54 protein-coding genes and 16 pseudogenes (1 of these 70 only partly in view) are annotated in these 55,632 nt (G+C 58.8%); 24 read left to right on the top strand and 46 right to left on the bottom strand.

The features are described from left to right. Positions 1–250: the 3' end of a hypothetical protein gene (locus L6639_RS38240; protein WP_232995603.1), read on the top strand. The gene continues 302 nt to the left of window position 1, outside the view; 250 of the gene's 552 nt are visible here — the last part of the coding sequence; its start codon lies off the left edge, out of view; it ends in the stop codon at positions 248–250. A 7-nt stretch (positions 251–257) separates the two neighbouring features. Here the strand turns inward: L6639_RS38240 and L6639_RS38235 are convergent, their stop codons facing one another. The 16 genes and pseudogenes from L6639_RS38235 to L6639_RS38160 form a co-directional block, all read right to left on the bottom strand. After that, on the bottom strand, positions 258–2,033 hold the full coding sequence (locus L6639_RS38235; RefSeq protein ID WP_188637435.1) for a phosphoenolpyruvate hydrolase family protein: 1,776 nt from the start codon (positions 2,031–2,033) through the stop codon (positions 258–260). 34 nt (positions 2,034–2,067) lie between these two features. Then, positions 2,068–3,180 carry an ABC transporter ATP-binding protein gene (locus L6639_RS38230; protein WP_128929765.1) on the bottom strand — a complete coding sequence of 371 codons (1,113 nt, stop codon included), beginning with the start codon at positions 3,178–3,180 and terminating at the stop codon, positions 2,068–2,070. After that, a complete protein-coding gene (locus tag L6639_RS38225) occupies positions 3,180–3,422 on the bottom strand; it encodes an HAD hydrolase-like protein (protein WP_232995604.1) in 243 nt (80 codons plus the stop codon). The genes L6639_RS38230 and L6639_RS38225 overlap by 1 nt, the downstream gene beginning before the upstream one ends. Positions 3,423–3,682: 260 nt before the next feature. Then, entirely contained in the window at positions 3,683–4,006 is a 324-nt protein-coding gene (locus tag L6639_RS38220; RefSeq protein ID WP_430648592.1) for an HAD family hydrolase, read from the bottom strand. Further along, positions 3,999–4,631 (bottom strand): annotated as a pseudogene (locus L6639_RS38215) (SDR family NAD(P)-dependent oxidoreductase); the annotation flags it as partial. The pseudogene L6639_RS38215 and the gene L6639_RS38220, both read right to left, overlap by 8 nt. Positions 4,632–4,767: 136 nt before the next feature. Next, positions 4,768–5,709: a ribokinase gene (locus L6639_RS38210; protein WP_128929766.1), complete on the bottom strand. Its 942-nt coding sequence runs from the start codon at positions 5,707–5,709 to the stop codon at positions 4,768–4,770. Then, positions 5,706–6,467: a carbohydrate ABC transporter permease gene (locus L6639_RS38205; RefSeq protein WP_237866557.1), complete on the bottom strand. Its 762-nt coding sequence runs from the start codon at positions 6,465–6,467 to the stop codon at positions 5,706–5,708. Before L6639_RS38205 ends, L6639_RS38210 begins: the two co-directional genes overlap by 4 nt. Positions 6,468–6,577: 110 nt before the next feature. Further along, positions 6,578–7,513, bottom strand: a complete 936-nt coding sequence (locus L6639_RS38200) for a carbohydrate ABC transporter permease (RefSeq protein WP_232995606.1) — start codon at positions 7,511–7,513, stop codon at positions 6,578–6,580. Between the two features lie 85 nt (positions 7,514–7,598). Continuing rightward, positions 7,599–8,894, bottom strand: a pseudogene (locus tag L6639_RS38195) (extracellular solute-binding protein). Between the two features lie 563 nt (positions 8,895–9,457). Continuing rightward, positions 9,458–9,699: pseudogene (locus L6639_RS38190) on the bottom strand (hypothetical protein); the annotation flags it as partial. A gap of 13 nt (positions 9,700–9,712) precedes the next feature. Then, complete coding sequence (locus L6639_RS38185; protein WP_245478061.1) at positions 9,713–10,633, bottom strand: ABC transporter permease; 921 nt, start codon at positions 10,631–10,633, stop codon at positions 9,713–9,715. A 110-nt stretch (positions 10,634–10,743) separates the two neighbouring features. Then, complete coding sequence (locus L6639_RS38180) at positions 10,744–12,282, bottom strand: sugar ABC transporter ATP-binding protein (protein WP_164934141.1); 1,539 nt, start codon at positions 12,280–12,282, stop codon at positions 10,744–10,746. A gap of 38 nt (positions 12,283–12,320) precedes the next feature. Beyond that, the gene (locus L6639_RS38175) at positions 12,321–13,412 is read right to left on the bottom strand and encodes a substrate-binding domain-containing protein (RefSeq protein ID WP_128929771.1); all 1,092 of its coding nucleotides are present in this window, start codon (positions 13,410–13,412) and stop codon (positions 12,321–12,323) included. 94 nt (positions 13,413–13,506) lie between these two features. Further along, complete coding sequence (locus tag L6639_RS38170) at positions 13,507–14,520, bottom strand: sterol desaturase family protein (protein ID WP_128955099.1); 1,014 nt, start codon at positions 14,518–14,520, stop codon at positions 13,507–13,509. A 176-nt stretch (positions 14,521–14,696) separates the two neighbouring features. Then, positions 14,697–15,062 carry a hypothetical protein gene (locus tag L6639_RS38165; RefSeq protein ID WP_128929773.1) on the bottom strand — a complete coding sequence of 122 codons (366 nt, stop codon included), beginning with the start codon at positions 15,060–15,062 and terminating at the stop codon, positions 14,697–14,699. A 104-nt stretch (positions 15,063–15,166) separates the two neighbouring features. After that, positions 15,167–16,282, bottom strand: a pseudogene (locus L6639_RS38160) (DDE-type integrase/transposase/recombinase); the annotation flags it as partial. A 247-nt stretch (positions 16,283–16,529) separates the two neighbouring features. Between L6639_RS38160 and L6639_RS38155 the strand changes: the two are divergent. The 3 genes from L6639_RS38155 (at position 16,530) to L6639_RS38145 (ending at position 19,457) form a co-directional block, all read left to right on the top strand. After that, the gene (locus L6639_RS38155) at positions 16,530–17,816 is read left to right on the top strand and encodes an NAD(P)/FAD-dependent oxidoreductase (RefSeq protein WP_128929774.1); all 1,287 of its coding nucleotides are present in this window, start codon (positions 16,530–16,532) and stop codon (positions 17,814–17,816) included. Positions 17,817–17,823: 7 nt separating this feature from the next. Beyond that, positions 17,824–18,675: a sugar phosphate isomerase/epimerase family protein gene (locus L6639_RS38150; protein WP_128955100.1), complete on the top strand. Its 852-nt coding sequence runs from the start codon at positions 17,824–17,826 to the stop codon at positions 18,673–18,675. 359 nt (positions 18,676–19,034) lie between these two features. Further along, a complete protein-coding gene (locus L6639_RS38145; RefSeq protein WP_373291727.1) occupies positions 19,035–19,457 on the top strand; it encodes a MocE family 2Fe-2S type ferredoxin in 423 nt (140 codons plus the stop codon). Here L6639_RS38145 and L6639_RS38140 read toward each other — a convergent pair. Beyond that, on the bottom strand, positions 19,454–20,689 hold the full coding sequence (locus L6639_RS38140) for an NAD(P)/FAD-dependent oxidoreductase (RefSeq protein ID WP_232995607.1): 1,236 nt from the start codon (positions 20,687–20,689) through the stop codon (positions 19,454–19,456). The two genes, L6639_RS38145 and L6639_RS38140, sit on opposite strands and share 4 nt — an antisense overlap. A 103-nt stretch (positions 20,690–20,792) precedes the next feature. On the opposite strand from L6639_RS38140, the pseudogene L6639_RS43610 reads away from it, so the two are divergent. Both L6639_RS43610 and L6639_RS38135 read left to right on the top strand, forming a co-directional pair. Beyond that, positions 20,793–20,915, top strand: a pseudogene (locus L6639_RS43610) (LacI family DNA-binding transcriptional regulator); the annotation flags it as partial. Between the two features lie 147 nt (positions 20,916–21,062). Then, on the top strand, positions 21,063–21,755 hold the full coding sequence (locus tag L6639_RS38135; protein WP_232995608.1) for a substrate-binding domain-containing protein: 693 nt from the start codon (positions 21,063–21,065) through the stop codon (positions 21,753–21,755). A gap of 196 nt (positions 21,756–21,951) precedes the next feature. On the opposite strand, the gene L6639_RS38130 is transcribed toward L6639_RS38135, so the two are convergent. From L6639_RS38130 to L6639_RS38115, 4 genes and pseudogenes are all read right to left on the bottom strand, one after another. After that, a complete protein-coding gene (locus L6639_RS38130) occupies positions 21,952–22,164 on the bottom strand; it encodes a hypothetical protein (RefSeq protein WP_232995609.1) in 213 nt (70 codons plus the stop codon). A gap of 132 nt (positions 22,165–22,296) precedes the next feature. After that, positions 22,297–22,806, bottom strand: coding sequence for a hypothetical protein (locus tag L6639_RS38125; protein WP_232995610.1), 510 nt, complete (start codon positions 22,804–22,806; stop codon positions 22,297–22,299). 150 nt (positions 22,807–22,956) lie between these two features. Further along, positions 22,957–23,274, bottom strand: a complete 318-nt coding sequence (locus L6639_RS38120) for an IS4/Tn5 family transposase DNA-binding protein (protein ID WP_232995611.1) — start codon at positions 23,272–23,274, stop codon at positions 22,957–22,959. 624 nt (positions 23,275–23,898) lie between these two features. Further along, a pseudogene (locus L6639_RS38115) lies at positions 23,899–24,190 on the bottom strand (transposase); the annotation flags it as partial. A gap of 52 nt (positions 24,191–24,242) precedes the next feature. Between L6639_RS38115 and L6639_RS43390 the strand changes: the two are divergent. Further along, a pseudogene (locus tag L6639_RS43390) lies at positions 24,243–24,344 on the top strand (transposase); the annotation flags it as partial. A 4-nt stretch (positions 24,345–24,348) separates the two neighbouring features. Here the strand turns inward: L6639_RS43390 and L6639_RS38105 are convergent. Both L6639_RS38105 and L6639_RS38100 read right to left on the bottom strand, forming a co-directional pair. Further along, positions 24,349–25,059 carry a hypothetical protein gene (locus L6639_RS38105; protein WP_128929777.1) on the bottom strand — a complete coding sequence of 237 codons (711 nt, stop codon included), beginning with the start codon at positions 25,057–25,059 and terminating at the stop codon, positions 24,349–24,351. 87 nt (positions 25,060–25,146) lie between these two features. Beyond that, positions 25,147–25,482: a DUF4365 domain-containing protein gene (locus L6639_RS38100; protein ID WP_128929778.1), complete on the bottom strand. Its 336-nt coding sequence runs from the start codon at positions 25,480–25,482 to the stop codon at positions 25,147–25,149. Here L6639_RS38100 and L6639_RS38095 point away from each other — a divergent pair. Further along, entirely contained in the window at positions 25,481–25,783 is a 303-nt protein-coding gene (locus tag L6639_RS38095; protein WP_237866556.1) for a transposase, read from the top strand. The two genes, L6639_RS38100 and L6639_RS38095, sit on opposite strands and share 2 nt — an antisense overlap. After that, positions 25,738–26,520: a transposase gene (locus L6639_RS43385; protein WP_430644590.1), complete on the top strand. Its 783-nt coding sequence runs from the start codon at positions 25,738–25,740 to the stop codon at positions 26,518–26,520. Before L6639_RS38095 ends, L6639_RS43385 begins: the two co-directional genes overlap by 46 nt. Before the next feature lie 131 nt (positions 26,521–26,651). Here L6639_RS43385 and L6639_RS38085 read toward each other — a convergent pair whose 3' ends face one another. Continuing rightward, positions 26,652–27,611, bottom strand: coding sequence for an IS110 family RNA-guided transposase (locus L6639_RS38085; protein WP_232995613.1), 960 nt, complete (start codon positions 27,609–27,611; stop codon positions 26,652–26,654). A gap of 193 nt (positions 27,612–27,804) precedes the next feature. Here L6639_RS38085 and L6639_RS38080 point away from each other — a divergent pair, with 193 nt between their 5' ends. Continuing rightward, entirely contained in the window at positions 27,805–28,011 is a 207-nt protein-coding gene (locus tag L6639_RS38080) for a transposase (RefSeq protein WP_373291724.1), read from the top strand. A gap of 16 nt (positions 28,012–28,027) precedes the next feature. Here the strand turns inward: L6639_RS38080 and L6639_RS38075 are convergent, their stop codons facing one another. The 5 genes from L6639_RS38075 to L6639_RS38055 form a co-directional block, all read right to left on the bottom strand. Next, positions 28,028–28,255: a hypothetical protein gene (locus L6639_RS38075; protein WP_188637434.1), complete on the bottom strand. Its 228-nt coding sequence runs from the start codon at positions 28,253–28,255 to the stop codon at positions 28,028–28,030. A 743-nt stretch (positions 28,256–28,998) separates the two neighbouring features. Further along, positions 28,999–29,169 carry an IS4/Tn5 family transposase DNA-binding protein gene (locus L6639_RS38070; RefSeq protein ID WP_232995656.1) on the bottom strand — a complete coding sequence of 57 codons (171 nt, stop codon included), beginning with the start codon at positions 29,167–29,169 and terminating at the stop codon, positions 28,999–29,001. A gap of 308 nt (positions 29,170–29,477) precedes the next feature. Beyond that, positions 29,478–30,383 carry an NAD(P)-dependent oxidoreductase gene (locus L6639_RS38065; RefSeq protein ID WP_128929779.1) on the bottom strand — a complete coding sequence of 302 codons (906 nt, stop codon included), beginning with the start codon at positions 30,381–30,383 and terminating at the stop codon, positions 29,478–29,480. 3 nt (positions 30,384–30,386) lie between these two features. Then, positions 30,387–31,067 (bottom strand): HAD family hydrolase, encoded by a 681-nt coding sequence (locus L6639_RS38060; RefSeq protein WP_128929780.1) that lies wholly within the window; start codon positions 31,065–31,067, stop codon positions 30,387–30,389. 9 nt (positions 31,068–31,076) lie between these two features. Beyond that, positions 31,077–32,666, bottom strand: coding sequence for an amidophosphoribosyltransferase (locus tag L6639_RS38055; RefSeq protein ID WP_232995614.1), 1,590 nt, complete (start codon positions 32,664–32,666; stop codon positions 31,077–31,079). An 835-nt stretch (positions 32,667–33,501) separates the two neighbouring features. Here L6639_RS38055 and L6639_RS38050 point away from each other — a divergent pair. Further along, positions 33,502–34,418: pseudogene (locus L6639_RS38050) on the top strand (IS3 family transposase); the annotation flags it as partial. A gap of 51 nt (positions 34,419–34,469) precedes the next feature. Here the strand turns inward: L6639_RS38050 and L6639_RS38045 are convergent. The 4 genes and pseudogenes from L6639_RS38045 to L6639_RS38030 all read right to left on the bottom strand — a co-directional run. Further along, positions 34,470–34,951: pseudogene (locus tag L6639_RS38045) on the bottom strand (transposase); the annotation flags it as partial. Beyond that, the gene (locus L6639_RS38040; RefSeq protein ID WP_128929781.1) at positions 34,942–35,271 is read right to left on the bottom strand and encodes a hypothetical protein; all 330 of its coding nucleotides are present in this window, start codon (positions 35,269–35,271) and stop codon (positions 34,942–34,944) included. The pseudogene L6639_RS38045 and the gene L6639_RS38040, both read right to left, overlap by 10 nt. 917 nt (positions 35,272–36,188) lie before the next feature. Then, on the bottom strand, positions 36,189–36,869 hold the full coding sequence (locus L6639_RS38035) for a hypothetical protein (protein WP_308421722.1): 681 nt from the start codon (positions 36,867–36,869) through the stop codon (positions 36,189–36,191). Then, positions 36,866–37,423: a hypothetical protein gene (locus tag L6639_RS38030; RefSeq protein ID WP_128930177.1), complete on the bottom strand. Its 558-nt coding sequence runs from the start codon at positions 37,421–37,423 to the stop codon at positions 36,866–36,868. The genes L6639_RS38035 and L6639_RS38030 overlap by 4 nt, the downstream gene beginning before the upstream one ends. A 246-nt stretch (positions 37,424–37,669) precedes the next feature. On the opposite strand from L6639_RS38030, the gene L6639_RS38025 reads away from it, so the two are divergent. Further along, positions 37,670–38,260: a DUF6088 family protein gene (locus tag L6639_RS38025; RefSeq protein ID WP_232995615.1), complete on the top strand. Its 591-nt coding sequence runs from the start codon at positions 37,670–37,672 to the stop codon at positions 38,258–38,260. Between the two features lie 245 nt (positions 38,261–38,505). Then, positions 38,506–39,572, top strand: a pseudogene (locus L6639_RS38020) (hypothetical protein). 100 nt (positions 39,573–39,672) lie between these two features. On the opposite strand, the pseudogene L6639_RS38015 reads toward L6639_RS38020, so the two are convergent. From L6639_RS38015 to L6639_RS38000, 5 genes and pseudogenes are all read right to left on the bottom strand, one after another. Next, positions 39,673–40,047, bottom strand: a pseudogene (locus L6639_RS38015) (IS630 family transposase); the annotation flags it as partial. Further along, positions 39,984–40,217, bottom strand: coding sequence for a reverse transcriptase domain-containing protein (locus L6639_RS43755; protein WP_276575798.1), 234 nt, complete (start codon positions 40,215–40,217; stop codon positions 39,984–39,986). The gene L6639_RS43755 and the pseudogene L6639_RS38015, both read right to left, overlap by 64 nt. A gap of 80 nt (positions 40,218–40,297) precedes the next feature. After that, on the bottom strand, positions 40,298–40,852 hold the full coding sequence (locus L6639_RS43150) for a reverse transcriptase domain-containing protein (RefSeq protein ID WP_276575796.1): 555 nt from the start codon (positions 40,850–40,852) through the stop codon (positions 40,298–40,300). 526 nt (positions 40,853–41,378) lie between these two features. Further along, positions 41,379–41,882, bottom strand: a pseudogene (locus L6639_RS38005) (helix-turn-helix domain-containing protein); the annotation flags it as partial. Next, complete coding sequence (locus tag L6639_RS38000) at positions 41,879–42,220, bottom strand: hypothetical protein (RefSeq protein ID WP_128929782.1); 342 nt, start codon at positions 42,218–42,220, stop codon at positions 41,879–41,881. The pseudogene L6639_RS38005 and the gene L6639_RS38000, both read right to left, overlap by 4 nt. 154 nt (positions 42,221–42,374) lie before the next feature. Here L6639_RS38000 and L6639_RS37995 point away from each other — a divergent pair. The 3 genes and pseudogenes from L6639_RS37995 to L6639_RS37985 all read left to right on the top strand — a co-directional run. Next, positions 42,375–42,664: pseudogene (locus L6639_RS37995) on the top strand (chorismate-binding protein); the annotation flags it as partial. Next, positions 42,661–42,951, top strand: a complete 291-nt coding sequence (locus tag L6639_RS43605) for a type 1 glutamine amidotransferase family protein (RefSeq protein ID WP_347339917.1) — start codon at positions 42,661–42,663, stop codon at positions 42,949–42,951. The pseudogene L6639_RS37995 and the gene L6639_RS43605, both read left to right, overlap by 4 nt. Next, positions 42,923–43,318 carry a hypothetical protein gene (locus L6639_RS37985; protein WP_206733205.1) on the top strand — a complete coding sequence of 132 codons (396 nt, stop codon included), beginning with the start codon at positions 42,923–42,925 and terminating at the stop codon, positions 43,316–43,318. Before L6639_RS43605 ends, L6639_RS37985 begins: the two co-directional genes overlap by 29 nt. A 237-nt stretch (positions 43,319–43,555) precedes the next feature. On the opposite strand, the gene L6639_RS37980 is transcribed toward L6639_RS37985, so the two are convergent. After that, complete coding sequence (locus tag L6639_RS37980) at positions 43,556–43,804, bottom strand: hypothetical protein (RefSeq protein ID WP_206733545.1); 249 nt, start codon at positions 43,802–43,804, stop codon at positions 43,556–43,558. On the opposite strand from L6639_RS37980, the gene L6639_RS37975 reads away from it, so the two are divergent. From L6639_RS37975 to L6639_RS37960, 4 genes are all read left to right on the top strand, one after another. Beyond that, positions 43,803–44,570, top strand: a complete 768-nt coding sequence (locus tag L6639_RS37975) for a hypothetical protein (protein WP_237866553.1) — start codon at positions 43,803–43,805, stop codon at positions 44,568–44,570. The two genes, L6639_RS37980 and L6639_RS37975, sit on opposite strands and share 2 nt — an antisense overlap. Before the next feature lie 8 nt (positions 44,571–44,578). Continuing rightward, complete coding sequence (locus L6639_RS37970; RefSeq protein ID WP_206733201.1) at positions 44,579–44,959, top strand: hypothetical protein; 381 nt, start codon at positions 44,579–44,581, stop codon at positions 44,957–44,959. A gap of 393 nt (positions 44,960–45,352) precedes the next feature. Then, positions 45,353–45,715 carry an ATP-binding cassette domain-containing protein gene (locus L6639_RS37965; protein WP_206733200.1) on the top strand — a complete coding sequence of 121 codons (363 nt, stop codon included), beginning with the start codon at positions 45,353–45,355 and terminating at the stop codon, positions 45,713–45,715. A 14-nt stretch (positions 45,716–45,729) separates the two neighbouring features. Next, positions 45,730–46,821: a hypothetical protein gene (locus tag L6639_RS37960; protein WP_206733199.1), complete on the top strand. Its 1,092-nt coding sequence runs from the start codon at positions 45,730–45,732 to the stop codon at positions 46,819–46,821. Between the two features lie 352 nt (positions 46,822–47,173). On the opposite strand, the gene L6639_RS37955 is transcribed toward L6639_RS37960, so the two are convergent. Together L6639_RS37955 and L6639_RS37950 are read right to left on the bottom strand one after the other, a co-directional pair. Continuing rightward, positions 47,174–47,905 (bottom strand): ATP-binding protein, encoded by a 732-nt coding sequence (locus L6639_RS37955; protein WP_128929783.1) that lies wholly within the window; start codon positions 47,903–47,905, stop codon positions 47,174–47,176. Next, positions 47,865–48,713, bottom strand: coding sequence for a coiled-coil domain-containing protein (locus L6639_RS37950; RefSeq protein WP_128958633.1), 849 nt, complete (start codon positions 48,711–48,713; stop codon positions 47,865–47,867). The genes L6639_RS37955 and L6639_RS37950 overlap by 41 nt, the downstream gene beginning before the upstream one ends. Before the next feature lie 104 nt (positions 48,714–48,817). On the opposite strand from L6639_RS37950, the gene L6639_RS37945 reads away from it, so the two are divergent. Beyond that, on the top strand, positions 48,818–49,288 hold the full coding sequence (locus L6639_RS37945; RefSeq protein WP_128958632.1) for a hypothetical protein: 471 nt from the start codon (positions 48,818–48,820) through the stop codon (positions 49,286–49,288). Between the two features lie 589 nt (positions 49,289–49,877). On the opposite strand, the gene L6639_RS37940 is transcribed toward L6639_RS37945, so the two are convergent. From L6639_RS37940 to L6639_RS37930, 3 genes are read right to left on the bottom strand one after another with little or no spacing between them, the layout of a single operon-like run. Beyond that, positions 49,878–50,654: an ATP-binding protein gene (locus L6639_RS37940; RefSeq protein ID WP_128929785.1), complete on the bottom strand. Its 777-nt coding sequence runs from the start codon at positions 50,652–50,654 to the stop codon at positions 49,878–49,880. After that, the gene (locus tag L6639_RS37935) at positions 50,635–51,240 is read right to left on the bottom strand and encodes a hypothetical protein (protein ID WP_167506286.1); all 606 of its coding nucleotides are present in this window, start codon (positions 51,238–51,240) and stop codon (positions 50,635–50,637) included. Before L6639_RS37935 ends, L6639_RS37940 begins: the two co-directional genes overlap by 20 nt. Next, the gene (locus L6639_RS37930; protein WP_167506287.1) at positions 51,237–51,764 is read right to left on the bottom strand and encodes a metallophosphoesterase family protein; all 528 of its coding nucleotides are present in this window, start codon (positions 51,762–51,764) and stop codon (positions 51,237–51,239) included. Before L6639_RS37930 ends, L6639_RS37935 begins: the two co-directional genes overlap by 4 nt. A 24-nt stretch (positions 51,765–51,788) precedes the next feature. On the opposite strand from L6639_RS37930, the gene L6639_RS37925 reads away from it, so the two are divergent. Continuing rightward, positions 51,789–52,316: a type IV toxin-antitoxin system AbiEi family antitoxin domain-containing protein gene (locus L6639_RS37925; RefSeq protein ID WP_232995616.1), complete on the top strand. Its 528-nt coding sequence runs from the start codon at positions 51,789–51,791 to the stop codon at positions 52,314–52,316. Next, positions 52,306–53,178: pseudogene (locus L6639_RS37920) on the top strand (nucleotidyl transferase AbiEii/AbiGii toxin family protein). The gene L6639_RS37925 and the pseudogene L6639_RS37920 overlap by 11 nt, the downstream one beginning before the upstream one ends. Before the next feature lie 273 nt (positions 53,179–53,451). On the opposite strand, the pseudogene L6639_RS37915 reads toward L6639_RS37920, so the two are convergent. Beyond that, positions 53,452–54,586, bottom strand: a pseudogene (locus L6639_RS37915) (IS3 family transposase). Positions 54,587–54,723: 137 nt separating this feature from the next. Continuing rightward, positions 54,724–55,080 carry a hypothetical protein gene (locus tag L6639_RS37910; protein WP_128955101.1) on the bottom strand — a complete coding sequence of 119 codons (357 nt, stop codon included), beginning with the start codon at positions 55,078–55,080 and terminating at the stop codon, positions 54,724–54,726. Between L6639_RS37910 and L6639_RS37905 the strand changes: the two are divergent. Further along, positions 55,052–55,428: pseudogene (locus L6639_RS37905) on the top strand (response regulator transcription factor). The gene L6639_RS37910 and the pseudogene L6639_RS37905 overlap by 29 nt on opposite strands. Positions 55,429–55,632: the final 204 nt, after the last annotated feature.

The raw sequence follows: 55,632 nt of genomic DNA, 5'->3' as shown, positions 1-55,632 counted from the left end.
ACGTATGGAATGGTTCGCCAGCCTGGGATTCAAAATCCTGTTTGTTGCTGCCAAGGATTCTGAGATCACGATGGCAGAGACGAGACTTGGAGCGCATCTCGAAGGTATTGTGTATTTGCCCGAAGAGGCTCTTGCGCGTAGGATTTGCGACGAAATGGGGTTGATCAGCCTTGGCCAACAGGCATCGTCGATGCCAAGGTTCTCGTTTTTGCATGCGACTACGTCGCAGCAAACCCGACGCAAGAAATGAGGGTAGGCTATTCTAGGATCCGCAGTTTCTTTATCTTGTTGTAAAGCGTCTTCCTTGAAAGCCCAAGAGATTGTGCGGTCTTGCCACGGTGGAGCCTGTTTCGTTTTAGGCCTTCGATGAACCACTCGCGCTCGGAGAATGCTCCTTTGGGCCGAGCGGGCGACGTCGAGTTCAGAAGCGGCTTGAGGACGTCAGCAGTTATATGCGCGTCTTTCACCATCACCAGTTGATTGACGATCTGGCGCAATTCTCTCAAATTTCCGGGCCAATGGTGGCCCGCTAACGCCAAGAACGCGGACTTCTCTATTGCCAGCGTTTGTGCATTCGAATCCCCCTTGGCTTCGACGGCAAAATGCTGAATGAGCTGTGGAAGGTCCTCCAGACGGTTTGGCAAAGCGGGTTGTTCTATGTCAAGCCCGGCAAAGAAGGCAAGAAGGCGGGGACATAGAACACTTTCCAAGCTTGCTCCGCGGGTCACTGTCGCGGTTGCGATGATCCGGGCGTTTGACCTTACAACGGATACGCCGTTCAGCGGCGTGAAAGTACCCGTCTCGAGATAGTCCGCGAGACGCTCTTGCCCATCTCGCGACAGCTGATCGACATGCGTCAGCAGGAGCGCGGAATCACTTGCGGCTTCGAGGAGCGACAGTTGGCGCCTCCTATTCTCAGCGCTCTCGGCACCGAACAGCGCACCGACCGTGTCGATTGCCGGCCCTCGGCGGCAATGAAACAGCGCGGCCTTCGTGTGTCTCCGATCGCTAAAGGCATGGACGAGGTTCGCTATCCTTCGCTTTCCCGATCCCGCCTCGCCCCACACCAGCACAGAATTGGGATTACTTGCCAAGCGCCTTGCAGTCTCAAGCACGTGCTTCATGATCGAGGACTGCGCGATGACGCCATGCCGGAATCCGCTCAACTGGAGCTGGCGCTCGAGGAGATCGACCTTCTCTCGCAATAAGTGGATGGTCTTAAAGCCCGAGGTTACCTCGAGAACTGACATTTCGAGCGGGATGCGGTCGAGCGACGAACCGCCAATGAAACCCTGCACACCCGTTTCTCGGCAGATGTCCAGGAGTTCGTCAGGCTTCGTGATTGGCCCGCCACCAAGCAGGCAAATTGCGTTCACGTCGACGGATTGAGCGACACGCGCAACAGCGCTCGTTCGCGCGGCAAGCTCCGACAGGCTGATCGACAAGTCGCATCCGCTTTCGACAGCGCGGTTGAGATTGAAGTTGATACAGATGGCTTCAGCTCCAGCTTCAACCATGCGCCTTGCTTCGGACTGGGTGCGAGTATAAGCGATGGTCATTAGGCCGCGTTTTGCGGCTTTGACCAGGAGTTCGATTTCCCGCTCGTAGCCGAGCCCGCAACTTTCAAGCAGTGATCTCCTGTAGTCATCAATGTGGATGACGGACGGGAAATTGGTGACGCCTGAAAAACCCCATCGCATGATGCGGTCGAGAAAGCGGTCGATATCCAGCTGCGGATCGAAGGTACAAGCGCCAAAAAATACCGGCAATTTCGTTGAGGGCAGGATCTCGGTCCGGCCGAAGCCCGCCACGAATTCGTTTGTATTGCGGATTGGAAGAATTGAGGCTGGCGAAGAGCCCCCCATCGCGCGAAATCGGCCGGCGTTAAGGGCGAGAACGAAATCCGCGCCCGCCCGTTCGGCCGCTCGCGCGGTCATGCCCGATCCTATTCCAGCCCCAAGCATAAAGGAGCGGGAGTTGCGGAAGAACCGCCTGATGCCGCCGCCCTTTGCCTGGTCTGTCCGCGTGTGCATGACTTGCCCGCCTCCTGCACGGCGGTTGCGAAAACTAGCTCCAATTTGCGGGCGCGTGCAACCGGCGCAGCGCCTTTCCGTTCGTCACGAACAGGTGGCAGTCCGCCGGCGACGCCGCAAGACGAACCTTGCCAGACCTCTTCTGTGACTCCGGCTTTGGCGCCTTTGCGACCACCGATTCCTTGCCAGCGTTTCCGTAGATGTAGGTGACGCTGCCAAGATGCTCGACGAAATCGACGTCGAGTTCGATCGCGATCTCTTTCCTCTCCGCCGCAGATGGAGAGAAGTCATCGGGGCGAATTCCGAGTGTGATCGGCTTGCCGACGAGCAATTGATCCGGCTGCACGGGGACGGAGACTGTCGCCCCGGCGTCGAGCCTGACGTCCATGCCCGCCTCGTGCGCCGCCTCGATGTGGCCGCCCAGGAAATTCATCTTGGGTGAGCCGATGAATCCGGCCACAAACCGGGATGCCGGATTGTGATAGAGATCATGCGGGCTTCCCACCTGCTCGATGTTGCCGTCCTTGAGTACGACGATCTTGTCGGCCATTGTCATGGCTTCCACCTGGTCGTGTGTCACGTAGATCATGGTATTCCCAAGCTGCTTGTGGAGCTTGGCAATCTGAACCCGCATCTGCACCCGCAATTCGGTATCAAGGTTCGACAGGGGTTCGTCGAATAGGAACACCTTGGGTTCGCGAACAATTGCGCGGCCAATCGCAACGCGCTGACGCTGGCCGCCCGAGAGTTGTCGGGGTTTTCGGTCCAGAAGATGATCGATCTGTAGCAGCGACGCAGTCTCGGCGACCCTGGTCTCGATCCCGGTCTTCGCAACCTTTGCCATTCGCAGAGGAAAGGCAAGGTTCTCGCGCACAGTCATGTGCGGATAGAGCGCGTAGCTCTGAAACACCATCCCGAGGTTTCGATCCGCCGCATCGACATCATTGACGAGCTCGTTGTCAATCAGAAGCCGGCCGCCGCTGATTCGTTCTAGTCCTCCAATCATTCGCAACAGCGTCGACTTGCCCGATCCCGAAGGTCCGACGAACACGACGAACTCGCCGTGATCGATGGTGAGATCAATGTTCCGCAGGATCTGGATTGTCCCATAGGCCTTGTTGACGCCTTCCAAACGAACATCGGCCATCACGAACTCCTCTGTCGAATCCGTTCGACCAGCGCCGCCGGGACCTCAATCTCTGCCAGGCTGGAGACGATAAAATCAGGTGGCACCAGGGATGGGTCTTCGCGGGGCGGCACGCCGGTCGTGACCAGCACCGTCGGTAGCTTCGCTCGCTTTCCGGCCTGGATATCCGTCTGGATCTGGTCGCCAATCATCAATGTGGCGTTGCGCGCCGTCCCGAGACGGGAAAGTGCCGTCTCGATCATGTGCGGCTCAGGTTTCCCGACAATCAAGGGCTTCACGCCTGTGGCAGCAGCTACAGCTGTGATCGTTGCTCCTGCTCCAGGTTCGAAACCGCCTGCGGTCGGCAGGAGGAGATCGGGGTTGGTGCCGACGAATGCGGCACCGTTCAGGATCGCTTCGACCGCAATCCGCAGCTTCTCATGCGTTATCTAGCGATCGAGGCCCATGACCACGGCATCGGGTTCGCGATCGGTCACATCGAGCCCCGCTTCGGTGATGGCCTTCACCAGCGATGGCGCGCCCACGACGAATACGCGCGTTGCATCCTTGTATGTCGCGCGAATGAGCTCGGCGGCAGTGATGGCGCTCGTGACAACGTCTTTCGGCGTGACGACAAGCCCGAAACTCGCAAGTTTGCGGAGACATCTTCGGGGGTATGGGTGGAATTGTTAGTCACGAAGCAGAACGGCAATCCTGCCGTCTGCCAAGCTCCAAATGTCTGGATAGCATCTGGTATCGCCGCGTTGCCGCGATAAACCACGCCATCGAGATCCGAAATGATACCTTTGACTTGCGGCCAGTTATGGGCCGGGGCGGTATTAGCCATTCATCAGCATCCCGCCGTTCACGTGAAGAATCTGCCCGGTCATATATGAGGCCGCGGGGCTTGCGAGAAAGACAGCAAGACCCGCGATATTCTCCGGTAGACCCACGCGTCCCAGCGGGATCCGGCCACTATGGCGGGCTTCGGTCTCCTCCCGGGGACGCCCGTGCATGGGCGTGTCGATAATGCCAGGGGCGATTGCGTTGACATTGATCTTGAGCGGCGCGCATTCGTAGGCGAGCAGCTTGGTGAGATCGTGGACGATCGCCTTGGACAAGCAGTAGTCGGCGCCGCCAGCCTGATAGTTGAAGACTGCACCTTGCGAGGACAGCGAGGAGCCGACGTTGACGATACGGCCACCTTTCGCCTTCATGAACCGGTCGACCACCAGTTTGGAGGAGCGCAGGACAGCGACTGAGTTGATCTGGATCGTGCGCTCGATCTTTTCCGAATTGCCGTTCAGGAGCGGCTCGGCAGACTTGATGCCGGCGTTATTCACCAGCACATCGAGCCGGCCGAAACGTCTGGCAATCTCATCTAGCACCCTTGCGACATCGTCCTCCCGCGCGACATCCATCGCCATTGGCAGTACGCCGTTGCCATGGGGCAGGCCAGCCAAGGTCTCCCTGAGGTTTGCGAGATTAGCATCGGTGGCAAGGACATTCGCCCCTCCCGCCCGGAATGCATTGAAACAATGGCCGACCCGATGCCTCCACCGGCTCCGGTTACGAGCACCGTTCTATCCGAAACTGAGAACTGTTCAGTCATTCCAACTCCAGGATCGTTTGTGATTGCAGAAATTCGCCAACCGCCTCGCGGCTCGGCATCGAGCTTTGAGCACCGCGGCGCGTCACGCACAGGGCTGCCACCGCGAGCGCCCTTCGTACGGCTTCCCTCAAGGGCAGGCTCTCAGCCAATGAAGCGGCGAAGGCGCCATTGAAAGCATCCCCTGCGGCCGTGGTATCCACGACCTTCACCGGGAAGGCGCGCAGAGAAAAAGATTGCTTCTTGTCGGCATAGTAAGCGCCCTGCGCGCCCAAGGTGATTAGGGCGGCAGCTGGACCGAGATCGAGAAGCTTTAAGGCCGCGCCCGCGGCTGTGTGGAAGTCGAGGACTTCGATCCCTGTGAGCTCAAAGGCTTCCGTCTGGTTCGGCGTGACGAAGTCAACGCTTGCCCACGCGGCCGGTGAAAGCCCGGGCCTGACCGGCGCCGGCTTGAAGATGAGTTCAAAACCCTTGTCCGCCTTCATCTCGAAGAGCCGATTAAGGGCCGAGATCGGCATCCCCATTTCCGCAACAACGATTGCATCGCGCGCGATGAACTCGGCCGCGCGCTCGATCATCTCGGGTGTCACGTTCAAATTCGTGCCAGGGTCTATGACGATCATGTTCGAGCCGTCGTCGCCGACCATGACCAGGGCTGAACCGGAGACCTCGCCCGCAGAGATCTGAATGGCATCTGCGCGAACGCCGGCCTGCATCAGGGACTGCAACAGCCAGTGGCCGGCATCGTCATCGCCGAGACGCGTGTAGAAATGTGGCTTGAGGCCAAGCCGGGCGGCAGCAACGGCCTGATTGGCGCCCTTGCCTCCGGGGTAACGGGTCAAGCCGCCCATCAGGCTTTCACCTGGAGTCGGCAGTCGCTCGACGTTGAAGCAGAGATCGAGATTCGTCGTTCCGAAGAACATCAATGGCCGGGTGTTCATTTTACGGCACCGAAGGTGAGGCCGCGTTCGAGGTGACGCTGGCCAATGACGATCAGGATGACGGGAATGATCATCGTCACGACGAGCCCGGCCGCCATGACGGGATAGAACTGCACGCCCGGATTGAGAAGCTTGAGCAGAGCGACCGTCACCGGCGCCTTGGTCGAGCTCAGCATTAGACCGAGGGCAAAATTGTGCCAGGCGAGCAGGAAGATGAGCAATGAGGCTCCGATCAGTCCTGGCTTCAACAGTGGCAGCACGATGTGCAGCACGACGCGAACGGGTTTGGCGCCGTCCATGGCAGCCGCCTCCTCGATGTCCTTGGGGATGTCCTCGATGTAGGAGCGGCTCAGCCAGACGATCATCGGCAGTGTGACCACCTGGTAGACCCAGATCATGCCGAGATAGGTGTCATATAGCCCGATGGTCTGGAATACGCTGAAGAGCGGGATGACGACCAGGAGAACCGGGGCAAAGCGGAATCCAAGAATGAAGAACGCAATGTCCTCTTTGAGAGGTATGTCGCGCCGCGCCAGCACGTAGCCGGCCGGCACGCCCACGAGCAGAGACACGATGACCGAGCCCAGCGCTATGACGACGCTGTTGGTGATCGGCGTCAAGAAATCGACTTTGATGGTGCCATAGCTGGTCGCCCCCGCCTGGGCGACATCAAACAGCACGCGAAAATTCTCCAGGGTCGGCGAGAACAGAAAGGTCGGTGGCCAGGTCATGACTTCGGCCTGCTGCTTCAGCGACATCATCAATATCCAGATAAGCGGAAAAGCTAGGATAAATGCGCAAACGCCCACGAGCAGGTTGAGGATCAGATTGGCGGGAGTCGAACGATTGACGCGCATGCGCGGCCTCTTCAGCTGACGCGCTGGCGAACAAAGCGCCAGAGCTTGACCATGGCGAACGTCCCGACTAGCACGATCAGCCAATTGACCACCATCAGTGCGGCGCCACGCCCAAAAGCGAGATTCTGGAACGCGGTGATGTAGGCACGTACCGAAAGAACCGAAGTGCTGTTGCCGGGCCCGCCTTGGGTTGTCCCGAAGATGATGTCGAACTGGTTGAGAGACTCGATCAGCCGAAACACCGCCGCGATCAGAATGTAGGGAGCAATCAGAGGCTGCTCGATGTGCAGAAAGGTCGCCAAGCCCTTCGCACCGTTAACGCGCGCGGCTTCTCTCACCTCTTCATTGATGCCCTGAAGGCCGGCGAAGATGATGAGTGCGAAGAAGGGCGTGTAGGTCCATACGTCGATCAGGACCAGGGAGAACATTGCGGTCACGGGATCTGAGATCCAGGCAAATCGGCCGATCCCGACAAGCGACAACAGATAATTCATGATCCCGTTTTGTGGGTCCATCATGGTCGTCCACATGAGCGCTACGCTCATCGGGGGTAGGACGAGGGGCAGGAGAATGACCGGCCGCATCACGCGGGCCAGGAAGACTTCGGTCGCGAACAGCTTGGCAAGCGCGAGACCGAAGGCTGCCTCGGCAAGGACGGCGGATCCAGAGTAGACCAGCGTCGCGCGAATGCTATTCCAGAAATCCTCTGTCTTAATCAGCGCCGCGTAATTGTTGAGGCCGATGAAGTGGACCAAGGGGCGACCGAACCTGAGGTCAGTCAACGACTGATAGACGCCGTAGAAGAACAGAAGCAGAAATCCTACAAGTATGACGATGGCTGGCGCAATTGCTGCAATGCTCCACCAGTCAAGACGCGGCTCCTCAGCGCTCTTGATCCGCCGATCCTGTGAGGAGGCAAGTTGGCTGGCCGAAGACTGCAGCGTCACGATTGCGTCGTATCCTCGAAGTTCCATATGACTACATCTCTAATTGCAAGAAGGGGCAGCGGGTCGCCGCCGCCCCCTCGGCACTTCACATGGTCGATCGGATTTCGGCCGCGAGGTCTGTCAATGTCGCCTTCACGTCAGCTCCGTTGACCATTTTCTGCATGGCAACGGCCCAGGCATTCATTGCTTCGGCAAAGCCGACGCGAGCTGTAAAGGCCAGCTTTGCCCGGTCCTGCACGCTCTTGAACGTGTCGACAAAGTTGTTGAATTCAGGCTTTGCCGCGTATTCGAGCCATGCCTTGTCAGTCCAGGTCGAGGTGCGCGGAGAGTTGACGAGCTTGCCGGCCACGGCACCGTTGAGCTTCACTTGCTTCGAAGTCGCCCATTGGATGAAGAGCCACGCAGCTCCCTTCTTTTGCGATGCCGCATTCATCGCCAAAGACCAGATCCAGATGTTGGATTCGAAGTTTTTGGCATTCGGAGCACGCAAGGGCGGCGCAAATGCTATTTTGCCTGAGGCTGGCTTGCCGGCAACGTCGTTCCAAAAGCCAAACATGTTGGAATCGATCGCCATGGCTGTGCGGCCGGAATTGATGCCTTCGACCACCTGGTACCAATTGTCGTTAGCAAAGGAGGGCGCCGCGCACTTCTTGATCATGTCCACATAGTCCTTGTGGAAAGCGATCGACTCGGGTGAGTCGAGGCCGGTGTCGAGCTTACCGTCCTTGACGGTGAAATCGTGCACCCCGTAGGACCTGGCGATCGAGATTGCGGCCGTGTGGATGCTGCTCCAGAACCGCACACCGCGGACGCCAAGGGGCGTAATCGTCGGATCGGCAGCCTTCAGCTTTTCGCATGCCGCGGACATCTCCGGCGGGGTCGTAGGGACCTTGATGCCATACTTGTCGAGGATGTCCTTCCGTTAGAACAGTTGGATATTCTCGAAGCCATGCGGAATGGCCCACACCTGCCCGCTTCCCGGCTCGATCTGGCCTTCCTTGACCTTCCAAGTCAGCGCATCTCGTAGTGCTGGGAAGAAATCCTTGTAATCGTAGCCGGCCGCCGTAAGTTTCGGATCGTTCAGATAGCGGTCGAGGGGCTCAAGCAATTGACCGGGCGCAAGATCCCAAGCCGGTTGAATGCCCGTACCGACAACGTCCCAGCTTGGTGATTTGGTGCTGAGCTGGATCGTCAACTTATTCCAATACGCATCGTCCGGATAAAGCTCCGGCGTCACCTTGATGCCGGTAAGCTTCTCGAATTCCGGCAGCTGGGCTGCAACCGCATCGGCATATGGATGAATATCGGAGGCCCAGACGATCGACTCGCCTTCGAACTGGCGCCAATTGATGTCGTCTGCCTTGGCGTGGGTAAGCGCCATGGCCGTTCCGGCCAAAAGCGTGGAGCAGATAAGGGTAGCTTTCCTAGCAAAATTTGCTGAACGGTCCGGACAAGCAGCGTACTTCCTTGGCATGATTCCCCTCCGGTGAGCTCTTTGGCCCGTAAACCTCGTGCCCCCTCCTCTTCGAGAGGCCGCAGTGTCGGCAAGGCTAGCGCCCGCTGTTCCGTCGTAAGCGGTTTTCCGAACTCTCTTTGGGTAAGATTGGGTAACGTCGAACAATCGGTAGTTCAGAAAGTGATCCGCGGATCGCGTCAGGCGTACTCAAGCCACGTTGTCTACCAATTTGCTGGACTGGCAGCAGTCATCCTCAAGGATCAATTAGCAAACTTATGACGCTGACGCCTCGTAGCTTCGGCAGTCAAACGACAGTCGATTGTCCTGGGATGTGGCGGCTCCGAAATCTCTTGTGCACGCGCCGGTTAGCGAGGTTCACAATGACCGTTCTCGAGTGCGCGATAGGGCAAAGGTTTCAATCCTCCACTGCAGTACTTCACACGGTTTTCCGTCTTCCGTACCGTTCCTCCGAATGCGCCGAGACGGCTTTAAGCTGCAAGAACCGTCATCAGGAATCTCCGGACCTCTGTCTTCAGCCGCGCGCTGTCGTTGGACAGCATCTGCGCGTAGGTGAGCAGTTAACTCGAAGCCGAGCCGGTCTCCGTTGCGCGGCGCTTCACGTCGGCTATGCTCGAAGCCACTCGGCGGGCCCCGTGTGTGCCTCCTGGATATTGGAGGAGATCTCTTGCGTAACAGCTCCTTGTTCGTCAACCGCGCACAAGATCGCCGACCAAGAACTAAGTTCAACGGCGGCGTGGGCCAAGCGTGTAACTCATCAGCAACGCGACCACGAGCAGCACTCCCTGAACGAAGCTTTGCGCGTAGTACGGGAAATTGAACATTGTCAGTCCGTTGATTAGTGTGGCGACGAAGACCGCGCCAACCAGCGTACCGACGGCATTCGCTTTGTTGGCGCCAAGCACGGCATATCCCACGAGCGCGGCGGACACGGCCTGCAGCAAGTACGCGTCGCCCACATTGACGTCGCCCCGGTTGGAGCGGGCCGCTAACATGACTCCGGCGATTGCTGCCAACGCGCCGGAGATCAGGTATGCCGCCATGCGATAACGCGCCACGCGGATGCCGGCCGCCGCGGCTGCGATCGGATTGCCCCCAACGGCGTAGAAGGCCCGCCCCCACCGCGTGTAATTGAGCAGCACAATGACGACGATGAATATCAGACCTGCGACCACGACTGACGCTGGGATACCGAACAGCCGCCCACCACCTAGCCAGCCGAATAGCGGCGAGAACTTGCCCGGAGCGACATTGCCGTTGAACGACATACCCTCCGCGATCGACTGGCCCGAGACGCCGAGCAAGGTCAACCCGTTGATGAGGAACAAGCCGGAGAGCGTTGCCACCAGATCGGGGATGCGGGCGTAGACAATGAGAAAAGTGTTGAATAGGCCGACCGCGACGCCCGCCGCCACGGCGATCAGAATCGCTGGGGCGCCACCGAGGTCGCCGATCACCATCGCCGCGGTTGCTGCCATCACCGCAAGCGACATCGACGCTCCTACGGACAGGTCGAATCCGCCGACCGTCATCGAAACCGTGGCGCCAAGCCCGATCACCGCGACCACCGAGGCCGCTTGCAGGATAAACATTGCATTGGCGAACGTGCGGAAGAACGGCTGCTGCCAGGAGAAGAACAGAATCATCAGCACCAGAACGGCCAAAAGCCCGTAGCGGTAGATGAAGACTTTCAGCTTTTCCGCGCTGCCGCGGGTGGATCCAGGCTCGGCCGGCTGCGCGAGCGAGTTTTGGATTGTCATTGAAGGGTGCCCCCACTTACGCCTTGCCGAGCTGCACCGGTCCGGCTCATGATTTCAGAAAGCTCTTCGGAGCTGAGCGCATCCGCCATAACTTCGCCCGCGATCGCTCCTTCGACCATAATGAGTACGCGGTCGGCGACCTCCACCACTTCCTCAGGGTCCGACGACGAGACTACGACCGAGTTGTACTCCGAGAAAGCCCGCAGCGCGTCCGAGATGATGCCGCGCGCTCCGATGTCGATTCCCCGGAACGGTTCGTCAAGAATTAGAAGTGACCAGCCGTGCTTGAGCCAGCGGCCGACTAACAGCTTCTGCTGATTGCCTCCCGACAGCGCCTCGATGGGGGCATCCCAGCCGGGACACTTGACGTTGTAGTCACGGATGATATCCTGGGTGAATGCCACTTCTTTATGTAGGTCGATGAAGCCATAGCGGCTGAAGAATCCCATTGCGCCGATCGAGCAATGCTTCGCCAGGCCCTCGCCAGGGAAGATCGATTGCTTCGCGCGCTCCTCCGGCACCATCGCCACGCCCCTCGTCAGCGCATCGGCTGCGTCGCGCGGCTTGAAGGGCCGATCGTTGAGCAGCATCTTGCCCGAAACCAGCGGCATAGCACCGTAAATCTGTTCCAGAAGCTCGGTCTTCCCGGCGCCAACGAGCCCGGTGATACCGATCACCTCGCCCTTGCGGAACGTCAGGTCGACGGGCACCGCATCGGGCCGCACACGCAAGCCGCGTCCGACAAACACCGGCACCTGGTCCGAGCGGCGGATGACATGTTTCGCCGACAAGATCAGATCGCCGAGAATTGATGTCGCTATCGCATTCGTATCGAGCGGTGACTGGTGCTCGGAAACGATCTGACCATTGCGCAAAACGACTGCGCGGTTGCATAGTTGCTGGCTCTCGCTCATGCGGTGCGAGACGTAAAGCACCGCGATACCGCGCCGCTTGAGGTCCGCCACCGCCTCGAACAATTTTTCCGCTTCACGCGCCGACAGCGTCGAAGTCGGCTCGTCGAGGATCAACAGCTTAGGGTTCTTCACTAGGGCGCGCGCGATCGCCACCTCCTGCCGACCGCTCGCTGACAGTTCCTCCACCGGAGCTTCCAGCGGTAGCTTGAGGCCCAACTTCTGCTGCACCTGCTGCGCGCGGTCCATGACGCTGCGGCGGTTGAGAAAGAAGGGCGAGTCGGCGGTCGAGAGATCGTCGAGCAGCAAATTTTCTGCCACTGTCATGCCGAACACCACGGCATCGTCGATGTTCTGGTGAACGGTCGCGATGCCGCAGTCACGCGCTTCGGTCGGCGAGCGGATTTCGGTCCGCTCGCCCTCGATCAGGATTTCGCCGGACGTGCGCAGGAAATTGCCGGAGAGCACTTTGATGAGCGTGGACTTGCCGGCGCCGTTGGCACCGAGCAGACCCAGCGTCTCGCCCGGCATAATCGAGAAGCTCACACCCTTTAGCGCTTGCGTGGCACCGAAGCGCTTGGTGATGTTGCGGAACTCGACGAGGGCTCTCGTTCGCTCGGACATAGGGCAACCTCCAGCGAGGCTTTCCTGCGTGGACCGATTCATTTCATCTTATCCATCCAAGGGGCCTTCGCCACGTCCGGCGTCTTCAGATCCGGAAAGACCGCACCAAGCTGTTCGATGTTCTCGACTTTGTTCGTGCGCAGCTCTTCCTGAGTGATAACCAGCGGCGGCACGCTCAGCGTGTTGCCGATGAGGTCGCCGGCAATCCTGGCCGCGGCCACCCGCAGTACGACCGAGCCGACATTGGACTGGTTGGTGGTAGCCGTGACCACCCAAGGACTGTGTGGCTTCGTCATTACCGCGATGTCGGCAGTTGAGATGTCCATGCCATAGGTCTTAACCTTGTCCGCCAGACCGAGTTCGCTGATCGCTAGCGATGCGCCTTTGGTGAACTCATCATACGGCGCGACAATCGCCTTGACGTTTGGATGGGCAGTCAGCGCTGCCTTGGCCTGATCGGCCGTCTGGGCGGCAGTGTTGGCGTTGACGACGCCGATCGTCGCTACCGTATTGACGCCAGGGTTGGCCCTCAAGAATTCCTTCCAGACTTCGTTGCGCAGATCGAGCGCCTGATAGCCTGGCACATAGACATAGATGACGTCAGCCTTTGCACCGTCGCCGCCGATATGGGCCTTCAGAGCACCAAGGATGCCGGTCATCATCAGCTTGTCGCCCTGATCAACGGTGATGACCTTGTCCGACGGCTCGACCGAAACGTAGTAGGTCACGACAGGAATATTGGCGTCAGCGGCCGCCTTGATGCCGTCGCGCAGACTATCACCAAATCCCCAACCAATGACGATGGCATCCGGCTGAGTGGCTACGGCCTGCTGCAGCATCAGCGCCTGCTTCGCATTGTCGCCGTCGGCGTTGTAGACCGTCAGCTTGACGCCGAGCTTCTTCGCTTCAGCCTCAACGCCGGCAATCCACTCCTGATACACGTCGCCAGTGTTGAGCTGGCGGACAACCGCGATCTTAACCGCGTGATTCTTAAACTTTTGCGGTACCTCGGCGTGCGCGTCCGACTTAACTCGAATCGGAGTGGGCCCGTCTGCGAACGCTACACTTGTAAGGGCGATCCCCGCGACGCCTGCGAGAAATGCGCGACGAACAATCCTTGCCACAATCATAACGTTTCCCCTTTGCTGACGTGGTGCTTGGCCGCGGAGTTCTCCGTGCGGCTTGAGTTCTTCAATAGGATTCTAGGGTACGTTGAGCACCCAGTCAGGCTCGAGCGTCCTTCTTGGCATAAGCTTCAGCACGCCGTTCCATACGAAGCTTTAGACGCTCATCGGCTTCAGGGCTGCCGTCGTGAAAGCTGCCAAACCACTTGTCTAGTGGGACCGCCCCATCAGCGTAATTCACCTCGAAAAGCTTGTGGTGAAGATAATGAGCGTAGACTCCAGATGGGACGGTGCGCTCGCCCCCCAGCTCGGTTCGATCGAAACCGGTATGGGCAATTGCTGGAGCGAGGCCCGCGCGCATCACCATGGCAAGCATATGTATTGGATGTGAATTGAAGACAGCGATCAACACGATGACAGAAAAATACAGGATGTGTTCGACCGGGTGCATCGCTAATCCCGACCAGGGAAGCACGTTCGTATTATTGTGGTGCAATGAATGAACGTACTTGTAGAGGAGACGAGTATGAAGCAGGCGGTGAACCGCGTAAAAGTGGACCTCATGAATGAATGGGACGAGTAACAGCAGGACGATGAACCATATTGGGTTGTCTGACAAGGTGATGAGAGGCACGTAGCCGTTGGCATAAAGATAAAACGCCGCGACCTGATATGCTGTAAAGACCGGAACGCCGCTCGTTATCGTCCAGAAAATATTGTCCAAAGCCTGTTTGCCGAAGACGAAAACAGTAGCTCTGGCCGTGGGCCAACGCGGGTTGTACTTAAAGCGCGTCTCCTGCCGTCGCAAAACGTAGAGCCAAGAGTGCCAGGCGCCATACCAAAGGACGACGATGGCATAGTTGAGGAGAACGAGATAAAGTACCCAGCCGATCTCGAGTGTCTTCATTTGTTCAAGAGACGGCGCAAGAAAGAGCCAATAACCGATCCCGAACACGATAAGCAGCAGGTTCCAAGGCAAAAAGTACCCTGGCAACCACTTTATCACCGCCATAGGTTTCGGAGGCAACGTGAACAACGGCCCATAACTGATGAGCTCCTTAGGCGCGTAGTGACCAAACTCGTCGCGACGGCCGAATTTAGTTTCCTCCATCATCGCTTCCTCCTGGCGCGCAATCCACCCCTATATTTTCTTCAGTATATGGCAGAGCGTTGGATGGCTCGATGGTTAGGTTGATTGAAATCCATCAAAATGTCGAGCTACGGCTTACTGCATTGTCGCCACGGCCGCTAAACGCTCGTCATTGTACGGCTCGTTTGCTCCCCTGCACGCTACGTATAGCGGTCGAGAGTATAGATTGCAGATCGGCAACTGATGCAACTTAGCGTGCTCGCTATCGAAACACCGGTACACCAGACATCACTGCCTTTCGAACCGCGATGCAGCATCTGAGCGGCCACAACGGATTGCGCCGGGCGCCACTTCGAGGTGAACGACTTCGCCGCGAACCGGTCGCTCGCGTTATTAGCAGCGAACCGTTGTACGCTGAGGGCTGCGCCACCGGCGACGAACTTTGGCGTCTTGCTCACAACGGACCACACGACCTTCACCGCCGCGGCCGAACTCTTCGCCAACTTCGACCACGGCGCCGCAATGTTCGCGTTGTGTCCGTCGTCAGATAATTTGAGACCGCTCATGCATTTCGAGAAGGGAGGCTCCGGATCATCTTGGGCTAGAGGTTAAGCTGCCTGCAGTCGATGCCGCAAGCGACGGATTGCGATGGTCTCGCGCTTGATGCGCTCAGCAAGATGCGGTTCTTCAAGGTCTGATGCCAGTGCCCTGGGTCTGGCGATGATTGGCGCACCGCGCACAGGCCGTATGTCCTTGCCCTTGAGCCAGGTGGCCAGATCATCCGCGACGTAACTTGATCCGTTGTCGCTGAGAAGCCGTGACCGCTGCTTTATATTGATGTACTCCAGGCCTGAGGCGACAAGCGCCCGGTCGAGCGTGGCCGTAACGTCGGAGGCGCACATGGTTGGGCTCATCCTCAACGCCACGATATAACGCGAGAAGTCAGCGAGCACAGTGAACAGATAATACCAGCCCCAGCCGGTGATCTTGAGGTAGGCGAAGTCAGTCTGACAGAGCTGGTTGATCGCCGTGGTCTTGTCCTTGAACTCGTTGGCCGTCTTGATCACCTCATAGGCGGGGCTGGTGATCAGGTCGTGCGCCTTCAGCAGCCGATAGACCCAGCGCCTCGGAGACTAAGTACTTTCTGTCATCGGTGAAGCGCACCGCCAGCTCGCGCGGCGACAGCTCGGGAATCTCCAGCGCCAGATCGATGATCTGACCGCGGACTTCGTCAGGAACCCGATTCCAGACCATGTCCGACTTCGAGCGATACTCAGCCAGTACCTCAACGCCAACCGCACGGTAGCGATCGTACCACCGATAAAATGCGGCTCGCGGGATGCCGAGCTTCTCGAGCGTGCGTCTGGCACGCAGATGGTGATTGCTCGACCAGCGCGATGATCTCGGCCTTCGCGAACGCAGGATACCTCATGCCTCGTCCTCCCCAGCCGCGCTCAACTCTTTTTTGTAAGCGGTTCTCCAGGGTACGATCGGCGACCACCTCCTTCAATTCGGAGGCTTCACGACGAAGATCCTTGACCTCGCCGGACGTGGCTGAGCGGGCAGTGTCGCCCCCCAAGGCGGCGTTTGCCAGCCTCAAGGAACTCCTTGGACCGGCCATAATACATCGAGGCCACACAGCTCGGAGATATTCTCCTCGTCGCGCAAATCCTTCCAACACGATACGGATATTCTTTTCCGCTGAATACTGCCGAGGTGCCTGGCGTCGGTTGTCCTTCAGCACTTGTTCTGCCGGGGCTTTGTCCGGCCCGGATTTCTGCTTCAACTTCGCTCCGTACGGCAACGATGAACCAGAAATCCTCCTTCGTGAAGTCCTGGTCTCAGAGGCGCTGACGGCGAACACGCCACACTACATGGCGTTGATCCTACGCCGGCAGGCCGCCGACTCGGGGCGCCCCGCACACGAGCGAGTCTACGAATCGTAAACATGATGGAAAAACATCAGGTTCAGAATAGCCTAAATCAGATGTCGGCGACTAACCTCCAAGCTCGCACAGTTCGGACTTGATGTGATGGCTCGAAGAATTGTCATAGTTGGTGCTGGACATGCTGGGACGAGTGCAGCTCGCGCACTACGGGAGCATGGGTGGTCCGACGAGATTGTACTCCTAACGGAGGAACGGTCCGCCCCTTATGAGCGTCCGCCTCTGTCCAAGTCAGTCCTTACTCAAGAGGAGAGCTTCAGCGGCGTAGCGGCTCTTGCCCCAGGTTGGCTTGACCAGAACGGAATCCTTTTCCGCTCTGGGGTCAGAGCGGAAGCAATCGACCGGGACGCACAGAGCGTTACACTCGCTGGAGGAGATCGTTTTCGGTATGACTACCTCCTGCTCGCGACAGGAGCAAAACCGCGTTTTCCGCAGTTGCCTGGCGTCGGCTCGAAGGGAGTGATCGCGCTGCGGTCGTTGGATCAATCCGCCGTTCTCCGAGAGAGATTGATGCCGGCACGAAGGCTTGTCGTTATCGGCGGAGGACTGATCGGATTGGAAGTCGCGGCGTCTGCCCGGGCAAGAGGTGTTGACACAACAGTTTTGGAAAAGGCACCCGCTCTGCTGTCTCGCGTGATGCCGATCTCGACGTCCGATAGAATCTTAGAACTGCATCGTTCCAACGGCACCAAGGTTTTCCTCGGAGCGGACGTGGAGGCGATCATTGGTTGCGACATGGTCGAGGGCGTGCGACTCAGATCAGGACAGGAATTCGTAGCCGACACAGTTCTGGTTGCTGTTGGCGCGGATCCCGACGTTGAATTGGCGCAGAAGGCTGGCCTTGCCACTGACGACGGCATTCTCGTCAATGAATACCTCCAAACTGCAGACTCTCGGATCTTCGCCGCCGGAGACGCAGCAAGATATCCGGCGTCGACGGGTAAAGACACGATACGATTGGAGGCATGGAAGAATGCGCTGGACCAGGGGGGCACTGCCGCGTTGAACATTTTGGGACGAAAGGTTTCCTATAGGGCAGTTCCATGGATGTGGTCTGATCAATTCGACAAAGTATTCCAAGTTGCTGGCATTCCGAACAAATCGCAGGTCGAGGTAAATCGTAGTTTAGACGATGGGGGTATAGTAACGTTTCTCCTAGACAGATTTGGCGTTCTAGAGGCCACGGCGGCGTTCGGTAGCCTATCGCAAGTAGCAAAGATCGTCCGAGTCGCGACCTCGATAATTGAGAGGCGCCTTCGCCCGTCGCCTTCCGTCCTGCAGGACCCAAGCTACGATTTGAGAAAGCTCTTGCAGTCAGATGCCGTCAACGCCCACTCAACGCATGAAGCCGCTCTCTCAGCAGTTCGAAGGTAGACACTACATGAACACCATCCTGTTCTTTCAGTCGCTTTGGGCCATGGAATTGCGAAGCGCGACGGAGCCAGAACGCGGGCTTGAGGAAAACATCCGAATGATCAAAGATGCCGGCTATGACGGCGTTAGCGCAGATTGGCGGAGCCGGGAGTACGTACGCGAGCTGCATGGCCTGTTGAAGGCGAACGGGTTGACAGCCGAAGGCCAGTGTTTTCCGAAGACCATCGATGAGCTCAAGCCAGTGCTCGAAAATGCAACGGAATTCGGTCTTCATCATCTTGAGATTCAACCAGATGTACGGCCACGTCGCTTGGATGATTGCATCCCGCTTTTAGAAGGATGGCTGCGGCTTGCCGAGGAGGTCGATTTTCCCGTCTATATAGAGACACATCGCGACCGGATGACGACCGACCTGTTCTTTACACTCGATCTACTTGAACGAATCCCCGATCTCAAGCTGCTGGGGGATATTTCGCACTTCGTTGTTGGGCGCGAGTTCTCATGGCCAATTACCGAGGAGAATAACAGCCACATCCATCAAGTTTTGGATAGGTGTTGGGCGTTCCACGGTAGGGTAGCAAGCCGCGAGCAAATACAAATCGAGATTAGCTTCCCGCAGCACCAAATGTGGCTCGACCAGTTCTTAGAGTGGTGGGGCTACGGCTTTCGGAGTTGGCGCCGGCGCGCGGCGGACGGAGAGGCATTGGCGTTTACTTGCGAGTTGGGGCCGCGGCCGTACGCGATAACCGGTCGAGATGGTGAAGATACAACGGATCGCTGGAGCGAAGCCCTGATGCTTCGAGAATGCGTCAGGAAGGCTTGGGACAAGTCTGGAGCCCACCTGGAAGACAACGCGTAGAGCACAACGACAGCGCTTGAACTCAGGAAACGTTACAGCCCACTACTGCTCCGCTGCTGAAGACTGCAAACTGTAGACTGCAGATGTAGGTGTCCAGATCAAGGCGATCGCGATTTGTTGTATCGTCGATACACGCTTCGTGTGCTGATCCAGATGGCCTCTTTCTGTTGATTTGAGCTATGAGAGCGCTGGGATCTTGGTCGACATCGGTTTGGGGGGCCCGGCCGGAAGCGGCGCATGCATACATGGTCTATTGAGAAGATCCAAAGGTGCAATGAGGTCGACGGGTACGCGGGAGAACTAGAAGTCGACCTAATGATAGCCCGACTTTGCCGCCGGATCGATCGACGAAGGGTTCGATGTCAGGTGCAAAAGTGATGGCGCCAGACGTTCAGCATATTCTAAAGAGGGAAGAGAAGTTCAACATGAGCCTAGATTTGAAGATGGTTGACGACACCGCTCGTACATGGGTGTTTGCGTGCAAGGTAGAGGATATTCGGCTTCAAGACGTTCGTCGCTGGGAGTTTGACGGGCATTCATACGCAATATTTCGCTCCCCGAAGGGCGAAATCTTCGTAACAGACGATATTTGCACTCATGAACACGCCCACCTGTCCGATGGTTATGTTGAGGGCCACACGGTGGAGTGCCCCCGTCACTCTGGACGGTTCAGCTATATGACGGGAAAGGCACTTGGCGCTCCGGTATGCATAAACCTGCGCACGTACGAGGTGAGAATCGAGGATGGAGCGGTCACCGTTTTGGTACCTCGACGGGCTTAACCCGCAACGACCTCTAACTCGGCTCCGTCAAGCGTGACAGAGTTGCAGATAGCGCGTGAAGCAATCAGCTGACGCATTTTTCTCAGCTCTCGCCCGATGAGCGCCGTGGGTCCGATGGCGGTCGCGCCGACGAGTCGTTCAAGTGCGTCGCAGTGAAGCAAGATCGCGCTTCCAGACGCTGTCGGTTTTCGCCTTGTCGACGTACCGAGATGAGGTAACCCCATTATTTGAAGGGAGAGGTCGTACTGGTCAGACCAAAAGAATGGGACTGACGGCGCCGTAACTTCTTCGCCCAGCAGTACGGCGGCTAGGATTCTTGCGTGATCCTCCGCGTTTTGCCACGACTCCAAACGTATATGCCGTTGGTAAAGTGGATGCCAGAAGGCGGCAATGTCGCCACAGGCGAATATGTTGGGATCAGAGGTACGCAGCTGCTCGTTAGTTATTACACCAATGTCGATCTCCAAGCCGGCGCCAATCGCAAGGGATATCTCAGGTTCAACACCAACGGCAACGACGGCGACACTGCAGTCAACAGCATCTCCATTGCTGAGAACAGCGCGCTTTAGGCTACCATGGCCATTGGAAACGAACCTCTCGACCATGGCCCCGTACGTCAATTGCACACCAGCGTGGAGGTGCGTCTCGGCAAGGCGATCTGCTACCAGTCGCGGCACCAAGCGAGAAAGCAGTCGGTCGGAAGCTTCGATCACTCGTGGCTGGATGCCGCGCTGTGCGGCGGCCGCCGCGACTTCGAGGCCGATAAATCCGCCACCAACGACGGCCACTCGGTTTGATGCCAGGAAGTACTTAGAAACGGTTTGAGCATCGGCGTAACTTCGAAGGCTAAAGACGCCGCGGAGCTGACTTCCTTGCACCGGAAACCCGCGAACTCGAGAGCCGGTAGCGAGAACCAATCGATCGTATCTAATCACTTTACCGTCGCTAAGTCGGATGTTTTTCCGGACGCGATCAACATCTTCAACGGCGACGCCGAGATGGGTCTCTACACGCTCCCAAACTGGGTCGTTAGGCTTCCACAACACGCAGTCATCGAGCCCGCTGGTGCCCAGGAGAACTCCTTTAGATAGCGGAGGTCGTTCGTAGGGATAGATAGGCTCGGCCCCGACGAGGGTCACGTGGACGCGATCGGGGCCGCGAGACAAGAGTTGCGCCAATCTGCCGCCGGCGTGCCCCCCTCCAACGATGACTATTCTGCATCGCTCAGTCATCAGTTATAATCCTGTGCATCCATGACATCTTGGTGCGAAGTGCGGTGTTGACCTGCGATGGGCTATCGTCAACAAACATACCGCAAAACGAAAGCCGAAGCGAATGAAACCTGGGCTGAACGAGGTAGCCAAGCTCGCTGGCGTCGGAATTGCAACGGTCGATCGCGTCCTCAATGAACGAGCTAATGTATCCCCGAAGACGGCGCTGAAAGTCATCGAAGCTGCTCGTCAGCTGGGGATCAGTCGGACTCTTCCATCGCCCCATCGTCGGCTCTTTCGAGTCAAGGTAATAATGCCTTCGCAAAGGACGCCCCTTCTGTTGCGGCTTGCCCGAGCGTTTGAAAGCCAAATCGCGCAAACTACAAAATCCCTTGTGATCGAACGCGTCCTATTCGAGGAGCGGCATGCGGAAGCGGTCCCGGGTCTGATTCGCGCGGCCAAGGCAGACGCGGTGATAGTGTACGGACCCGAGACAGATCAAATGATAGATGCGATTGCCTCGGTGACCTCATCGGGGACCCCTGTCATTACTCTCGGATCAGACCTGCCGACGACACCACGGTTGGCCTACGTCGGGATTGACCACTACGGAGCCGGACGAGCTGCGGCATTCTTCATGTCCCGGATGGTCAATCGGGGAATCTACTTAGCGGTCTGCTCCGATCTGAAATACCGAGCGGAGGCCTCTAGGATTAGTGGATTTCGAGACGGTGTGAAGGCAGAACTTTCTTCTCCGATACACGTCGAGATAATGGAGAGCGATGAGTGCCCTAAAGGAATGTCCGAGGATGCTGTCAGCGGTATCTACGTCGCGGGATCAAAAAATGGGCTTGCCCACACAGTGGCACCGTGGTTGGCCAGAGCACCAATCGTGATCGCGCACGACCTTAGCGACGAGGTCAGACAGATGATGAAGACCGGCGTCGTTGCTCTGGCGATTGATCAGAACCCGGAAGAACAAGCATCGAGGTCGGTAGCTCTTCTCTTAGCCCGCTTCGGCCTAACGGCTCACGCGCCCGAGGCCGGGATAGTATCGTTTACCGTCCACACGAAATACAACATCTAAGACTGTGCAGTATCCAGAGTCCTGCGAGGGCCGCTCTTTTTCATCGCGACCGGCGCGTTCTGCGCGCTAGCGGCAATGCTGCGTTTGGCGCGGCTGACGAGCAGCCTGCCCTCGGCCGAAAGGCGCCCGAACTCGCCGTGGGCCAAGCTTGATGGTATCCGTCCGGTGATGCTTGCGATTACCCACATTTTTTGAGTCAGAGTTTCGCTCCCGTTGCGATATCGATGAATCGCGATAATCCGCGCCATATGATCAGATTCCCTGGTGGCGGATCGTTGGCGCGGGCGAGATAGCCGCCGAGCCTGGCGATCTTGATAAGATAATGCGACAATGTCTTTCGTTGTGTGTCGACTGGATTCTTGTCTTCGACGAGCCGATCAAGCAATTGGCTTTCAGCCTTGGTCAGCACAAATCCGGTGAGGCATTTGGCGCTGAACGATTAAGCATCGTCATCCAAAAAATGCGCCAGCTCACAATGCAGAATACCGAGATCAGATTCGTCAATCGCTGAGCAGTCCGCAGTTGCGAGTCCTCCTCTGCCCTACAGCCGGATTTGAGTATCTTGTGGAAGACCTCGATCTTCCATCGCAGGGAATACCATTCGAGTTTCTCGATCGCAGCCCTGCGCCGATTGCACTGGAAGATCGGTCAGGAGTTTCCATTCAATCTTCTTTCTGTTCTTTGGCGCTCCTCTTTCATCAGCGTGGATCACTGTCATAGTCAAAGTTGGATACCGCGACTGCTTGCCGATCGGTAGCAAAGTACCGATTTTACGATACCGGATTTCAAGAACAGACTGGTCTGGATTGCCCTTGCTATCCTGGACTTCGATCCGGTGGAGGCCTTTGACCACGACCTCGTCCATTATCGTTGCAACGGTATGATCGCCATCGCCTGCCAGGCGATTGACAAAGGTCCTTACCAAGAAATGCGTTCCAACCTCTTGGGCGGCGCACAACAAGTCATAAATATCGGCCTCACGATCACCGATATGGATGCACTGCGTGGCTTCTCGAAAAGCTCCGTGGATTGTTTGAGGTTCTCCAGCCACCGAATGCTCTCCTTGGTTTCAATGGGGATCCGTGTCAGGTTGACCTCGCGCCTGAGCGCGGCGCCCCCTCTGAACTTCTTTCGGTCCAGAACTTCACGGCGCTGAGCCCCAGTGGAAGCCCCTCGAGGGTCACCGCAAAGCTCGAATGCATCAATATTCCGCATGTCGTGTACGTTTGGGTTTTCCGTCCAATCTTCGGGAGTTGCTTTTGGGGATGCGCTTAATCATCCCGATCAGATCCGGGCGCTCTCTTTGATAGGTGAACTCGGTCGTATCATGCGGGACAAGAACAGGACCTTTCGCAGCCGCGATACGTTCCCGCGTCGATTTAAAGAGACCAGACAGAATGTCGGCCTCGCTTACTCGTTCATTGGAAAAGAAACGATAGGCCGCCTTGGTATTCGCCCAGTCTTGGCAAACCATCGGAATGCTCTGGCCGATGTCTCCACCGATCTGCTTCAGTAGCATGTAAATCTCTCGCCAAGTCCAGCGTCCTGGAATTCGCAAAGCGCTGCTTCACGATCAAACCAGGTCATCGCGTCGGACGCCTCCCGATGCAAGGCTCAGCCTCACAATCTCGCGCACCTGGCGCATGATAACCCTCCTCGTCGGCATCCAATCCTCCCAGCTGCTTCCAGCCGGAGAATTGGCCCAACGATCGGGCCTCACACCATCCGAATCTGCGCGCGATCAAATCCGAATGCTGCGCGGAAAATGCTCGGAATGCTGGGCGCGATCATTTCGGAACCCTGCGCGCCATCAAGTCGGTACGGTGCGCACCATCATCTCGGAATCCGCACGCATTGTCTGGGTGGTCTTGAGCTCTCTACGAACGCAGAGATCCTGCTTTCACCTGACGCTGGCTTCGATTGCATGGCTCGGGAACAGTGATGACGAAACAGTGGATCAACATGCCGTAAGGCCTGTGCAAAAAACGGGCTTCGTGCCCGAACCATTTATTGGGAACGGCGTGCGCAGATCTCATCATGGCCTGGCTGCAACAGCAGTCCACTCACGAGAGGCCGGATACATTTATGCAACTGGAAGTGTCATTTTCGTTGTTACGAACCCTTACACGGACGGGGTGAACCATACATTTTTTGACAAAAGCTCGCGCAGTGCCGCCGCATCGAGCATCTGCTCGGCCAGCAGCTTCTTCAGCTTCGCGTTCTCTTCCTCGAGCGCTTCAGCCGCTTGGCTTCGGAGACTTCCATGCCGCCGAACTTGGCCTTCCAATTGTAGATCGTCGCCTCGGAGACCCGTGTTTGCGAGCCAGGCCTGCTGTCGTCGCTCCAGCCTCATGCTCCTTCAACACTGCGATAACCTGCTCTTCCGTGAACCTTGCCCGTCCATCTTCTGATCTGAGGCCGGCAAACTGGACCATTTTTGGCTAGAGTTTTTCGCACCGGTTCCCTGGCTGGGAGGAGCGAAGGACGATGAAGGCTTCGAAGTTTTCGGACGCCCAGAAGGCGCTCATCCTGAAGCAGGGCAGTGACGGGGTTGCGGTGGCGGAGATCTGCCGCAAGGCCGGGACCAGCTAACTTATTCTGGTAGGGGCAGTTGCCAGTCCGTCCGCTCATTGATGTATTGCTTGTAGGCGGGGTGATCGAACAGGTGCAACACAAAGATCTGGTCATGCCACTGCGTTGGTGCGCCAAACTTCCAAGACAGACCGTTTATCTTTGCGATTTTCCGCGCTGCGTGAGCATCGTTAAATTCCCGGATTGCCAGAAGTTCCCCAACCCATTCGCAGTGTACTTCATCAAGATCACCGACGATATCGTCAAAGTAGCAGAAGGTCCGTGGTAGAAAATGAGATGCAGCAGAGTTGAAAAGGTTTAGTGCCGGCTTAGTACTTGTATAGAGGTCGAGGTCGAAAGACACAAAGCCGATAACAGGTGGCGAATAGCGTTCGATAAACGCCAGAACCGTCTCGCCGACGTTGCCGATTATCAGGGTGGCGCGCTTTAATTGACGCTCCAATTTAGCCCTATCCATTTTGAAAAAACCGGCGCGCCAGAGGTATGGCAGATCTCGGTAATCGTCAGAGGGTGGCAAGCCAGTTTCCAGATCGAAGCCGTAGAGTCGGAAGCGAACTCCCGTTTCAGCCTGAAGACTCTCAGCGACTTGTTCCATCTCCAGCAGTCCCATACCGCCAGCGACGCCAAACTCGATAGCGGCGATTTCGGGAATTTGGAGTGCCTTTGCTTGCCTCGCGGCTTGCCTCATTCCGAAAAGATAATTCGGGCGCATGCGTAGTCCTCGCTTTTAGTGTGGCGGCTTAATCCTGCCACCAAGCATAGGTCCTATTGTACTCAGATCGCCCCATTGGGACACCCCTTAGCGTTGGTAGGTTCGCCTTCTCGAAGACGACCTGCGGGACTTACGGCGCTCCGGATCCGCAAACCACTCCTTCAGCGATTTGCAGTAGGCCTTCCGCGTCTTCAGAGCCACGACGATCAGCAGGACGGGAGCCGTGCCTTTGGTCCAGTATTCGATGTCAGCGTCGGCGCACGCGAATTCGAACGTTTCCTCGGTCTCCACCTGCAGTCGTTCGCGCTCAGTGGCCTTGCCCTGGACCCGCAGGAGCAGGTTGCGTACAGAATCTTTCGCTCTTTCAGCACTGACGGCTTCTTCTAGAATGAAGGAGCTTTGGATGAACGATGGGAATGCCATGGGTCAGGTGATCCAGATAGATGAAGCCCGGATTCGCGATCACCTGGGCGAGATGGTCCGCGGAACGGTAGAAGAGACGCTGAATGCCATGCTGGAGGCCGAAGCGGACCTGCTGTGCGGTGTCGGACGCTATGAGCGGAGCCAGGCCCAGCAGGACACGCGGGCGGGCAGCTACGAACGAACGCTGCAAACCAAGGCGGGCGACGTCAATTTGAAGGCCAGAAGCTACGGCGGCAAACCTTCGAGACGGCGACTATCGAGCGCTACCAGAGGCGGGAGAGCTCGGTTGAGGAGGCGCTGATCGAGATGTATCTGGCCGGGATTTCAGTTCGCCGGGTCGAAGACATCACGGAGGCGCTGTGGGGCACCCGGGTCAGCCCGAGCACAGTGTCGAACCTGAACAAGAAGATCTATGCCAAGATCGAGGCATGGCGGAATCGCAGGATCGAGGACGAGCATCCGTATCTCTATCTCGATGGCATTGTGATGAAGCGCAGCTGGGCCGGTGAAGTTCGCAACGTGTCGCTGCTGATGGCCTCGGCCGTCAATGCCGAGGGATTCCGGGGGATCCTCGGCATCTGTGAAGGTGCCACGGAGGCAAGTCCGGCTGGTCATCGTTTTTGCGGCATCTCGTCGATCGTGGTCTCAAGGGCGTGCAGTTGGTGGTTTCCGATGCCTGCCGAGGTCTTGCCGAAAGCGTTACGGATTACTACGGGGGGTACGCTATCAGCGCCGCATGGTGCATTTTTATCGCAATGTCTTCAGCCTCGTGCCGTCGACCCGGGTCCGCGAGGTGAGCCACATGCTCAAGGCCATTCATACCCAAGAGAGCCGCGCCGCGGTTGGCGCGGGCGACCTCGTGGCGAAGAGCGGCGTGTCGGCTGGAAGCGCGGCCAGGCAGCCTATTCAAGCCTTATCGGGTTGAGGCGTCCGCGCGCCGCGCCCTCGGCGGACATACTTTCCAGTACGTTACAAATCGTACGTAACTCTTCTCGGCGAGTTCGGCGACCTGACGTTCCTGGTCGCGCAGAGACTTGACGTTATAGGCGTAAGTGGTCCCCCCGGCGATTGCCTTTCTTCTGCGGCCGCCCCGCCTGAGCCTCCATCCATGGCGCGCATCTTGCTCGCCACCGGAGCCGGCCGCGCCCAAAGATAGTCTTCCTGCTTGGTCAGCAGATGCCTGCATAGGACAGTGAGCTTACGGGCAAGCGCGACCGCCGCGATCTGATGCCCCCGCTTCGCCCTGATGCGAACGAACAAGGCCTCTTTGCAGCACCCCATTCCGCCTCGACCAGCATCGCCCGCGCGTGGCTGCGACCAACCTTGCTGATGCGCCCATGATGGGCAGCGCCGAGGCCCGACTGGCGTACCCGTGGATTCAGGCCGAAGTAGCTCACCAGCTTCTGTGGGCTCTTGACTCGCGTGACGTCGCCGACCGCCGCGATGATGCCGACGGCCACCGTTAGGTTGACGCTCGTGATCGTCATCAGCCTTCGCACGGGACTGTCGCCCATGACACTCAGTGCGATCTCGCGGTCCAACTCCGCCTGGTCTTCGGCGAGCCGATCGAGTTCACGGATATTCCGCTCAAGTGCCGGCTGCTCATCTGCCGGCACGACCTGCCGTGCAAGCCACACTCGGCCGCGCTGGTTGAGCAGGTCAGAGTGAAGGCACTTCGGAACAAGATGCGACGCAAGGATCGCATGCACCTCATTCTTTACGCGTGTTCGACGACGTACAATCTGGTAACGCCGCGCCACCAGCCGGCGCAATCGCTCGGTAACCGCGTCCGGCGTCCACACTTCGGGCAAGTAGCCCGCGACGTAAAGGTTCGCGAGAGTGCCTGCATCAACCTTGTCGGTCTTCACATGCGCATGGGCGATCGCCTTCACCTGCAGCGGGTTGGCGATCACCTCCCGGGCGACGAAAGGCGACAGTACGCGCGACGCTGCCATGCTATTGCCAGTCGCTTCCAGAACGACCTCGTCCGTCGGCTTAGGCGTCCTCCCGAAGCCTTCAAGTGCCACGCGGGTCATGTCGACCCGGCCTGCGTGCCGCAGCACGCCTCCTTCCCAAATCGCCACCTCCCAGAAGGTGCGGTGGATATCCATTCCGATTACGCGTCGCATGTCCGTCTTTCCTACCCGCCACGTTGATAACGAGAGCGGCGGGCGACACGACAACTACGGATTCGCGCTCTCGGCGCAACCGGGCGAGTCGTAAGAGGCGGCCACCTAACAAAACGAGCTCGCAGCTCATCGTACGAACCGGCCGCCCGCACCTTCGTGCTCCCGGAGCCTCTATCCCGGATACTCGCAGCATATGCCACCAGTTCGAAAAGCCAGTAGCGGAAACAGTGACCGCGCCATCCTCATACCGGTTAACAATCCGCTCGAGCGCATCATGAAGGAGATCCGGCGACGAACCCGTGTCATCGGCGCCTTTCCTGACGGTCAATCCTGTCTCAACTTGGCAGTGGCACGGCTGCGGCACATTGCCGGAACGCGTGGTCGACCAAATGCTACATGAATATGCGACCGCTCTATCAGCAGCAACTCTCTGAGACCGGAGTCGTCGCCTGATCAATGTGCGAAAGATACTGGACACTACCAGTTGCGACCTCGCCCGTTTCGGCGTCACGCAACTCGATGAAGCCGTCGATCTCCGCTTCGACGCCGCCGGTCGGATAGAACATGAACTCCAAGAGAACGATTCCCTCGATGAGGGACATTCCCTGCTGTCCGATGACATCGCTTTTCACGACCTTCTTCATGGCCGTATGTTGGGCGCGGGATCCGACTCCTGTCCATTGCTCGACGCCGGTCGTGCACTCCTTCGTCGGTTATCGGCGATCGACAATCCGCTTCGACCGCGGGCGCGCTCCGATGGTATGATGCCATCGGAAAGAGTCGGGAAATCGCTGGTGATGTACGTCTACTGCAATGGAACCGCCCGTATCAGACATCGACGTTTTGGCGAGATACACGAAATCGATTCGGACCTGCTGGACTGGAACGCCGTTTGCAGCGACGAGCGACAGATGGGACCGGAGCTCCACCATGAAGCCGTTATTAAGCATCCGGAATTGGGAAGACTTTCCCTAGGGTCTGGGAGTATCCGGAGGGCGTCGAGAACCATCAGGAAACCAACACCGGCTCCCACCACGTGGTCGAAGATTTCGACTACGGACTCGAGCACGACCGTCCCGAGTACGACGACGAGTGGCTGGAGCTCCCTCCGCCCGACAATCCGTTCGCACAATTCCAAACGTCGTACCGGGAAAGCACCGATCTTCTCGCGCGAAGCGGCTCAGATGCCGGCAATCGCCTGGTCAACAAAAGCGGCGGCCTTGCCGCACTTAGGTCGCCTCGTGGAATGAAGCTGCCAATCAGATGTACTCGCGCCGGTCGCCAATACGGTGAAACGCGGACGTGGCGCGGATGCATCATGTCTCGACACGATGCAACTCATGCCAAAGGCCGGCACTGTGACAGGATGTCGGCCTCGCTTACTCGTTCATTGGAGAAAGAAACGATAGGCCGCCTTGGTATTAGCCCAGTCTTGGCACACCATCGGAATGCTCTGTCCGATGTCTCCGCCGATCTGCTTCAGCAGCATGCGAATTCTCTCGCCAAGCCGAGTGTCATGGAATTCGCAAAGCGCTGCTTCACGGTCAAACCAGGTCACCGCGTCAGACGTCAACCGATCCGCCTTCTCATCCCGCGCGCGTGAAGTCAGTCCATAGAGCACCTCTTCTCGAATCAGGTACCCGTCAAAGAATCACAAGCGTTTCTGGCGACTCAAGTTTTTCGGCACAGTACACCTCAAAAAATGTGGGTAATCGTAGGGTTGCCCGGATGCGTACACTGCATCGATGAAAATGCGCAGACCGATAGAGGGCCGCGGCCCCGCCAGCTACACCTCTCCATAACGACGATCTGCACTCGCTCCGCGGTTAGAGCCCGCTCTCGATTGCTATGAATAGGCCGAGGAGCTCATGGGCGAGACAGATGAGGTAGTGTGAGTTCGCCTTTGCCCGCAACAACTGAGACATTTAATTTGTGTGCGGCGGCAGCCAAGACCGGCACCGGAACTGCGCTCTCGCCTGCCAGGCGCACAGCGCACTCAATATCCTTTGCGGAATTCGCGATTGAGATTGCCAGAACATCGGGTTTCTCGCCTAACAAAAAGGACACGAAGGCTTGAAATATTCCGCTATTGGTGGAGCCCCGACTAACCAGAGAGCGGAGTGTTACGAGATCGACGTCAAGGCCGCACGCAAACTGGCAAACCTCCGCGGCTACCGCCGCTATCCCCATAGTCATGCTGTTGTAAACAAGCTTGAGCTTGTGACCTTGTCCGACATCTCCGACATGAAGAACGGTCTCACAAAACGCACCAAGAATGCCCTCAGCGACAGGAAAAAGCTTTTCATTCGATCCAACGATCGCGTTGAGAAGGCCTAGCTCTGCTTGTTCGGGGCTCCGCGTTACTGGAGCGTCCATAAAGCTTAGGCCGCATTTTTGCGCCTGCTCAGCCAGTGCGACCGTTGAAGCAGGATAAGACGTCGAGCAGTCAATTATCAACCCTCCTCGGGGCATATGGACGAACAGCCCATCTTGCCCAAGGCATACTGCCTCAACCTCGCGGCTGGAAGGCAAGGATAACACGACGGCGTTTACATGCCGCGCCAACTCGGCGATCGAAGGATGTTCATGGGCACCTGCACCAGTCAAGCGATCCGCACCGAAGCGAGTTTTGTTCGCTTTGATATGCAGCTCGATTTGGTGACGCAATAGGCTGATACCGATACCGGTTCCCATGCGTCCAGCTCCGATAAGGCCTATTCTCTGCTTCGCCGTTTTAGGAGCGACGTTGGGTGATGATTCCTCGCCAATCATGATTTATGCATTCCGAAAAAACCCGTGCCTTTGTAAGATTGGTAACAGCTCATGATGGTTGTTAATCGTGTAGTCAGGACGCGCCGCGCGCAAGCGCGACTCCGAAACAAATCCACCGGTAATGGATATGCTTACGAGTCCGAGATTGCGCGCGATATCCGTTTCGACCGGCATATCGCCGATGATGAAGGTTGACGCCGGCTTCAGGTTGTTTTTCTGCATGTATAGACGAAGCCGCTCTCCCTTGCTCATCGATTTATATTGGGTAGTGCGGTTTTCAAAGGCGAGCACATCGTTGATGTAGTCGTCGATCCCAAGTCTTCTCAATTGGGAGCGCAGAGGATCGACTATATGGTTGCTCACGATGATGGACGAAGCTGCTTCTTGGTGCGCTAACTCCAACACCCTGCGCGCGCCCTCGCGCAGATCGGCTTTACCCGCAAGAGGTTCGTACGTGTCGTGAAAGATTGCACTGCCATCGCGATCCACCGTCGCAACCTCGTCTTGCGACATTCCGAGACTGCGATAAAGAAGAGATAGCGGAACATCGCAATGTTCCCGGAAGGTGCTCATGTCGATTGTTGCATGACCAAAGCGATCTAGTATGGCATTTGTCGTTTGGAGCAGTGCGTACGTATCATCGAGCAGCGTTCCATTCCAATCAAAGACGAGAACCGGTTTCATGATTTGACCTCAAGCAAGGATCGATTCCGAATAGGGAAGATCGGCCGCTAATTCGCGCAAGTTCCTATTCGCGCGCTTCTGCCCCGCAGGGGTTGGCATCTCGAATGTAAACGGTGACAAATCGACGCCGTCTTGCCTGCAGGGCAACAACGATACTAGAAGTGGAAACGGCAGATACGTTATCGTGGCCGCGTTGATGGATGCCGCGATATTGCTTTCGATGATTTTGAGATCTTGCGGCTCCATCTTGTGAAAGCGAAGGATTTGCGTGCGCTGTTCAGGCGGCAATTGTTTCCATATCTGCCAGAATGCCAACTCATCTAGTGTGTCGATACCCATGCCGTAGTAGTTAGGAGCCACTATGGGCGGCGAACCGATCGCCCAATGTACGGCTTTGGCCCCAGCGGCAAGCAGCATATTCGTGACAGCCTGACTGGTATCGCCACGAATGAGGGCCTCGTCGACAATTATTATCGCGGCTTCAGCAAGGCTCGTTTCCGATACGCGGTACTTTTGAGCAATGAGACATTTTCGCTCGCTGGGTGTACCGATTAGAGTTCGCTGAAAAAATTGCGTTGAGACTACTTCCCGACGCTGGGCGAACACGCCGTATTCGACGAGAGATGCAAACAGACCATCAGCGTACGGCCCGCCAGTATGCGGCATGGAGGAAACGATTGTGAGTGTGGAGCCTAGTTCTCCTTGCAGTCGCTGCGCAACAAGGCCACCAAGGGCGGCTCCGATGTTGTAACGGGTTTCGAAATGTGATTGGCCTTCGACCGATGTGTTCGGATTTCCTAAGTAAAGAGCTTCGTAGGCGCAGAGTTTGGCTTTGTATTGCCCGTTGCTCACGGAACGATCAACGCAGTACCCCATTTTCCCGTCTACATACCTGATGTGCCCTGGTAAGATTTGCTGTGTCTTACCCTCCAGATCGGCAAAGGCACAATTTTCCGAAGCAACCAGCAAGAACCCGTCATCTGTTTGCATAGTTTCCAATGGACGCAAACCACATCGATTACGGTATGCAACCAGATTTCCTTCTCCGTCCAGGAGAATCGCGCTAATAGCGCCATCAATTCGGTCATCAATGTCGCGAAAGATGTTTTCGTAATTGACGGGCAGACCGTGCCGCCAATAGTCTCTTTCACAAGAGCCTTCAATCCACTTGAGCAAGAGCTCAGCATCTGTGTTGCTGCCCAACCTATAGCCCTGGGCAAGCAATTCTCCCCTGAGTTCACGGCCATTGACCAAGGCTCCATCTAGAGAAATTGCCAAACTGCGGCTGGTGCCCGCATTGTTGTGAATTGGCTGAAGGTCCCCGCCATCGCTGATTCCGCGGCATCGGCTACGGATATGGGCGATTGCAACATGGGGCCTAAAATTCGGATCCTGTTCATCGTGCTCAATGCGCACTGAGTCGCATGAGGACTGAAGCGCTCTCGCATATCGAACACCTTCCTTGTGCATGAAAGCTGCAATGCCGACCCCCGCCTGACCGCGAAATGCAAGTTTCGGAACCATGTGCTTGAGCCGATCATAAACCGTCGCCCGTGACTTGCTTGAAGAGCATAGAAACGCAGCAGCAACACCGGACATGCTATTAGCTCCTCGTGCTAAAGAACCGATCTCCTAGGTCCATCGCAGGCGAAGGTATTTAATCGCCAGGGGGCGTAGACGTGGTTCCGCCTCTCTTTAAGCAAGCGCCATACCAGCCCTTAGATCACTCGGCTCGCGCCCCCAGAGCCGACGGAATTCGAAAAGAGTTGGCCATTTGGTTTGCCAGCGATGATTTCGCGTCGTCCGACTCCCGACACGTTGTCTGAAGCGCGACGCGTTGGTACGAAAAGAGCCAAGCTCTGACTGTTGGTTCTCGGTGTCCTATGGTCCCACGGACCCGCTCGAGCTTGCCTGCGACGCAGTCCCCTCACATGCGCGAGCATGACGATTTCGAGCCGCACCAGGCCTTCTGATCCGGCGACCGAGTCGTAATCGAGCACCTGCTTCAGGCCTACCGCCTTTTCAAACACCGCAGGATCGGAATCAGAGGCTCCAGACAGATGGCGAGCAGGTCTTGGACGCGGTCGCCGACATCTTCAGTTTCCGACTGGGATGCGAGTGAAGAGCCGCATTGAAGCCGACGCTGACGATCTCCTCTCGATGATCAACGTCCTTCGCCGCGCCGAACGGTTGTGCGCGAGCGCGACGACAACGAGCAGGCTTAGAAGCGCTCGCAACGGGGCAACACGGTAGCGACGTTAAGATCGCTCAATTTCGAGCGCTTCATGACCGAAGGCAGGGCGCCAACACTTAACCCTTTCGGTGAAACCATCGTGCGTGTCGGTTCAACGACATGATCTGAGGCCGGCAAGCTGGACCACTTTGGCTAGAGTTTTCGCTGCCGAATCCCCTCGGCTGGGAGGAGCGAAGGACGATGAAGGCCTCGAAGTTCTCGGACGCCCGGAAGGCGTTCATCCTGAAGCAGGGCAACGATGGCGTCCCGGCTGCGAAGATCTTCCGCAAGGTCGGGATCAGCCAAGCGACCTACTTCAACTGGAAGAAGAAGTGTGACGGACTGCTGCCGACGGAGATGCCGCGCTTGAAGCAGCTCGAGGCCCAGAACGGCAAGCTGAAGAAACTGGTCGCGGGCCTGTCGCTCGACAAGGAGATGCCGCAGGACGTGATCCGCCGAAGGCTATGAGGCCTTGCCGGAAGCGCAAGCTGGTTGACGAAGTCCGCAACGAATGGCAGGTCTCGATCCGCAGGGCCTGTGCGGCGTTTTAGTTTGACAGGTCGACCCACCACTACAAGTCCCGTCGCTCCGGCCAAGCTGCCCTCGAGCAGAAGATCAAGGAGACCTGTCATGCCCGCATTCGCTACGGTTATCGCCGCGTTCACGTGCTGCTGCGTCGTGAAGGATGGGCGCCGTGCCAGAACAAGACCCGGCGCGTCTATCGCGAGTTGGGCCTGCAATTGCGCAACAAAAAGGCCCAAGCGCCGCGTCAAAGTCAAGCTGCGCGATGATCGCAAGCCGGCGACGCGATCCACGAGACCTGGGCGATGGACTTCGTCCATGACCAGTTGGCAACAGGACACAAGCTTAGCGTGCTGACAATCGTCGATATCTTCTCACGGTTCTCACCGGCGCTGGCGCCACGGTTCACCTTCCGCGGCGCCGACGTCGTGGCGGTGCTGGAAAGGGCCTGCAAAGAAGCGGGCTTCCCGGCCACGATCCGCGTCGATCAAGGCAGCGAGTTCGTGTCGCGCGATCTTGACCTGTGGGCCTACCAGCGCGGCGTCATGCTGGACTTCTCGCAGCCCGGCAAGCCGACCGACACGGATGTTGTAGACAAGCCCTATGTTGCAGAAGCCTTGCTGTGTCGGGATCGCGGCTTTGGCCGCCAATCTCGTATACTCCTTCTCGGCGCATTCCACGCCTGCTCGTTCCTCAGCCCTCTTCGCGGGGATGTTGTATCATAGGCCGATCCACGCTTGGCATGGCTGGTGGGTAGTCCAGCGCGCAGTTCGATGCTCCGGAACTTGTGCGCCAGCAGGGCCGGCCTCGTCCAGATTTAGTCAGTGCTCTTGGTCAGCATATGCCAGATGATCATCGCCAGCTTCCGCGCCGTCGCGACTGCCGCGATGTGCTTGCCGCGTCGTGCAGCGACACGTTGAAGGAATGCACGCAGCGGTCCCGCCGAACGGGCTACAGCCCATGCTGCTTCGACGAGCATTCCGCGAGCTTGGCCGCAGCCCTGCTTGGTGATCCTGCCATGGTAGGGGCCCTCGCCAGACTGCCTGACGCTCGGGTTCAGCCCCAGGTAGCTCACCAGCCTGGTCGGATCGGCAAAGCGCCGAATGTCGCCGACGGCACCTATCGAACCGCGGCGCTCGCAATGCGCGCGGCATCCAACACTTGGCGGCCGATTTCGGTCACTGATGAGCTCATCTGCTCAGTGGCGCAGGCAACCGACTCTAGGTTAGCCGAAGCCTTCTCGGAAGCGACAAAGACTACGGTATTGCCGGCCAACTCGGCACTGGCGATCGCAACCGGCGTACGAAGACCCACCATCTCATTGACGGTGGTTGAGACTCCGCTAACTGCGAAAACCGCATATCCGAATGAGAGCGCTATGATCGCACATTCCGCTGCAAAACCCGCAATCAGCTGACCACGAACGCGAAGCATCAACTTGGCAAACATCCAGAACACTCCACGGTCTTCAATTGCCCGCGGGCACCGTAAGAGAAGAAATTTAGAATCTCGTTAGCCAAAAACTCGTCCATGCCAGGTCAATTCCACACAAAATCTGTCACGTCTCAACGCCACGAAATTTGTCTCGATCGAGAGGGGCAAAATTTGCGACAATTTTGCGCTTGCAGACCATGTAGATTCTGCGAGGAGGCTCGCTCCGTGAGACCTTGGACAACCCGCCTCTTCCGAGTCGTGTGATCTGAAGTACGCTGCGGTCGTCTCTCTCCGGCGTTCTCCGGAACGCGACCATGGATGAAAGCGCTCTGCTGGCGATGATCCAGCTCGGCCCAGAACCCGTCAGTCGCCACGAGCACTGGCGTGTCGTCCAGCGCAATTGAACAGAAAGCTGGCTCGACGAATTCTCGCGAGCGGAAGCTTCGCGTGAGGCGATGACGACCGCTATCGTTCGCAAGGTCGCCGATCGTCATCTGCGACACCGAGTTGGCAAGCGTGTGCGGCTGGGTTAGCCAGGACATCGGACCCGCCGGCGCCTGACGGCCAACCAGGCAATCGCCTGCGTGCAGAACGAGAGCTGTTTGAGCAGCGCCGACATGCATCAGAAGGTAACTCGCCGAATCCCTCCGAAACTGTTTCGACAGTTTAGCATGCGTCGCGCGAAGTTGAGCTGTGAGAACCCCCGCGGTGATGTTTTCGTCGGTCGACACGTACCAATCGACCATCCGACGCGCAATCTCGTGGGCAAAGGCTCCGCTCTCTGCTCCAGAGGTCGAACCGTCGAGCACTATGGCGAGGGCCGACGTCTGGCGTATGCCGATCCCGGCGCAATCCCGGTTGTCGGTCGTCCTCGTTCCCTGCTGGCTGTGCCATTGGATTGCAAACGCCATATCAGCCGTTGCCCAACTGGCTCAATGCAACGAATCGGTCGCGAACAATGTCAGCACGCCCCACCGGGCCGCGAATATTTCCTTCGAGGAAATGATCGAAGTCGCGATCTGCGAGCAGCGCTCCGAATTGCTCGGCAATGTATGAGCTAATGTCTGCATCGGAGGCGGCAACTTCGTCAAGCAGTTCCTCCCGCCCGTCGACGAGCAGGAGAATGTCCTCGGCGTCGCGGCTGCCGATAAGGTCCCACTACCTCTTCCGCGATAAGCCTCCAGCTTCGTTGCGATGAACAAGGGCGGCGTGAGGCGACGAATCGTAATGGCATCATCCAGGGGCGTCTCAACAGCTGTTTCGATGCCCTTTGCGTACCAACGATTGCTGAAACCGAGGATCTTCTCGTCGTCGGGCATGAAATCGACCTTGAGTTCATTAAGCTTCATCCGACAGATGACATTGTCCTCGGGTGTCTCGGAAAAACCCTGCGTTCGCAACTGATCCACCAGCTTTGCCCACTCCGGGAAGCCGACGAGATCCACGATCAGGTCGACATCATCTGTCGATCTGACTCCTTCGAGGGTGACCGGATCCGTTATGTAGAGAGCGGTTGTGCAGCCTCCGACGAAGACCAATCGCGCACGCAGCTCATCGCCGAGTGCGCCGGCGACTGTCTTCAGCATTTCCTTGAGATGCCCCTGGATGGTCACCCTAGTCTCTCCTTGAGCAAGTTGGCCGCGAGACTCGCTTCGCGCTGATTGCCGAGCCGTATTGCGTCGACGAGAGCCAGATAGGCATAGAGGCGATCATCCCTCTCGGCGGCTTTCGGCACAGTCTTGAACAGCGGCGCGACGGACTGCCCCATCTCGCGGCCGCGCGCATAAGGCCAAACATGAATCAGGCTACCCGCGCTGTAGAGTAAGTCCTTCAGGACCGGGGCGGCGAATGCCGTTGGCATGCCGCGCTGCATGGGACCCGGGCTTGCCGGAAAAACGAACTTCAGGCCGTATGTGATGAAGTCGCGCAGGTTCCTGCGATTGGGATCGGGACGGCTCGTCATCGGGCGCTTAATTGCCATACCCGATGCAAGGCTGCGCTTGATCGAGGCGGCGACTTCGGTTTTGCTGATTCCGAGGGACGTCTCGAGTCCCCGCACCGAGTATGGGTCTTCGCCATCTTGGCCAAAGGGGCCTACCCCGCCGGCGTGCTCATGATCCTGCAAGCACACGAGCTTCAGCAGGACGACAATATCCTGACTTTTCATGGGTTCCGCGCGCATGTCCTCTGTCCTAGGACTGAGGACAGTATGCGTGCAGACGGGTGTCCGTCAACTGGTCCGAGGTCTTAGGTCCTTTGACCGCTCAAAACGGGCGAGTTCCAGTCAAAGATTCCATCGCAGCTGAGTTGCTTCCGACCGAAATTTACATCATATTTCGGACACGCTCAAGGAGCCGACCCCGGACCTCCGATCGCGGCTCATTGCCCGCATCGACGCGGCACCCACAGAGGTATGGACAATTTCGCCGACTTCGGAAGCCGTGCGACCGTCGACAAGGCGTTGCAGCGCCTGGTCGTGGCTGGCGAACTACGCCGCTTCGATCGTGGCCTCTACGACCGGCCGCGAAAGAGCAATTTCACGGGCAAGCTGGGAATCCCCGACTATCGCGCCGTCATCAAGGCCGTGGCGCGCCGCGACCAAGCCCGCGTCGTGGTTGACGGGATGACTACCGCGAATGATCTCGGCTTCACCAGGGCCGTCCCATCGCGCATCGAGGTCCTGATCGACGCCCGCCTGAAGCCGATCATCCTTGGAAAGCAGGTCATCCATTTCAAGTCGGCAGCGCCCAGCCGTCTCTATTGGGCCGGACGTCCAGGCATGCGCGTCGTGCAGGCGCTCTATTGGATGCAGGACATGATGACAAGTAGGTATGATCGACAGCCAATAGTGAACCTCCTGAACAGACTGTTTGCAAATCCGCAGCATGGAAGGGTGATTCGCGACGATCTTCGCGCAGGTCTGTCAGCTATGCCGATCTGGATGCAGGATTTCCTTAGGCCCTTGCTCGAGCGTGACGACGCCATACCGGAGGATGGCTCGTGAGCAGCGCAGCTTGCAAGGAGGTCATCCGGCGAGAAGTTCGATCTTTTCTTAACGACAGCGAACCGGCCTCGTGCGCCGATCGACGCGCTCGCGCGTGACTATGCGAACATGACGCCAATGATCTTGCGGCGGGGCTTCGGTTCGAGCACATCCTGGCGTCAATGGAAGAGATCGAGCGCGCGGCGAAACAGGCTCCGATGATGGGATCAAGTCATGGATGAGCCTCCGGAGAATGTTCCGCACGACTGCCCGATCCCGCCACGATCGAGGCGGTCCTCGCCCGTCTTCCGATCGGAGCTAACGAAACGGCGCTGGCGGCCGCGCTGACAGAGACGTTTGCTGGATTCCCATTTTCGACGGCGGCCATCGATGACCAGTATTGGCGCGACAGACGCTCGGTGATCGCCGCTGACGGGACACGGATCGCAGAATACCGGTCGTGGATGGAAGCCGAGCTTGCCAAGAACAACGGCGACATCGGCGCGCTCTGGACGCGATTGCGCCAGAGCGATCTTCAGACTTCTGAATGGCGCGGTAAGACGGTCTACGCCTTCGCGCCGACTGGATCGGGCGCGGCGGACTATGTGCAAATCCGTCTCGGCCGGGAAGTCGAATCGCGTGCGGGGCCGATCGTCAATCGACGTACCGCCCTTGGGGCAAGGACGAATTACTCGATCCGTCATGGATCACGCACGAAGAGATGTCCGACAACAAGGTCATCGCGGGTCCGCTCTATCGGATGCTTGGGCGCGCGGGCAGCAGCGTCATCTACGTTCGGAGTTACCTTACGCGGTGCGCCCGACTCGAGCGCGAGAGGCGCGAGGCGCAGCGGCCGGAGATGGAACGTCGTGCGGTGCGTGAAGTGACACGGGAGGGCACAACCGAGACGCCGTTTCTTGAACTGGTGCCGGACTGGTTCGAGTTCGTACCGCGGGAGAACCGTTTCTTCCAGGACTGGGACGAATCGAGCGCCTCGGCTGAACGCGTCTACGCGCACTGGGCCCTCGATATTTGCGACTACGACCACAAAGGCACGCGCGAGGTTGGATTTGTGCCGCGTCCCCTTCATCTGCCGGACGAGAGGCTTGGCGTGGGAGGTGCGTCCGTCCATTTCTTGATGGACCGCGTGGAAGCGATCGACCGTGAAGTCGGCGTTCCATTCGGCTGGTTTTTTCTGATTACGCATGGCAATCGCGTCGAGCCGGAGGTTGGTCAAACCATCGCCAAGGGCCTCCGCGATCAGCGTGTCATCTTGCCCAATCGGGATGCTCGAGTGCTTCTGCGCTGGGCCGAACGGCCGTATGGATTCTAAGAGGACGACGGCTGCGGGAAGCTGGCTTTGCTCGACTTGTCGGGACGGATGTCCGTTGCAGGTCCTGCGATGATATCGACCGCGTCCTCGTTAGAGCGTTTCACATTTTGATTGAAGCATAACCTGAGTTTGCGAAGTAGTTGGCGCATTCGCGGGGCTGGACCTCCTGGACGAGGTGACCGATATGGCGCCAGGTGTCCTCGAGGGTGCGCTTCTGGGCTTGCCGCATCCAGTGTTTGATCTTGGAAAATGCCTGCTCGATCGGGTTGAGGTCGGGCGAGTATGGCGGCAGGTACCAGAGCCTGGCGCCAGCCGCCTTGATCATCTGTCTGACAGCGTTCGACTTGTGGCTTCCGAGATTGTCGAGAATGACGATATCGCCCTCGCGCAAGGTCGGCAGGAGCAGGTGCTTCACGTAAGCGCGGAAGCATTCGCCATTGATCGGGCCGTCGAAGACGAAGGGTGCCGTGAGTTGTCCTTGCAGTAAACGATCTGCGTCTTCGTCGGATGCATCTGAAGTCCGCACACTTCCAGCCTCGCTTGAAGCTCCGCCTTAATGGCTTCTGCTTCTTGCTCGGTCCGGCAGTGCACCAGTCCGTCATCGGCATACCGACACCAAGGAAGGTCGGGATGTGTCCGCGCCATCCAGAGATCAAACGTATAATGCAGGAACAGATTGGCCAGTATTGGGCTGATCACGCCCCTTGAGGGTTCCGCGGATCCGCTCAACGAGCTTCCCGTCCTTTTCCCTTGATGCCGTCAGCCATCTTTCGATGTAGAGCAGCGCCCATTTGCATTTCACGTGTCTCCGGACCGCCTTCAGCAAGAAGATCATGCGGGAGATTGTCAAACAGTCCTTTGATGTCGAACTCCAGGACCCAATCATATTTCCAGCACCGCTGACGCGTGACGCCCACGGCGTCCAGAGCCGATTTTCCTGGCCTGTGACCGTAAGAGTCCGGCAGGAAGATGGATTCCAGTTCCGGCTCAATCATCCGTTTGACCACCATCCGATCGCTGATAGTGGGCACACCTAAAGTCCTTTCGCCGCAGGTCTTCTTTGGAATGGAGACGGCGAGCACCGGAGGTGGAAAGTACACCCCCGACGACATCCGATTCCAGATCTTGTAGAGATTCCCTGCAAGGTCTTTCTCGAACATCTCGAAGGTCTGTCCGTCCACTCCAGCCGCTCCGCGATTGGATTTGACCGCCTTGTACGCTTCGTACACTCGCCGCTTCTCAATCGAGAACGGCTTGTTTATCGCACTGTTCGAAGTCATCCTGTTTCCAGTTGGTCCAAGAGTACGACTACCTGACCCGATCCCTTTGCTCCGTCCCCATTACAGGGCCCTCAACGCTCCTACGGATCGGTCCGCCCCAGTCTCTTGCATCGGTACTCCCGCCTCGCGGTTGGCACCGCTTGCGCTTCTCCCTTGGCATCAAGAGCCTGGTTCCTGCAGTTCCACGCGAAAGCCTGTGTCCGACTCACGCCCCCTCTACGCCGGTCGCCGCCCGCCCAGTCGTCAGGCATCTGGCGGACGTGTCCCAGGTTGACGAGACGGTCCTGGTTTTGACGACACTTGAATTAATAACGACGCGTCTCAGGAGGGTTCACTTTCGTTCGTCTTTCGGACACTCACCTGCTCGGTATATTCCGAACTTCTGATCCGACGCTCACCACCACAGCTCTTTACCGCAGCAGCTCGGATTGGTTTGAGACCCGCCCCTGAAAGCTGATCTCGGGGGCCCGCCCCCATCTTTCTCGCAGCTTCACCATCGGTCTTAGTTCATTTGAACTCCTTCCGCTGTCTGCAGCACACTCTCATCGATGAAGACGAGCCGGCCCGGATCGAGCCCGGCCTGCCAAGATCGCCAACGCAGGCGCCTACGAGAGACGTCGGCGCGAGCCTGTTCGAGGGCGAACAGTGTTCTTTTGAACCGCAGCCCCTCCCGGCGCAGGAACAGCCAGACTGCGTTGTGTGAGACCTTGACCCCACGGGCTGCCAGCTCTGCCTTCAGACCATGCAGCGTCAGGTGCGGCGTCTCGGTGATCCGCTCGACGATGAAGGCCCGGTGCGGATCAAGCACAGGCTTGCGGTGACCACCCATCTTGCCGGGGGCTACCGAGCCGGTCGCTCGATAACGCTGAGACCACTTCACGACTGACGAGACCGCAACGCCAAACCGTTCCGCCACAGATCGGCAGCTCTCACCCTTGGCAACAGCGGATACCGCGCGCTTACGCAAATCGTTGGAAATTGGTCGGACCATCAGATGCTGGCCTCCAGCCCAGCCAGCATCTTGAATCATATTCGCCCCAGATCCGGGATCCCTTCCGATTCAATAAATCTGTGAACCGCTCTAGGTCGGAGTTCGACCCGTACGGAGCCTCCGTTTCCAACATCCTCCAATGCGGCTTTCCAGACCCGCCGTATTGCCCGGCCGAGTGTGGCGGGATCAACTGGACAGTCTGTGACGAGCGGAACCATGACATTGCCGGTCACGCCGGCCGCTTCGTAGGCTTTGATGATCGCGAGGGTGGCGCGAGAGGCGGCGACCACTGACATCGCTTCGACGAGATCGAGGGGGACGATGCCGTTGGTTTTCGGTGTCCGGACGATGGGGATTGTGGCTGTTTCGATCGTCAAGTTCGCGTCCGCGCTCGATTGGTCTGCATCCTAGTATCGGTTGGCCATAGTGGTGCAACAAATCTTTGCGTGTCAACCCCCGGTAGTGATACCGCCCTGCGCAGTAGGGCCGCGTGATGCTGATCGATCGCGCAATGATGTATTGTCGTGTGGATGCGCCGTCGGCGGCTCCATCACCGGGGCACCGAAGGTGCGCTCGATGGAAATTATTGCGGAAATCGAGCGCGTGGCGCGAGAGGTATATTGCGGGGCGATCGGCTTCAACGGGCACATGGACACGAACATTGCGATCCGCACTGTCACGATCGACGACGACCTGGCCGTATTTCATGCCGGCGGTGGAATAACGGTGCTGTCGGACCCAGAGGCCGAATCGAGGAGACGCTCGCCAAGGCTCAGCGGATCTTTGATGCATTTCGTGCTGAAGCAGCTGGTGCACTTTGATTGCCATCATTGACAACTACGATTCCTTCGCCTTCAACATTGCCCGCTATTTCCGCGAGCTTGATCAAGCAACGGAGGTCGTCCGAAACGACTTGGCGAGCATCAGCGATCTTGTTGGCCTCAAGCCGCGCGCGGTCAGCCTTGTACTCAAGTTGCCGGTCCTGAATTTGGATCCGCAAGGAACATCGCCGCTGCCGGACCTTCAATTCGCTGGACTGATAAGCGTTCACAGGGTAAGTGCCGGCAAAGGGGGCAAACGTGAACGAAGACTCACCGGCACCGCGTGACATTCATCTGCTTACTACCGACACACTGCTCGCCGATTTGATCGGCGGGCGAGCCGTCGCTGTCGCCGCGGGCGACCATCTTTCGATAGACTCAGACGATGCCCGCGCGGTGTTGGATTGGTATCGCCGCAATCGGGGCAAGTGGGCCGGTAATCTTTCCGCAGGCGACGTCGAGGCAATCATCAACGTCATTGGGACGGAGCCGCCGACGCTGGAGACCGCGGCTGATGATGGTCAAGCTCGCACTGTCAAAGTGTTGCGGCTGGTAAAGGTCGTCGCACACCGGTTTGCTGGGCTGCACGTTTACGGTCGTTCCACCGCGCCTCCCGACACGTTCGTCTTCGAATCTGGCAAGACTGTCACCTAGGGCGCCGATGGTTCGGGCAAGACGTCCATCGCCAACGCCATCGTCTGGTGTTTGACCGGTCACCTCATCCGCTCCCAGCGCCCACCCGAGGAGGGACCGACCGAGTTCGTTTGCGAGGCCGCGCGCAACGACGACACGGTAACGACGCACCCGATGTCGGCAATCACGCCTATGCCACACAAAGCTAGCGATCTGCCTGCGGACGGCGAGGCGATTCCAGCCGACAGTTGGGTCGAGCTAACCTTCGTCGACGCCCACGGTGACCCGCTGCCACCCCTCCGCCACCAGGAGGGCCGCACCCCGCGCGGCAAGATCACCGAGACACCGCCCGATCTCGACGCAATCGGCATCGACCCAATTGCCTCGCGCATTGCGACGACCATGCCCGCGCTGCTGCCGTTTCTGGCGGTCGGCTCTACGTCGCAACTCGGCGAGGCAGTCGCCCGCCTGACCGGCCTCGCTGACCTCGTCGATCTCGCCAAGCATGCCGGTAAAGCGTCCGAGCGGATTGCCAAGCGCACGACCAAGGAACTCGAAGCCCAACGCATCAGTCGTAGAACGCTACCAGCAGGCTGCCGACGACCTCGCCGGCGCCGTCGCGGAATTTCCCGCCATCGCATTCGAAGGAGATGCACCTGCGGTCGATGCTGAGGATTCCAAAGGCGGAATCCAGGAGATCAATGAGCATTTCGCGGCCCTGAAGGCGACGGCACTGGCCAAGGCGCGCGAAGTATTGGGCGAACAATTCAACCCCGAGGACAAGAAGGCCCGCGACGACCTCGAGGCGAGCATTCGGCCAGCCATCGAACAGCTATCGAAGCATCTCAGCGAGTTGCCCTCCATCGCGCGGCTCTCGGCCCTGTCGGCGAGCGCCGACGAGATCGCGGTGGTCGCCAGACTGTTGGCGCAGATCGATGCCGAGGCGGCGACGCTGGCCGCGCTTGCTGCGAGCCCCGACCGCGCGCGGCGGGCGCAGCTGTACGCTAGGCTTTCCGCCTGGATGCACGAGCATGGCCATGCCGATGACGGCATGTGCCCGGTTTGCGTCGGCCCGCTCCACGGGGAATGCGATCCGGTTACTGGTAATACGGTCAGCGACCACCTAGCGGAAGCCACGCGAGACCGCGAGGTTATCGCGCGCACCGTCGCCGAATGTCGTCGCACTGGTGCAGTCGCCTCCTCCAAGATCTTCCGCCTACCCTCGCGAAGGAAACCCGCGGCGACTTGCCAGGGTCACCCATCGACTTATTGAGAGCTGGATTGATTGACGAACTGTTCGGGACGGAATCGTTCCGCGGTGCGCTATCGGCGCTTCGCGCCGATGCTTCGGCGCTCGTGGATGAGCGCCTCGCGACTTTGCCTGCCTTCGAAGAACCGGACACTCGTGTGCTGCCTGCCGTATTGGTGACTGGAACGACGGCGTTGCAGCGGATAGTCGACCGCACTGTGCGTGCGTTGGCGTTCGCCGAATGGCGCGGAGCCAACGCCGCAGCACTGAAGAGTTTCCTCCAGCCGTTCGGCGCGGCCAGGACGGTGCCGCCGACGCGAGCCGGGCGATCGGCCGCCGATTGTCATCGCTGCTCGCGATCGTTGAGGGCGTCGCGCCGCTTAATACCGCGATCGAATATGTTCGCCGGATAGAAGCCGCCCGCGTGGAACATGCATCGAAGCAGGCGCGTATGGACGCCTGCTGCAGGGCCGTATCCGCGCTTGATCTGCTTGTGCCACTCGCCGAGCTCGCCCAGTCTCAGGTTGAGGCGCTACGGGCGAAGCTGCACAACCGGTCGGAGCACTGGCGGCGCGCGATCTACCGCAACGCGACCGGCTTTGCTCCCGACCTTACCGGAACTGGTATGGACGCACGGGGCGTACTTGAGCTCAAGGTCGGCCGCGAGGGCGTGACCGCACCTGCCCAGCATGTCTCCAACGCTTCTGCGCTGCGCGGCGCGCTGCTCGGCTTCTTTCTCGCCTTCCGCGAGCACGTCCTCACAACCCGCGGCGGTCTGTCATTGCTGGTGCTCGACGACCCGCAGAATGCTCGACAACGACAATCGCGAGCGCCTCGCGCGAGGTTTGGCTGGGCTCGCCGAGGCGGGCGCTCAGCTTCTAGTGACCACCCACGATCGCAAGTTCGCCCGCTCGCTCGTTGCCGAGAATCGTGCCGCCGACCGCGTTGAGCATCTATCTGTCCACCCGGTGAACGCGGTGCGGCCGACTCTCATCGTCTCGCCAGCGATCGAGGAGATCGATCGCGGGCGCCACGCGTTTCATATGAACTCCGATTCCGCTTCTGACGCACAGAACTATGCGGCCTGCGCGTCTTCCTCGAATCGCGGCTCGGTGATCTATTCGATGATGTTGCTCATCCCGCGTATGCCACATCGACGAAGCCGCTGACGCTCATCCCTCTGATGGACAAGCTGCGCGGGCTCGTCTCGATCGGGACAGGCGAACTGTTTGCCAATCCGGTCGTCAAGCGGTTCGCGGAGGATACCGCCCTCGCCGAAGGGGCGGAGCCGCGGCGTGTCCTCAACACGTCGCACCACGACAAGGCGTCGATCAGCTACATGGACGTAAAGGCTGTCGAAGCCGACTTCGCGCGGCTGCGGACCAGCATCGAAAAGGTCCACGAACAATTTCGCTTGTACCGGTGGCGCGAGCCACTCGCGCCTTCCGAGAGCAGAACGGACGTCGCGCCCTTGCGGCCGATCATCCGCCCCACCTTTTCCGTTCCGCTCTGCCCAGAAATCGCCGCGTTCGTCGGCGAATTGCCCGTGGGCGGGACGCAAGATGTTGCTGTCGAACGGCTTAGTGGCGAATGGTTCGAGGGCAAAGCGCTCTTCTACGTCCGCGGCGACACGTTGGGCTTTGCTATCCCCGGCGGCGCGGTCGCGATCGTCGAGGTTGAACCTTATCCTGGCCGCGACCAACATCTTGTGATTGCTCAGTATCGCAATCGAGTGCTGGCACGACGGCTGGTGACGTCACGTGGCGCAATCGGTGTCTCGCTAGCTGCGCAGATGCCCGACCCGCGGACCTCGCGCCCGACACTGACGTTCGACGAGAGCAAGCTGCGCGTGCACCGCATTGTCGGCGCAATCTTCACCGATATGCCGCCGCCGCCTGGAAGTGGCGAGGCAACGCCTGTCGATATGGTGCCGGAGCTTGCGCACGTCGTCGTCGCTTACCGCGTCAGAGAGGACAGCGCCGTTCCACTCGCGCTTCCCGGTCAGATCATTTTGGGCGGCGCCGAGCTAACAATTGGCTATCTCGATCGATGGGAGAACACACTTGTCGCAGTAACGCTCGATGATGGTACGAGCATTCTCAAGCGGGTCGGTGCCCGTCTGCCCGGTAAGTTGGCTCACCTCCGCCAATTCGAGACGATCGGCGGCCTCGGTTCGTCGATTGTCCTCGCGACCGAGGCGACCGATATCTTCGGCGTGATACCGACCTTGGTCACTGCGCGAGGAGTCGTTGGCGTGCTGTATGATTGCGCGTGATCAGGCGACGGAGTCGTTCGGATCGTTCGCAGGTACACCGAACGCCCGTTTTCTAACAGAGAGTGCAGATAGTCGCCTCACTGCTATCGGCCAGTCTTTGCAGTTCCCGAAATTGAAGTCGCCCGCAATCTCATCCAATTTCAACCTCGCCCATCGAGATCCTAAAGAAGATCAACGCCGCTGCGGTGCTTTGTCGGCGATGCGATTACCATCGGCAAGGCCCCTGCATAGCCGATGGCGGCTTGAGGAATAGCCTCGGCAGCGCGCTCCGCGTGCTGGCTCACCGGCCGGGCTCGTGAACGAGCCCACCCGCCGTCCGGCTTCGATCCCTCGCGCTGATGCCGTCTACCCGTCAGGCCACGTTCTTTATCGGAACCCCGCGGGGTTCGAGAACCGCGGTCGCCACATGCCCGTCGAAAGCTGTGCGGGCAACGCCGACCAGATGCTGATGATGAGTGAAGAAGAGCACTTGCGTCTTTTCCGCCAGCTGTTGCAGGACTTTGAAACCAGCCGCAGCCCGCGCATCGTCATAATTGATGAAAAGATCATCGGCGATAAATGGCGCTGGCGCGGAATGCGTAAGATACTCTTCTACGGCAGCGATGCGTAAGGCCATCAACAACTGATCGGCCGCGCCTTCGCTCAGTCCTGATACTGGGACGGCGCCTCCATCCCCGCGCAGACCCGCTAGGTGCGGAACATCCTTCTCATCGTATGCGAGCGTAAGCCGTTCGAAGGAACCGGCGGTCAGGATCGAGAACAATTCCCCGGCTCGCTTGAGCAGCGGCGCCTGCTTTTCACGCCGGAACCGCTCGATCGCCCATCTGAGGATCACCGACGCCGAACGAACGCGCGCATATTGCGCGGCAGCGTCGCCGCCGACGGCCTCGAATACGCGCTCGGTATCTTTACTGTGCTGGATATTGGTCAGTTGCCGCTCCCGGACCTCTTCGAGCGATTTCTTCAAAGTCTGTTCCCGCGCCGCAGCCTGGTCGGGATCGTTGCTGTGGCACTCCTCGGCGAGAACCACTAGGCCAAGACCGTCACCATCGGCTTCGAGCGTCGCGCAACCGCGCCCGTTCATCCTTGAGCGCGCGTTGTTGGTCAGACCGCTGAATAGCTTCGCGCAACGCGTCGATCGTTCCAGCGCCGGCCGCCCGTTGGAGCCCTGTCATAATGACCCGCGCGTCATTTCTCGACCTGTCGCAGTCGTCCAGCTTCTTCTGAAGATTTTCAACCGCTTCACTCTTCTCGTTAAGTGAGTCACGCGCCTGCTTCGACGCATTCAATCGTGCATGAAGCTTGAGGGCGGCCTCGTCTGCGTCCTCACCCGCCAGCTGCACCGACACCGATGCAACGAGCCTTTCGACCTCCGTTGCAAACGCCTTGATGTCGCGCTCGATCTTTCCGATTCGCTCGTGCTGCAAGTCCGCAATCTTAACTGACGTCTCGCGCATCTGGTCGATCGCGTCGATTTGCTCCTGAATGGTCTCAATGGGACCTTCAGCCGAAAGACTGAGCGCCGCCAAGGCGTCCTTCCACTGCGCATTCCAGGCGGCGCGTTCTTTCTCGGCGCCCTCGACCACACCGCGCTTGCGCTCGACGTCGGCCTTGAGCTTCCGCTCATCGAGCGCAAGCTCGGTCCGCTTTTGCGCATTCGCCTCTTCCGTGCGGATGCGCACTTCCGCCGTCGCCAAAATGCCGTTCAGGGGCAGGCTGCCTGCCGAGGCCGCAATCGCCGTATCCTGCAGCAAGCCCACTAGCTGTCGCTTGGCTTCTGCGATTTCGTGTTGCAGCGACGTTGCCGAGCGAGCTGCGCCGTCGCGCTTGGCGATCTGATCCAGCAGATCGGCCCTCGCGTCGAGCCAGTCGAGCATCTCGTCAGGGGGCAACGGGCCATCCGTGACACCGTTCCACATGCCGGCCCAGGCATGGCCAAGGCGCTCCGCTCTGCAGCTAACGAGGCAAGTTCTTGCTTGTTGGAGTCGAGAGCGTCTTGCTGGTCGGCGATCTGCCGAGCCAGCACCATGGCCGCAGCCGTCGACTCTGCGTTCTGAAACCGCTGATCCGCCGCCGCATCGGCATGGCCGACAGCCGTTTCATAGGCGTGGAGCAGCGCGTCGCCATCTGCGAAGGCGCGCTCTTCCGATTCCGGCACTGCGATATTGTCGACATGCCGACGCCTGATGATAGGCCATCCTGCGTCCCGGCGTTCCCGCAGCTTCGTCAAATCCTCGGCCGACACGATCTTTTCATCGGATACCAACCGCGCGTAGGACTTTCGATTGTTCTCGACAGCCCGAGTCGGATCGCGGATAGCCGCTTGCTGGCTTTGAGTACGGCCTTCAAGATCGCGCACCGCGTCGCGATGTGCCTTCACTGCGGCTTCGACCAGGATTTTCATGGCGCGCAAACTCGTCTCGTCAACGACCGCGGGATTCATCATCGCCATTTGCTGCCGACATAGTTCATCCGCGTCCCGATACTCTCGCTGGGTAGCCAGGAGAGGAGCGTCAAGATCGCCCAAGGCGGAAGTGGATTTGACCACGCCCGCCAAGCCCGACAGATCCTGGGGGGTCCCGATCGCCTCAATGCGAGCCTGGAGATTGGCCAGCTTTTCGCCCGCGTCTTCAAGGGTCTTCTGGGCATTCTCGACGGCCGCAAAGCGGCCGCCGCGAGAGGTCAGCAAGCCTTGCACGGCCGAAGCTTTGGCACGCGGCGGGATTCTATCAACCAGCTCGGCGGTCTCACCCGTCCAAGCCAGTTCGGACGCGGCCCACTTGAGAGCGTCTTCCGCCGCTGCGAGCTCCGCCCGCCGCTTTGGCAATCAGCTCTTCCCGAAGCGAGCTGGATTCTGAGCTTGGACAGGCGTTCGATCTCCGCCTCATGGAGCAGAACGTTATCGTCTATCGCGATCGCGGCGCGCTCAGCGCTGAACGTTGCTATCTGTTTCTGAAAGGCTGTGATGCGCGCCTCCGCGGCGGCGTTATCGGCCGACGCCTTGTCGAATTGCTTCGCGGCATCAGCGGGCAGATCGGCAACGACGCCGAGGGCCGTTATCTCGTATTCGATTTCGCCGAGACGCCGTACGTTGCGATAAACGCGCCGGACGCGCACGATTTTGGCGAGCTCGGCGACTTGCTCTTCGATCTCTTTCTCGATCTGGACACAGCGTCGCGCGCCTCTTCATAGGCGGATTTCAGCTCCTGCCATTTGGTCGCGGTGACCGTGTGTTGGCGCAACGTCGCTTCGGCCTCTTTGAGACGTTCCTCCGCCTGGTAATATTTCCGGTGCCCCGCCCTGCGGCTGCCCCACAGCCCGTCCGCTTCTTCCTGCATCGCCGCCAGTCGATCGCGAAGACCGGAGACGCCCGCCCCCGCGGCGAACAAGGTCGCGCCGACATCGTCCTTGGCCTGGATGATGTCCCGGCCGCCATCGCGCAGGCGCTCATGGGCGAGACAGAACATCCGGCAGAAGAATGCGCGATCTATCCCGCCGACCAACGGTCCAAGCAGCCCGTCGCCCGCAGGAAGAGGCAGCTCGTCAAGGCCGAGCAGCGTGTCCTTGTTGCCCTTGCGCCGCCGGATCGATAGCTCCGTTCCCTCACGTTCCAACGTCGCGCCGATGCGCAACGCCGCGTTCTCATGAAGAACGTTTCTTGCAGACTGACCCGGAATCCCGAACAGCAGCTCTTCAATCGCCGACATCGTCGTCGACTTGCCGGCCTCGTTCTCGCCATACACGATATGAAAATCGGGCCCTTCAGACGGAATATGAAGCGAGGCTTCGGTGAAGTGTCCGTACCGGATCAGGTCAAGGGAACGGACACGCATGGATCACCGCCTCTCTCGCAGCCAAGCGCGCGCTCAGATATGCGCCTGCCTGCTCAATCACCGCGCCAAAGTCTTTGTTGATCGCCGCCTCCAGAAGCGGATCGTCGATATCCAGCGCGGCATCATGCGGAAGCCTGCGGACGAGATCGCCCAGATCGCTCGCGATCTCCGCCTGCAAGTCAGCGTCGTCCGCAGCATGAGCCAGCAGGACAGGGAGATCGTTGATCGCGCTCCCATCCGACAGAATGCAGACCGCCGATGCCGATCTGGTCACATTGATAACGCGTTCGATCCAGGCGACCTCTTCACCGAGCGCGAGGGCTGCGGCGCGCGCTTCCGCCAGCAATTGCAGCCCGGAGGCCAGCAACTCGCCATGGAGAGCGGTCGCGCCGCTCAGCTGGATGCGGCAGGCCAGCAACCGGCCCTCTGCGTTTCTGGTGGCCTCGCCGATGATGCTCTTGATTTGATCGATGACGTCCCCAAATCGTGCGCGTTCGCCAACCGGCACGTCGAGATATATCCATCGCACGACGTCGGTATGCAATGGCTCAATGCCTTGCAGCGCGCCGTCCCTCACCGTGATCAACTGCGCCGACTTTGCGCCGGCTTCGCGGATATGGCGGCCTTGCAGGTTGCCGCAGAGACGTGCGGCTGCTCGTGCAGCACGCCGCCCTGATGCACGTGTGCAAGAGCCCAGTAGTCGTAGCCCTTGTTTACCAGTTCATCGAGCGTACCCGGTGCGTAATTCTCATGGGGGCCTTTCGGTCCTCCACGGGCGGTGTGTAGAACACCGATGTTGAAATACCCCTTCACGGGCGGTGGATAAGCCGCCGCCGCGTTATCCGTCGTCGCCTGCATACGGAAGCTCTGACTGTGGATCGCAACGCGAGGATCGTCGAGTTTGAAGGTCTGGGATTTGCGATAGCTGAACACCTGCACGTTGTCCTGGAGTGGCAACCGTTTAGTGATCTGACTTTCAACGTCGTGATTGCCGTGAAGAACGAAAGCCGGGATGTTCGCCGCGCGCAGGCGCCCCATCTGCCGGACGAAAAGGAGCCCGGTCTGAAAATCGCGCCAGTCGCCATCATAGAGATCGCCGGCGATGATCATGAAAGCAACCTGTCCGTTGATCGCTTGGGTGACAAGGTCCTCGAAGGCTGCTCGGGTCGCCGTTCGGATTCTTTCAGCCGCGGGACCTTCCTGACCGCTCAGACATCCGACGCACCGTTTGGATCTCAGCCGGTCGGCGTCGAGGATGCCGCATTCAGCCTGTCGGACAACGATAACAGCGAACTTGCGCTCAGCCCCTGGAGATGGCCGATCAGGATGTCTTCGCCTGAGAGAGCGATTCTCGAAATGCTGGATGAGCTCCCTGCGGATGAAAGCTTCCAAAAGGTCGATACGCTGTTCGAGGGCTTGGTGAGCCTGCGACCAAAACTGCTGAACCAACTGCTCGAGGAGTGCCGCAGCATCAAAGTCAAGCGCTTGTTTTTCATTTATGCGGACAAGCATGTACATCCGTGGCGAAAGCACATCGACACCGCCCATATAGAATTGGGCCGCGGTGACCGCAGCCTTGTGCAAGGCGGGCGGCTTCACCCGACCTGTCGCATGACAGTTCCGGCCGAGCTCGTGCCACAGGAAACGGTCGATGGCGCGTGAACGATACATGCGCCAGGTGGAGCTGCTGGTCCGGACATTGCCCTACATCGCGAGTCAGGACAGCTTCGCTCTGAAAGGCGGCACCGCGATCAATCTCGTTTATCGCGACATGCCACGACTGTAGGTCGATATTGACCTCGTCTACTTGCCGATCGGCGACCGCGACGCAACCCTCGCAGGGATCGACGCCGCTCTTGATCGCATTCGCGAGGATATTCAGCGTGATCTCCGCGGCGTCAGCGTTCAGCGCATCGCCGGCAGCGACAATAACGACACGCGGCTCCTCGTCCGGCAGGCTGGCGCCGAAATCAAAGTCGAGACGTCACCTGTCGCATGCGGCAAGGTTCACGCTCCCGAGCTTCGCGTCGTCAGCGATCCGGCCGCCGAAGCCTTCGGATTTGCGGAGATGCAAGTGGTGGCATTCGAGGATCTCTTCGGCGGCAAGCTCAATGCTGCTGTCGACCGACAGCATCCGCGCGACCTCTTCGAGGTGAAGTTTCTGTATGACAATGAAGAACTGACCGACGCGCTCTACCGCACGTTCCTCGTCTACGTCGCAAGTTCGGGGCGTCCTCCGCATGAACTCGTCCGTCCGTCATTGTCAGAACTTGATGACATCTTTGCCAAGGAGTTCGAGGGAGTGACGGTGCCGCCCGTCGGCCTCAACGAGCTCAAGGCAGCGCGGTCGCGGTTATTGTCCGATATGCTTGCACGGCTCGACGACGCGGCGATGCGCTTTCTGCTAACGCTCCATGACGGCGAGCCGGACTTCGAGGCCTATCGGCTTACCGCAGGCCGCGCAATTACCGGCGGTTCGGCGGAAGCTGCTCAATATCGCAAAATTGAAAACGCAAAATCCTGAAAAACATGCGCAGTTGCGTTCGGAGATCGAAAAGCTGCGGTCATAGCCCCTATAGCGGGTGTCTCTTCGTGCCTCGGCGAGATGCATTTCGACCAAGGCGTGACCAAGCCATATAAATGCGCGACCCACCCTGAGACGAACTAGTGGTCGCCGCCGACAAACTTGGGTACACCAAAGAAGGCGTCCCATTCGAATGACCTTGGCCGCGTAACTGACCTGGTCCCGGTTGTCTGAACAGCAACTGCGCGTCGATAAGTGGAGCCTCTGCCGGGTTTAGGCTGCCGTGCGAAGCGGCAGCGAGGTGAAGTAGGCTTGATCCGGTGTGCCGCCGTCAAGGCTCGAATGTGGACGGCGGCAATTGTAGAAGTCCAAATAACGGCCGATCGAGGCGCGAGCTTCGCTGACGCTGTCGTAGGCCCGCAGATACACCTCCTCGTATTTGACGCTGCGCCACAGCCGCTCGACGAACACGTTGTCCCGCCAGGCGCCGCGGCCTCCATGCTGATGGCGATGTCATTGTCAGCGAGCACTCCGGTGAACGCCGCGCCGGTGAACTGCGAGCCCTGGTCGGTGTTGAAGATCTCCGGCTTGCCGTGACGGGCCATGGCATCTTCCAGTGGCGCGACGCAGAATGCGGCCTCCATGGTGATCGACAGCCGCCACGACAGCGCCCGGCGGGTCGCCCAGTCCAGCACCACGGCCAGATAAACGACGCCTCGTGCCATCGGGATGTAGGTGATGTCCATCGCCCAAACCTGGTTCGGACGCGTGATCTCCATACCGCGCAGCAGCTATGGATAGATCTTGTGCCCGGGCTCGGGTTGGGTGGTGCGCGGACGGCGGTACAGCGCCTTTATCCCCATCCGCCGCATCAGCGGTTTGAAATGCCGGCGGCCGATCTTGCACCCCTCTGCAGCCAGTAGGCGTCGCAACATACGCGAACCGGCGAATGGAAACTCCAGGTGCAGCCGGTCGAGCCGCTGCATCAGCGCGAGGTCTTTGGGCGACACCGGACGCGGCAGGTAATCGACGCTGCCGCGGCTGATGCTCAGGGCTTCCGCCTGCTTGCTGATCGGCAGATCGTGTTCACGGTCGATCATCGCTTTGCGCTCAGCAATCCCGCCTTGGTGAGCGCTCCTTCTAAAAACTCGTTCTCCAGCGTCAACTCGCCGATCTTGGTGTGCAGCGACTTCACGTCGATGGTGGGTTCGGCGATCCGACTCCCGCCGTCCGGACCGAACACATCGGCAGCGCCGCCTTCGAGCTGCGCCTTCCACGATGTGATCTGATTGGGGTGAACGTCGAACTGCTCCGCCAGTTGTGCCAGCGTGCCGTCACCCTTGAGGGCGGCAAGCGCCACCTTCGCCGTGAAAGCCGCAGTGTCGTTCCGCCGTGCTCGTCTGCTCATCGTCGCTCCTGATTCGCGGGTCAATCTTGCCCGCCGTCAGGCAGAAACTCCACTTATCGCGCTGTTCAGATTTGCGGGACCAGCTCAAACCTCGCAAACTCATGCTGATATCGGATTGATCACTCAAATCGTCAGTGTCATCGAGGGTCGCCGACCTCTGCCCAGAGGAGGCGCTCCTGCTCGGCCTTCAGCTCTTCGAGAGATACCGGGATCGGATGGAGGTCGAGATTGTACATCGGCAATGGCCAATGCCGATACAGTACATTGACATGATCCTGGGTTACGGATTCGTCCGGCAAACTTTCGGAAATCAGCCGGTCCAGAAGTTGCTCGGTTAGACGTTCCGCGTCTTGCAGCGTCTCCTTCTCCCGACACTCAAGCTGCTCCCAAACCTCTGATGTGGCTCGTAGCCCCTCTACTGTGAACATTCCGCAGGCGGAGCAGCCCGGATCACGAGCAATCAGTTTGTCAAAGCCTTCTATCATTTCGGTCATCGACAATGATCCATCCGTTCGCAGTGCAACGAGCAATCTTCTGGCATCGTACGGATACGCGGTCCTTGCCTTTGCCTCCGCCGAGGAGTTCCTGCGCGCTGCGGCATTGGCCGAGACGACCTGCGTGATTACCGACGTCCAAATGTCCATGATGAGCGGAATTGACCTGCTGATGCATATGCGAAGCCCCGGTCATCGTATGCCGTTCATCTTCATCACGGCGATGGGGTGCGCGCACGAGCGATCAAGGCTGGCGGGATCTGCTTTCTTGCCAAACCGTTTTCCACGGCTGCGTTGATCAAGTGTTTGACCATTGTACTGCCGGGGTCAGGCGACACACACGCGTGAGGACCTTGGCCCCCTCCCCACGGCCTTCAGTCCCAAAGCGGGGATGCATTGCGAGATTCCCGTAGGTTGCGCTGCCGCGGTTATTTTGAAGGTAACCGGCATGAGCTCCCACGTCCGCAGTGATCAGTGAGCGCGGGCGTAGCGGATCGGCATCCAGTATTGCCGCAAGGCTTCGACCGCCGTGGGAATATCGGCGTGGGCGTT

This window comes from Bradyrhizobium zhengyangense (assembly GCF_022012555.1).
GTDB lineage: Bacteria > Pseudomonadota > Alphaproteobacteria > Rhizobiales > Xanthobacteraceae > Bradyrhizobium > Bradyrhizobium zhengyangense.
This window is presented reverse-complemented; position numbering and strand designations above follow the sequence as displayed.

Excerpts from the sequence above, each read along its gene's own strand:
- L6639_RS38085 (WP_232995613.1), bottom strand. The coding sequence starts at position 27,611 with ATGCGACGCGTAATCGGAATGGATATCCACCGCACCTTCTGGGAGGTG.
- L6639_RS37955 (WP_128929783.1), bottom strand. The coding sequence starts at position 47,905 with ATGAACGGGCGCGGTTGCGCGACGCTCGAAGCCGATGGTGACGGTCTT.
- L6639_RS38225 (WP_232995604.1), bottom strand. The coding sequence starts at position 3,422 with ATGATCGAGACGGCACTTTCCCGTCTCGGGACGGCGCGCAACGCCACA.
- L6639_RS38185 (WP_245478061.1), bottom strand. The coding sequence starts at position 10,633 with ATGATTCTGTTCTTCTCCTGGCAGCAGCCGTTCTTCCGCACGTTCGCC.
- L6639_RS38075 (WP_188637434.1), bottom strand. The coding sequence starts at position 28,255 with ATGAAGAAGGTCGTGAAAAGCGATGTCATCGGACAGCAGGGAATGTCC.
- L6639_RS38205 (WP_237866557.1), bottom strand. The coding sequence starts at position 6,467 with ATGTCGCTGAAGCAGCAGGCCGAAGTCATGACCTGGCCACCGACCTTT.
- L6639_RS43150 (WP_276575796.1), bottom strand. The coding sequence starts at position 40,852 with ATGACTTCGAACAGTGCGATAAACAAGCCGTTCTCGATTGAGAAGCGG.
- L6639_RS37975 (WP_237866553.1), top strand. The coding sequence starts at position 43,803 with ATGCCGGTAAAGCGTCCGAGCGGATTGCCAAGCGCACGACCAAGGAAC.
- L6639_RS38025 (WP_232995615.1), top strand. The coding sequence starts at position 37,670 with ATGGACAATTTCGCCGACTTCGGAAGCCGTGCGACCGTCGACAAGGCG.
- L6639_RS37930 (WP_167506287.1), bottom strand. The coding sequence starts at position 51,764 with ATGATCATCGCCGGCGATCTCTATGATGGCGACTGGCGCGATTTTCAG.
- L6639_RS38120 (WP_232995611.1), bottom strand. The coding sequence starts at position 23,274 with ATGCTACTGAAGCAGATCGGTGGAGACATCGGCCAGAGCATTCCGATG.
- L6639_RS38095 (WP_237866556.1), top strand. The coding sequence starts at position 25,481 with ATGGGTCAGGTGATCCAGATAGATGAAGCCCGGATTCGCGATCACCTG.
- L6639_RS38155 (WP_128929774.1), top strand. The coding sequence starts at position 16,530 with ATGGCTCGAAGAATTGTCATAGTTGGTGCTGGACATGCTGGGACGAGT.
- L6639_RS38175 (WP_128929771.1), bottom strand. The coding sequence starts at position 13,412 with ATGATTGTGGCAAGGATTGTTCGTCGCGCATTTCTCGCAGGCGTCGCG.
- L6639_RS38180 (WP_164934141.1), bottom strand. The coding sequence starts at position 12,282 with ATGTCCGAGCGAACGAGAGCCCTCGTCGAGTTCCGCAACATCACCAAG.
- L6639_RS38060 (WP_128929780.1), bottom strand. The coding sequence starts at position 31,067 with ATGAAACCGGTTCTCGTCTTTGATTGGAATGGAACGCTGCTCGATGAT.
- L6639_RS37980 (WP_206733545.1), bottom strand. The coding sequence starts at position 43,804 with ATGCTTGGCGAGATCGACGAGGTCAGCGAGGCCGGTCAGGCGGGCGAC.
- L6639_RS38065 (WP_128929779.1), bottom strand. The coding sequence starts at position 30,383 with ATGATTGGCGAGGAATCATCACCCAACGTCGCTCCTAAAACGGCGAAG.
- L6639_RS38235 (WP_188637435.1), bottom strand. The coding sequence starts at position 2,033 with ATGCACACGCGGACAGACCAGGCAAAGGGCGGCGGCATCAGGCGGTTC.
- L6639_RS38145 (WP_373291727.1), top strand. The coding sequence starts at position 19,035 with ATGTCAGGTGCAAAAGTGATGGCGCCAGACGTTCAGCATATTCTAAAG.
- L6639_RS38150 (WP_128955100.1), top strand. The coding sequence starts at position 17,824 with ATGAACACCATCCTGTTCTTTCAGTCGCTTTGGGCCATGGAATTGCGA.
- L6639_RS38170 (WP_128955099.1), bottom strand. The coding sequence starts at position 14,520 with ATGATGGAGGAAACTAAATTCGGCCGTCGCGACGAGTTTGGTCACTAC.
- L6639_RS38055 (WP_232995614.1), bottom strand. The coding sequence starts at position 32,666 with ATGTCCGGTGTTGCTGCTGCGTTTCTATGCTCTTCAAGCAAGTCACGG.
- L6639_RS43755 (WP_276575798.1), bottom strand. The coding sequence starts at position 40,217 with ATGGCGCGGACACATCCCGACCTTCCTTGGTGTCGGTATGCCGATGAC.
- L6639_RS37965 (WP_206733200.1), top strand. The coding sequence starts at position 45,353 with ATGCTCGACAACGACAATCGCGAGCGCCTCGCGCGAGGTTTGGCTGGG.
- L6639_RS37940 (WP_128929785.1), bottom strand. The coding sequence starts at position 50,654 with ATGCGTGTCCGTTCCCTTGACCTGATCCGGTACGGACACTTCACCGAA.
- L6639_RS38165 (WP_128929773.1), bottom strand. The coding sequence starts at position 15,062 with ATGAGCGGTCTCAAATTATCTGACGACGGACACAACGCGAACATTGCG.
- L6639_RS38140 (WP_232995607.1), bottom strand. The coding sequence starts at position 20,689 with ATGACTGAGCGATGCAGAATAGTCATCGTTGGAGGGGGGCACGCCGGC.
- L6639_RS38030 (WP_128930177.1), bottom strand. The coding sequence starts at position 37,423 with ATGAAAAGTCAGGATATTGTCGTCCTGCTGAAGCTCGTGTGCTTGCAG.
- L6639_RS38210 (WP_128929766.1), bottom strand. The coding sequence starts at position 5,709 with ATGAACACCCGGCCATTGATGTTCTTCGGAACGACGAATCTCGATCTC.
- L6639_RS38230 (WP_128929765.1), bottom strand. The coding sequence starts at position 3,180 with ATGGCCGATGTTCGTTTGGAAGGCGTCAACAAGGCCTATGGGACAATC.
- L6639_RS37960 (WP_206733199.1), top strand. The coding sequence starts at position 45,730 with ATGGACAAGCTGCGCGGGCTCGTCTCGATCGGGACAGGCGAACTGTTT.
- L6639_RS38040 (WP_128929781.1), bottom strand. The coding sequence starts at position 35,271 with ATGTTTGCCAAGTTGATGCTTCGCGTTCGTGGTCAGCTGATTGCGGGT.
- L6639_RS38100 (WP_128929778.1), bottom strand. The coding sequence starts at position 25,482 with ATGGCATTCCCATCGTTCATCCAAAGCTCCTTCATTCTAGAAGAAGCC.
- L6639_RS38105 (WP_128929777.1), bottom strand. The coding sequence starts at position 25,059 with ATGCGCCCGAATTATCTTTTCGGAATGAGGCAAGCCGCGAGGCAAGCA.
- L6639_RS38220 (WP_430648592.1), bottom strand. The coding sequence starts at position 4,006 with ATGGCTAATACCGCCCCGGCCCATAACTGGCCGCAAGTCAAAGGTATC.
- L6639_RS38080 (WP_373291724.1), top strand. The coding sequence starts at position 27,805 with ATGCCACCAGTTCGAAAAGCCAGTAGCGGAAACAGTGACCGCGCCATC.
- L6639_RS37910 (WP_128955101.1), bottom strand. The coding sequence starts at position 55,080 with ATGACCGAAATGATAGAAGGCTTTGACAAACTGATTGCTCGTGATCCG.